Annotated in this window: 47 protein-coding genes and 2 pseudogenes (1 of these 49 cut by a window edge); 19 read left to right on the top strand and 30 right to left on the bottom strand. The window is 68.9% G+C overall.

All coding sequences use genetic code 11. The features are described from left to right. Positions 1-209: pseudogene (locus ABD255_RS22260) on the top strand (serine/threonine protein kinase); the annotation flags it as partial. On the opposite strand, the gene ABD255_RS22255 reads toward ABD255_RS22260, so the two are convergent. From ABD255_RS22255 to ABD255_RS22235, 5 genes and pseudogenes are all read right to left on the bottom strand, one after another. Continuing rightward, complete coding sequence (locus ABD255_RS22255) at positions 198-1,646, bottom strand: MFS transporter (RefSeq protein ID WP_344216938.1); 1,449 nt, start codon at positions 1,644-1,646, stop codon at positions 198-200. The pseudogene ABD255_RS22260 and the gene ABD255_RS22255 sit on opposite strands and share 12 nt — an antisense overlap. 30 nt (positions 1,647-1,676) lie before the next feature. Beyond that, entirely contained in the window at positions 1,677-2,276 is a 600-nt protein-coding gene (locus ABD255_RS22250) for a maleylpyruvate isomerase family mycothiol-dependent enzyme (protein ID WP_344216935.1), read from the bottom strand. Positions 2,277-2,280: 4 nt separating this feature from the next. Beyond that, positions 2,281-2,706, bottom strand: a complete 426-nt coding sequence (locus ABD255_RS22245; RefSeq protein WP_344217059.1) for a sigma-70 family RNA polymerase sigma factor family protein — start codon at positions 2,704-2,706, stop codon at positions 2,281-2,283. An 82-nt stretch (positions 2,707-2,788) separates the two neighbouring features. Then, positions 2,789-2,980: pseudogene (locus ABD255_RS22240) on the bottom strand (sigma factor); the annotation flags it as partial. A 91-nt stretch (positions 2,981-3,071) separates the two neighbouring features. After that, on the bottom strand, positions 3,072-5,144 hold the full coding sequence (locus tag ABD255_RS22235) for a vWA domain-containing protein (RefSeq protein ID WP_344216933.1): 2,073 nt from the start codon (positions 5,142-5,144) through the stop codon (positions 3,072-3,074). 106 nt (positions 5,145-5,250) lie between these two features. On the opposite strand from ABD255_RS22235, the gene ABD255_RS22230 reads away from it, so the two are divergent. The 6 genes from ABD255_RS22230 to ABD255_RS22205 all read left to right on the top strand — a co-directional run bounded on the left by ABD255_RS22230 (position 5,251) and on the right by ABD255_RS22205 (position 9,840). Further along, positions 5,251-5,772, top strand: coding sequence for a helix-turn-helix transcriptional regulator (locus tag ABD255_RS22230; RefSeq protein WP_344216931.1), 522 nt, complete (start codon positions 5,251-5,253; stop codon positions 5,770-5,772). Positions 5,773-5,913: 141 nt separating this feature from the next. Next, positions 5,914-6,780, top strand: coding sequence for a substrate-binding periplasmic protein (locus ABD255_RS22225; RefSeq protein ID WP_344216929.1), 867 nt, complete (start codon positions 5,914-5,916; stop codon positions 6,778-6,780). Between the two features lies 1 nt (position 6,781). Continuing rightward, a complete protein-coding gene (locus ABD255_RS22220; RefSeq protein ID WP_344216927.1) occupies positions 6,782-7,531 on the top strand; it encodes an amino acid ABC transporter permease in 750 nt (249 codons plus the stop codon). Beyond that, entirely contained in the window at positions 7,515-8,258 is a 744-nt protein-coding gene (locus ABD255_RS22215; protein WP_344216924.1) for an amino acid ABC transporter ATP-binding protein, read from the top strand. Before ABD255_RS22220 ends, ABD255_RS22215 begins: the two co-directional genes overlap by 17 nt. Positions 8,259-8,415: 157 nt before the next feature. Continuing rightward, positions 8,416-9,039 carry a polysaccharide deacetylase family protein gene (locus ABD255_RS22210; protein ID WP_344216922.1) on the top strand — a complete coding sequence of 208 codons (624 nt, stop codon included), beginning with the start codon at positions 8,416-8,418 and terminating at the stop codon, positions 9,037-9,039. Between the two features lie 120 nt (positions 9,040-9,159). After that, a complete protein-coding gene (locus tag ABD255_RS22205) occupies positions 9,160-9,840 on the top strand; it encodes a polysaccharide deacetylase family protein (RefSeq protein ID WP_344216920.1) in 681 nt (226 codons plus the stop codon). Positions 9,841-9,856: 16 nt separating this feature from the next. Here ABD255_RS22205 and ABD255_RS22200 read toward each other — a convergent pair whose 3' ends face one another. The 8 genes from ABD255_RS22200 to ABD255_RS22165 are packed head-to-tail and all read right to left on the bottom strand — an operon-like array spanning position 9,857 to position 17,008. Then, on the bottom strand, positions 9,857-10,648 hold the full coding sequence (locus ABD255_RS22200; RefSeq protein WP_344216917.1) for an HAD-IIA family hydrolase: 792 nt from the start codon (positions 10,646-10,648) through the stop codon (positions 9,857-9,859). 55 nt (positions 10,649-10,703) lie between these two features. After that, the gene (gene rpe / locus ABD255_RS22195) at positions 10,704-11,372 is read right to left on the bottom strand and encodes a ribulose-phosphate 3-epimerase (RefSeq protein WP_344216915.1); all 669 of its coding nucleotides are present in this window, start codon (positions 11,370-11,372) and stop codon (positions 10,704-10,706) included. A gap of 13 nt (positions 11,373-11,385) precedes the next feature. Then, positions 11,386-12,111 (bottom strand): cobalt-precorrin-6A reductase, encoded by a 726-nt coding sequence (locus tag ABD255_RS22190; protein WP_344216913.1) that lies wholly within the window; start codon positions 12,109-12,111, stop codon positions 11,386-11,388. Beyond that, positions 12,108-12,848, bottom strand: coding sequence for a precorrin-4 C(11)-methyltransferase (cobM, locus tag ABD255_RS22185; RefSeq protein WP_344216911.1), 741 nt, complete (start codon positions 12,846-12,848; stop codon positions 12,108-12,110). The genes ABD255_RS22190 and cobM overlap by 4 nt, the downstream gene beginning before the upstream one ends. Beyond that, entirely contained in the window at positions 12,845-14,041 is a 1,197-nt protein-coding gene (cbiE, locus tag ABD255_RS22180; protein WP_344216908.1) for a precorrin-6y C5,15-methyltransferase (decarboxylating) subunit CbiE, read from the bottom strand. Before cbiE ends, cobM begins: the two co-directional genes overlap by 4 nt. Beyond that, positions 14,034-14,435, bottom strand: a complete 402-nt coding sequence (locus ABD255_RS22175; protein ID WP_344216906.1) for a TIGR03618 family F420-dependent PPOX class oxidoreductase — start codon at positions 14,433-14,435, stop codon at positions 14,034-14,036. The genes cbiE and ABD255_RS22175 overlap by 8 nt, the downstream gene beginning before the upstream one ends. A gap of 60 nt (positions 14,436-14,495) precedes the next feature. Further along, positions 14,496-16,094: an ABC transporter permease gene (locus ABD255_RS22170; protein ID WP_344216904.1), complete on the bottom strand. Its 1,599-nt coding sequence runs from the start codon at positions 16,092-16,094 to the stop codon at positions 14,496-14,498. Continuing rightward, positions 16,091-17,008: an ABC transporter ATP-binding protein gene (locus ABD255_RS22165; protein WP_344216902.1), complete on the bottom strand. Its 918-nt coding sequence runs from the start codon at positions 17,006-17,008 to the stop codon at positions 16,091-16,093. Before ABD255_RS22165 ends, ABD255_RS22170 begins: the two co-directional genes overlap by 4 nt. A 65-nt stretch (positions 17,009-17,073) precedes the next feature. On the opposite strand from ABD255_RS22165, the gene ABD255_RS22160 reads away from it, so the two are divergent. Next, positions 17,074-17,580, top strand: coding sequence for a GbsR/MarR family transcriptional regulator (locus ABD255_RS22160; RefSeq protein ID WP_344216901.1), 507 nt, complete (start codon positions 17,074-17,076; stop codon positions 17,578-17,580). Between the two features lie 34 nt (positions 17,581-17,614). Here the strand turns inward: ABD255_RS22160 and ABD255_RS22155 are convergent, their stop codons facing one another. Together ABD255_RS22155 and ABD255_RS22150 are read right to left on the bottom strand one after the other, a co-directional pair. Further along, positions 17,615-19,468 carry an alpha/beta fold hydrolase gene (locus ABD255_RS22155; protein ID WP_344216900.1) on the bottom strand — a complete coding sequence of 618 codons (1,854 nt, stop codon included), beginning with the start codon at positions 19,466-19,468 and terminating at the stop codon, positions 17,615-17,617. A gap of 264 nt (positions 19,469-19,732) precedes the next feature. Next, entirely contained in the window at positions 19,733-20,425 is a 693-nt protein-coding gene (locus ABD255_RS22150) for an NBR1-Ig-like domain-containing protein (protein WP_344216898.1), read from the bottom strand. Positions 20,426-20,593: 168 nt separating this feature from the next. Here ABD255_RS22150 and ABD255_RS22145 point away from each other — a divergent pair, with 168 nt between their 5' ends. Together ABD255_RS22145 and ABD255_RS22140 are read left to right on the top strand one after the other, a co-directional pair. Then, positions 20,594-21,070 (top strand): CHAP domain-containing protein, encoded by a 477-nt coding sequence (locus ABD255_RS22145; RefSeq protein WP_344216896.1) that lies wholly within the window; start codon positions 20,594-20,596, stop codon positions 21,068-21,070. A gap of 126 nt (positions 21,071-21,196) precedes the next feature. Next, positions 21,197-21,892 carry an SH3 domain-containing protein gene (locus tag ABD255_RS22140; protein ID WP_344216894.1) on the top strand — a complete coding sequence of 232 codons (696 nt, stop codon included), beginning with the start codon at positions 21,197-21,199 and terminating at the stop codon, positions 21,890-21,892. A gap of 123 nt (positions 21,893-22,015) precedes the next feature. On the opposite strand, the gene ABD255_RS22135 is transcribed toward ABD255_RS22140, so the two are convergent. Then, positions 22,016-22,987 carry a LacI family DNA-binding transcriptional regulator gene (locus ABD255_RS22135; RefSeq protein WP_344216892.1) on the bottom strand — a complete coding sequence of 324 codons (972 nt, stop codon included), beginning with the start codon at positions 22,985-22,987 and terminating at the stop codon, positions 22,016-22,018. 123 nt (positions 22,988-23,110) lie between these two features. Between ABD255_RS22135 and ABD255_RS22130 the strand changes: the two genes are divergently transcribed. From ABD255_RS22130 to ABD255_RS22120, 3 genes are read left to right on the top strand one after another with little or no spacing between them, the layout of a single operon-like run. Beyond that, positions 23,111-24,052, top strand: coding sequence for a carbohydrate ABC transporter permease (locus ABD255_RS22130; RefSeq protein WP_344216890.1), 942 nt, complete (start codon positions 23,111-23,113; stop codon positions 24,050-24,052). Next, the gene (locus ABD255_RS22125; RefSeq protein WP_344216888.1) at positions 24,033-24,962 is read left to right on the top strand and encodes a carbohydrate ABC transporter permease; all 930 of its coding nucleotides are present in this window, start codon (positions 24,033-24,035) and stop codon (positions 24,960-24,962) included. Before ABD255_RS22130 ends, ABD255_RS22125 begins: the two co-directional genes overlap by 20 nt. A 25-nt stretch (positions 24,963-24,987) precedes the next feature. After that, positions 24,988-26,283, top strand: a complete 1,296-nt coding sequence (locus ABD255_RS22120) for an ABC transporter substrate-binding protein (protein WP_344216886.1) — start codon at positions 24,988-24,990, stop codon at positions 26,281-26,283. Positions 26,284-26,287: 4 nt separating this feature from the next. On the opposite strand, the gene egtD is transcribed toward ABD255_RS22120, so the two are convergent. The 4 genes from egtD to ABD255_RS22100 are packed head-to-tail and all read right to left on the bottom strand — an operon-like array spanning position 26,288 to position 30,619. Next, the gene (egtD, locus tag ABD255_RS22115) at positions 26,288-27,289 is read right to left on the bottom strand and encodes an L-histidine N(alpha)-methyltransferase (RefSeq protein WP_425554500.1); all 1,002 of its coding nucleotides are present in this window, start codon (positions 27,287-27,289) and stop codon (positions 26,288-26,290) included. Continuing rightward, positions 27,277-28,032: an ergothioneine biosynthesis protein EgtC gene (egtC, locus tag ABD255_RS22110; protein WP_344216884.1), complete on the bottom strand. Its 756-nt coding sequence runs from the start codon at positions 28,030-28,032 to the stop codon at positions 27,277-27,279. Before egtC ends, egtD begins: the two co-directional genes overlap by 13 nt. Beyond that, on the bottom strand, positions 28,032-29,366 hold the full coding sequence (gene egtB / locus ABD255_RS22105; protein WP_344216882.1) for an ergothioneine biosynthesis protein EgtB: 1,335 nt from the start codon (positions 29,364-29,366) through the stop codon (positions 28,032-28,034). The genes egtC and egtB overlap by 1 nt, the downstream gene beginning before the upstream one ends. Continuing rightward, the gene (locus ABD255_RS22100) at positions 29,363-30,619 is read right to left on the bottom strand and encodes a glutamate-cysteine ligase family protein (RefSeq protein WP_344216880.1); all 1,257 of its coding nucleotides are present in this window, start codon (positions 30,617-30,619) and stop codon (positions 29,363-29,365) included. The genes egtB and ABD255_RS22100 overlap by 4 nt, the downstream gene beginning before the upstream one ends. A 175-nt stretch (positions 30,620-30,794) precedes the next feature. Between ABD255_RS22100 and ABD255_RS22095 the strand changes: the two genes are divergently transcribed. Further along, positions 30,795-31,877 carry an FAD-dependent oxidoreductase gene (locus tag ABD255_RS22095; protein WP_344216878.1) on the top strand — a complete coding sequence of 361 codons (1,083 nt, stop codon included), beginning with the start codon at positions 30,795-30,797 and terminating at the stop codon, positions 31,875-31,877. Here the strand turns inward: ABD255_RS22095 and ABD255_RS22090 are convergent. The 4 genes from ABD255_RS22090 to ABD255_RS22075 are packed head-to-tail and all read right to left on the bottom strand — an operon-like array spanning position 31,874 to position 35,364. Next, entirely contained in the window at positions 31,874-32,533 is a 660-nt protein-coding gene (locus tag ABD255_RS22090) for a (2Fe-2S)-binding protein (protein WP_344216876.1), read from the bottom strand. The two genes, ABD255_RS22095 and ABD255_RS22090, sit on opposite strands and share 4 nt — an antisense overlap. After that, positions 32,530-33,306: an ABC transporter ATP-binding protein gene (locus ABD255_RS22085; protein WP_344216874.1), complete on the bottom strand. Its 777-nt coding sequence runs from the start codon at positions 33,304-33,306 to the stop codon at positions 32,530-32,532. Before ABD255_RS22085 ends, ABD255_RS22090 begins: the two co-directional genes overlap by 4 nt. Positions 33,307-33,310: 4 nt before the next feature. Next, positions 33,311-34,375, bottom strand: a complete 1,065-nt coding sequence (locus ABD255_RS22080; protein ID WP_344216872.1) for a FecCD family ABC transporter permease — start codon at positions 34,373-34,375, stop codon at positions 33,311-33,313. Continuing rightward, positions 34,372-35,364 carry a FecCD family ABC transporter permease gene (locus ABD255_RS22075; protein ID WP_344216870.1) on the bottom strand — a complete coding sequence of 331 codons (993 nt, stop codon included), beginning with the start codon at positions 35,362-35,364 and terminating at the stop codon, positions 34,372-34,374. The genes ABD255_RS22080 and ABD255_RS22075 overlap by 4 nt, the downstream gene beginning before the upstream one ends. A 150-nt stretch (positions 35,365-35,514) precedes the next feature. Between ABD255_RS22075 and ABD255_RS22070 the strand changes: the two genes are divergently transcribed. Further along, the gene (locus ABD255_RS22070) at positions 35,515-36,489 is read left to right on the top strand and encodes an ABC transporter substrate-binding protein (RefSeq protein ID WP_344216868.1); all 975 of its coding nucleotides are present in this window, start codon (positions 35,515-35,517) and stop codon (positions 36,487-36,489) included. Positions 36,490-36,513: 24 nt separating this feature from the next. After that, positions 36,514-37,158 (top strand): hypothetical protein, encoded by a 645-nt coding sequence (locus ABD255_RS22065; RefSeq protein WP_344216866.1) that lies wholly within the window; start codon positions 36,514-36,516, stop codon positions 37,156-37,158. Here ABD255_RS22065 and ABD255_RS22060 read toward each other — a convergent pair. The 5 genes from ABD255_RS22060 to folP all read right to left on the bottom strand — a co-directional run bounded on the left by ABD255_RS22060 (position 37,142) and on the right by folP (position 40,588). Continuing rightward, the gene (locus ABD255_RS22060; RefSeq protein WP_344216864.1) at positions 37,142-37,936 is read right to left on the bottom strand and encodes a hypothetical protein; all 795 of its coding nucleotides are present in this window, start codon (positions 37,934-37,936) and stop codon (positions 37,142-37,144) included. The genes ABD255_RS22065 and ABD255_RS22060 overlap by 17 nt on opposite strands. Then, the gene (locus ABD255_RS22055; RefSeq protein ID WP_344216862.1) at positions 37,933-38,085 is read right to left on the bottom strand and encodes a hypothetical protein; all 153 of its coding nucleotides are present in this window, start codon (positions 38,083-38,085) and stop codon (positions 37,933-37,935) included. The genes ABD255_RS22060 and ABD255_RS22055 overlap by 4 nt, the downstream gene beginning before the upstream one ends. A gap of 105 nt (positions 38,086-38,190) precedes the next feature. Further along, a complete protein-coding gene (locus ABD255_RS22050) occupies positions 38,191-38,883 on the bottom strand; it encodes a class III extradiol dioxygenase subunit B-like domain-containing protein (protein WP_344216861.1) in 693 nt (230 codons plus the stop codon). Further along, entirely contained in the window at positions 38,883-39,614 is a 732-nt protein-coding gene (locus ABD255_RS22045) for a pyrimidine reductase family protein (protein WP_344216859.1), read from the bottom strand. Before ABD255_RS22045 ends, ABD255_RS22050 begins: the two co-directional genes overlap by 1 nt. Next, positions 39,611-40,588: a dihydropteroate synthase gene (folP, locus tag ABD255_RS22040; RefSeq protein ID WP_425554497.1), complete on the bottom strand. Its 978-nt coding sequence runs from the start codon at positions 40,586-40,588 to the stop codon at positions 39,611-39,613. The genes ABD255_RS22045 and folP overlap by 4 nt, the downstream gene beginning before the upstream one ends. A 138-nt stretch (positions 40,589-40,726) precedes the next feature. Between folP and ABD255_RS22035 the strand changes: the two genes are divergently transcribed. From ABD255_RS22035 to ABD255_RS22025, 3 genes are read left to right on the top strand one after another with little or no spacing between them, the layout of a single operon-like run. Further along, complete coding sequence (locus ABD255_RS22035) at positions 40,727-42,040, top strand: L-fuconate dehydratase (RefSeq protein WP_344216857.1); 1,314 nt, start codon at positions 40,727-40,729, stop codon at positions 42,038-42,040. Then, positions 42,037-42,789: an SDR family NAD(P)-dependent oxidoreductase gene (locus ABD255_RS22030; protein ID WP_344216855.1), complete on the top strand. Its 753-nt coding sequence runs from the start codon at positions 42,037-42,039 to the stop codon at positions 42,787-42,789. Before ABD255_RS22035 ends, ABD255_RS22030 begins: the two co-directional genes overlap by 4 nt. Beyond that, positions 42,786-43,748, top strand: coding sequence for an aldo/keto reductase (locus ABD255_RS22025; RefSeq protein WP_344216853.1), 963 nt, complete (start codon positions 42,786-42,788; stop codon positions 43,746-43,748). The genes ABD255_RS22030 and ABD255_RS22025 overlap by 4 nt, the downstream gene beginning before the upstream one ends. Positions 43,749-43,751: 3 nt before the next feature. Here ABD255_RS22025 and ABD255_RS22020 read toward each other — a convergent pair whose 3' ends face one another. Then, positions 43,752-43,776 carry the 3' portion of an ABC-F family ATP-binding cassette domain-containing protein gene (locus ABD255_RS22020; RefSeq protein ID WP_344216851.1) on the bottom strand. The gene runs 1,556 nt beyond the window's last position, so 25 of the gene's 1,581 nt are visible here — the last part of the coding sequence; its start codon lies beyond the right edge, outside the window — the gene reads right to left on this strand; its stop codon occupies positions 43,752-43,754.

Genomic DNA, 43,776 nt, shown 5'->3' with positions numbered 1-43,776 from the left:
CCTCCAGTGCTCCCGCGCCGGCGCCCGCCCCCGTGGCACCAGCCGGCGTCCCGGCGCCCACAGCGCCTGCTGCCCTCGCCGGTACCGCGACCGCGACCGCGCCGCCGCTCGTGCGACGGCGCCCGCGTGCGCTCACCTGGCTGGCGGCGGCGAGCTTTGCCGGGGCGGCCGGGCTTCTCGGGACCGCCGCCTGGCTACTACTGCGTTGACAGCAGCCGGCTTTGCTTTTCCTGGGCGTGCGACGGCGCCATCAGCGCGAAGACCGCGCCGAGCAGCGGCACCCCGGCTGCTACCCAGATCGCCGGCTTGAAGCCGTCGATGAACTCCGTCGGTGAGCCGTAGCCACCATGGGCCGCGAAGACCGCGGCCAGGATCGCGATCCCGAAGACTCCTCCCAACTCACGCAGCGCGCTGTTCGTCCCCGCGGCAAGACCCGCGTCTGCCTCCGGCACCGAACTGACAACAGCGTTGGCGACGGTCGGGAAGCACAACGAGATCCCCACCCCAGACATGATCAGCGGTCCGATCAGCGACCCGTACCCGACCGCGGGTTCGACCACCAGAGCCAGCCACCCCGCCCCCGCACCCTGCAGCAACAAGCCGGCGAGCATGAAGGGCCGGTTACCGAACCTGTCCGCAAGCCCACCAGCGATCGGCGCCACCAGCATTGGCATCGCCATCCAGACCAGGATCCGCAGCCCCGCCTCCAGCGGCGAGAACCCCAGCCCGATCTGGAACAACTGCGTCATCATGAACAACGACCCGAGCAGCGAGATCGTCTGGAAGAACGACACCCCGTTGGCAGTGGTGAAGCCGCGCCGCCGGAAGTAGCTCAGCGGCAGCATCGGATTCGGCGTGCGCGCCTCCCAGCCAAGAAAGGCCGCCAGCAGGACAGCCCCCGCCAACAGCGCGCCGATCACCTCGGCACTACCCCACCCGACGACCGGCGCGCGAACAGGCGCCCACGTCAGCCCGAGCATCGCAGTACCGACCAAAACCAGGCCGGGAAGGTCGAGTTGTGGCCTCGGGCCATAGCTTTCCCGCAGCAGCCGAGCGGAGAGCAGCGCCACGATGAGGCCGACCGGGACATTGATCCAGAAGATCCACTGCCAGGAGATCCCGTCCACGATCAGCCCGCCCAGGACCGGACCGCCGGCCACGCCGAGGCCGGATACGCCGCCCCAGACCCCGATCGCCATCCCCCGCTTCTCGGCCGGGAAGGCGTTGCTGATCAGCGTCAACGTGAGCGGCATCAGTACTGCGGCGCCCACGCCCTGCAGCGCCCGCGCGGCGATCAACTCGTCGGCCGTGGACGACAACGCCGCCGCGGCCGACCCGGCGGTGAACACCAGCACCCCGAGCACGTACAGCCGGCGGCGGCCGAAGCGGTCGCCGAGTGACGCACCGGTCAGCATCAGGCAGGCGAAGACGAGGTTGTAGGCGTTGATGGTCCATTCCAGGTCGGCCAGGCTCGCGTTCAGCTCCGACCGCAGGGTCGGCAGCGCGGTGGCGACGATCACCACGTCCAGCGAGGTCAGGAAGACGCCGAGCGCCGCCAGTACGAGGGTCCAGCCGGGTCTCGCGGCGGGAATGTCGGCCGGCTCACCGGGTAACCGAGGGTTCGTGTCGATCCGAGTAGTAGTCACACTGATGTAGACCCCTCGGCAGCGCAGAAGTCATCGCGGCGAACTAGTTGCCGAGGGCACTGGATGACGGCCGAGGAAGGCGACCAGCTGGTCACTCGGGCCGGCCAGCGGCGAGACCGCGACCGGCGGACCGAACAGCGACGCGCGCATGCCGTCGTCGACCATCAACTGGGACAGGGTCAGCATCCCCAGCGCGAGCGGGTCCGGAATCGGACGGTGATTGCCGCAGGCCACAGAGATGTCCCACCCGTGCACCGCGACCTCCACCGCGCCGGTGACCACCACCTTGCCGGTGGGCAGCGAAACGCCATCGACGGTGACCAGGCGACCGGCCGGCGCACCGGTCCTGCAGGAGCTCAGCAACCGTTGCACCCGGCTCCGAAAGCTTGTGACCAGAACGCAGGTCGGATCCTGTGGGCCTCGGCTCTCGTCCACCGCGACATGGCCGAATTCAACTCCCTGCTGGAGAGCCGCGATCGAATCGTTCAGGTGCAGCAGCAGGGCATGCAGGTCCCATTCGACACAGGGTGTCGGCAGCGAACCGAAGCCGTCGACCACCGAGTCCACGCTCCCCGTGGCGTAGCGGATCGCCTGCTCCAGCAGGCGAACCGGACCACTCAGCCCTGCCACGACGTCATCCCGCCGCCTCCCGCGCCAGGATCGGAGGAAGCCCGAAGGACGGGAGCAGAGAAGATTCGTTGAAGGAGATGATCCGCGAGATCCCGGTCGGCGTCAGGGTGAGCACCTGTACTGCGTGCGCCCAGAGTTGGCCGTCTGCCTTCCGGAAGTACGCGGCGACGGCTGGTTGCCCGTTCGCTGTCGTCGGGATCATCCGGATCGCCCCCGGCCCGCCGAACACCCGGGTGCTGAGGAAGCGGGCGACCGCAGTACGGCCGAAGAACCAGGTCCGGTGGGGTGGCATCTCCAGCGCGATGTCCTCGCGGAGTACGCCCACCAGAGCGCTCACGTCGCTCTCCTCGAAGGCCGAGATGTACTGGTTGAGCAACGCGCGCATCGCGGGTTCGGTGAGGTCGGGCTGGTCGTTCTCCGTCGGCGCCACGCGGTTCAGTTGGGCGCGAGCGCGCTGCAGCAGGCTGTTGACGGCGGCGGCTGTGGTGTTCGAGCGCGGTCAGACAGGCGTTGGTCGCGATCCGGTAGAGCCAGACGCGGAGCGAGGAGCGGCCCTCGAACCGGTGGTAGGACCGCCAGGCCCGGACATAGGTCTCCTGCACCAGATCCTCGGCGTCATGGAGTGAGCCGAGGATCCGGTAGCAGTGAGTCAGCAGTTCCCGCCGGTACGGGTCGGTCAGGCGGCCGAACTCGTCGATCTCCATCGCCACCCACCACTTTCTCGATCCCACTGGGAGTGCCTACTGAGATATAGACCAGGCCGCTCGCCGAAAGTCATCGCTCGTCTTGACGGTCCTACTGGTTGGGCGGCTGCTGCCAGCCGGGCTGCTGCGGGTTGTTCCCCTGCGGCGGGTGGTTCCCCTGCGGCGGGTGGTTGCCCTGCGGCGGGTAGTTGCCCGGCGGCGGGTAGTTGCCCTGGGGCGGGTAGTTGCCCGGCTGCGGAAGAGCGGGCTTGGCGCGGAGGCGGAGTACGGCCCAGGCTCCGAGCAGGATCAGGAGGAGCGCTCCCCCGCCCAGCCCGGCGATCAGGCCGACCGGCGCTCCGTCGTCGGAGGTGGTGCCGCCGTTGTCCTGGACCGGTCCGCCCGCCTCGGTCTTCTCACCGGAGGGCTGGGAGGGCTCGTCGGTCGGGGTCGAGGTCGGGCTCGGGGTGACCGAGGTGCCTGCCACCGGCGTCGCGCCGTCGGTGTACTCCGGCTTGCCGGTGCCCGCGGTTCCCTGGAGGCCGATGGTCAGGGTCAGCGGGATCGTGAAGGCCTTGTCGTCCTTGTTCCGCGACACGGAGACCGCCACGTAGTACTCGCCCGGCGTCGAGGTGCCCTTGTCCTGATTGTTGGCACCGTCACGGTTCTGGTAGCGGATCTCCTTGGTGGTGATCCCGTGGACCGTCCCCTGCTTCGACACCGCGGCTCGCTTGCCCGTGCCCGGGGTTCCCTTGGCGAAGACCGCGTACACCTCCTCACCTACCGGCGAGATCAGGTTGAGGTCCAGGTACCGGTACAGCCCCCAGGCCTTCGCGGTCGCGCCGCCCACCTGCGGCACCGTGACCTGTGTCTGGATCCGCTGACCCCAGTCCGCCTTCACCCGGTACAACTGCAGCTCGCCCGGCATCAGGGTGGTCTTGTAGCTGCCGGCCTCGAGCAGCGGGGCGTCGGCGAAACTCGAGCCGGGGACGATGTCGCGCGGCGTCGAACCGGGCATCGAGACCCAGGTCGGATCGCCGGCCCCGTCCGGAAGGTTCGCGGTCGAGTCGACCGGGGGCTCCTCGTCGATCCTCAGCTCATACGGGACGTTCTTGAGCTGGTCGTTGTCCTTGCCCGGGAACACCGTGAGGATTATCAGGTCACCTGTGGCGCACTCCTTCTGCCAGTCCGACCAGCTCGACGCGGTACCGGTCGCCAGACCCTCGTCGCTCCCGAAGGCGCGCGGGTAGCTCCAGCCGCAGTTCTTCCCCTCGATGGTGTTGAGCTTGGCCTCGCTCTGGATCACCAGGCTTCCGCCGGCCGGCCGGCGGAAGCTGACCCCCGCCCGCAGGGTCGACCCGGCGATGGTCCGCTTGATCAGGTAGTACTTCGCGGTCGGCGAGCCGGTGAACTTGTCCGAGTAGTGGCCCGGGGCAAGGACCGGGGCGCCTTCCTGCTGCGGCCCGCCGACGACCGGGGTACCGGAGATGCGGAAGGGGCGGAAGGCGCGGGTGGACAGCCGGTCGAGGCCGGCCTCGAGGTCGATGGTGGAGTCGGCGTCGTAGTAGTCACCGCGGCCCTCGCGAGCCACGCACTGCAACTGGCTGCGCGCCTTGCCCCCGACCCGGAATCCGACCACGTCGATCTTCAGGTCGATCCCCTGCTTGGCGATCGACTGGGCGACCACGCACGGATCCGGCTGGCAGGTCGCCTCGCCGTCGGAGACGAGCACGATCGTGCGCTGCCCGCTGGGGCCGAGGTCCTTCGCCGCCTGCTGGAGCGCGTAGCCGATCGGGGTCTCGCCGTACGGCTTGTACTTCGTGATCGCCGACAGCAGTTGCGGGCGGTTGCCGGTGGCGATCGGGACGGTCAACTGGGTGTCGGTGCAGGCGCCCGGCTGGCCCTGCTTGAACACGGTCGCGCCGTAGACCCGCAGGCCGACCTGCGCGTTCTCCGGCAGTTTGGCCACCACCTTGGTGAGCGCCGTCCGGGCCGCGGTGATCTTGGTCTGGCCGTCCCCGGCGGGTTCCTTCATCGAGCCGGACGAGTCGAGCACCAGCACCAGCTTGCCGGTGTCGCCCGGCTCGGGGTCTGCCTGTGCGGTACCGATCGACAGGGTCGCCAAGACCACGGCGGCGATCAGCGCGAGGGCCGCGGGGCGGCGGTATCCCTGCGTTCGGGTCATCATTCCTCCAGGTGGATTCGCTACTGCAACCTTTGCAGTTTGCAATCGCGAATGTCAAGCCGCCTCAATACTGGTTTCTCGTGTTCGCAGGTGCGAAGATTGGCCCGTGGACCAGACCGAGAGCAACTTACGGCAGCAGACCGAGCTGTACGGCGAGCCGCTCGGCGTGCTGATGCGGCGGATCGGCGGCACCCTGGGCCTGACCCAGGCCCGGCTGGCGGAGGCGATCGGACTGTCCGCGCCGATGCTGTCACAACTGATGAGCGGCCAGCGGGTGAAGATCGGCAACCCCGCGGTCGTGTCGCGGCTGCACTCGCTCGACGAACTGGCCGGGCGGGTCGCCGAGGGAGCGCTCGACGAGACCGAGATCACGGCGGCGCTGGACCAGATCCGCGGCAGCACCGGTGCTTTCACGAAATCGGTGCCGACGGCAAGCGTCGCGCGGCCGGCCGCGCGGACCGTGGTACGGGAGATCCAGGATCTGTTCCGGGCGGTCGCGTCGGCCGACGAGGTGCAGCGGGCCGCCGGGCTCATCGGTGCCGAGTCCCCCGGGCTCGCCGAGTTGCTGCTCGCCTACGGCGCGGGACGGACCGATGACGCGGTGGCACATTACGAGCGTCACCACTGACCTGAATATCACGGAGTCAGTAGGCGTTCCGGCGCCGTCTCAGCCGGTGTCACGACGGAATTCGCCGCCTCCGCGCGGCGTTAGCGTCGTTCGGTGGGCAAACCCCACCGATCCCGGACCACTTGTTCTAAGGAGACACCCGTGCGCGCCATCAGCGCCTTCCGCCGTCTTGCCGCCCTGGGTACGGCCGTCACCCTGGCCGTCGCGCTCGCGGCCTGCGGCAGCGACGACACCTCCACTGCCTCCGGCCCCGACCTGGGCCTGCTGCAGCCGGGCACGCTGCGGATCGGCACGCTCACCGACGCGCCGCCGAACGTGTACGTCAAGGACGGCAAGTTCACCGGTTTCGACAACGACCTGATCACCGCGGTCGCGGCCAAGCTGAACCTGAAGCCGGAGTTCGTCGGCACCGACTTCTCCGCCCTGCTCTCGCAGGTCAACGGCGGCCAGTACGACCTGGGCAGCTCGTCCATCACGATCACCGAGGCCCGCAAGAAGACAGTTGCCTTCAGCAATGGCTACGACTTCGGCTACCTCGGCCTGAACACCACCAAGACGTCGGGGATCACCAGCTTCGACCAGCTCACCGGCAAGCGCGTGGTCGTCGTCCAGGGCACCGTCCAGGACGACTACGCCACGGGCAAGGACCTCGACCCGGTCCGGGTGCCGAACTACAACACCGCGCTCGGCCAACTCAAGGCCGGTACTGCGGACGCCTGGGTCTCCCCCGCCGAGATCGGCGAGAAGATGGCCAAGGAGCAAGGCGGCGGCACCGTCGTCCTGGCGGCCAAGGAACTCAGCGACGCTCCGATGGCCTTCGCCGTGGCCAAGAGCAACGACAAGCTGCGCGACGCCGTCAACAAGGCGCTCGACGAGGTGATCGCGGACGGCACCTGGACCAAGCTGGTCGAGCAGTACTACCCGGGTCGCGCGGTGCCGCCGAACTTCAAGCCGGGCAGCGGCTCGGTGAAGTTCACGGTGCCGTCGGCCGCCCCCGCAGCCGGCTGAGATGGACATCTGGTCCACCCTGAAGGACACCTTCCTCGACTGGGAATCGATGCGGCTGGTCCTGCCCGAGATGCTGAAGGTGGGGCTGGTCAACACCCTCATCCTCGCTGCCGCCTCGGTCGTGCTGGGCACTGTGCTCGGCATGATCGTGGCGGTGATGGGGTTGTCCCGCCGGCGCTGGCTGCGCTGGCCGGCGAAGGTGTACACCGACATCTTCCGCGGCCTGCCGGCGATCCTGACGATCCTGCTGATCGGCCAGGGCCTGTCGCCGATCACCCGGCACTGGTGGGGACCCAACCCGTACCCGTTGGGCATCCTCGCCCTGTCGCTGATCGCGGCGGCGTACATCGGGGAGATCTTCCGCTCCGGCATCCAGAGCGTGGAGAAGGGCCAGTTGGAGGCCGCCCGGGCGCTTGGCTTCACCTACACGTCGGGCATGCGGCTGGTCGTCATCCCGCAGGGCGTACGCCGGGTGCTGCCGGCGCTGGTGAACCAGTTCATCGCGCTGGTCAAGGAGTCGAGCCTGGTCTACTTCCTCGGGTTGCTCGCCAGCCAGCGGGAGTTGTTCCGGATCGGTCAGGACGCCGCGGCGACCAACGGCAACCTCTCGCCGTTGCTGCTCGCGGGCATCTTCTACCTGATCATCACCGTGCCGTTGACCCACCTGGTCAACTACTTCGACAAGCGGCTCCGTGAAGGCCGTCCCGCCGATCTCGAGGTCGAGGAGCTGACTCATGCCGACCATCGTTGAATCCGCAGCCAGCCTCGAGCTCACCGGCATCGAGCTTGCCTTCGGCCACAACAAGGTACTGCGCGGTGTGGACCTGGCCGTCCCGGCCGGACAGACCGCGTGCGTGATCGGCCCGTCGGGCTCCGGCAAGTCGACGTTGCTACGGGCCACCAACCGGCTGCTCGAACCGGACGCCGGCGACATCCGGCTCGGCGGCGAGTCCGTGCTGAAAAGCAATCCGGACGAGCTGCGGCGCCGGATCGGCATGGTGTTCCAGCACTTCAACCTGTTCCCGCACAAGACCGTGCTGGAGAACATCACCCTGCCGCTGCGCAAGATCAAGAAGCTGACCGCGGAGGGCGCCGTCGAGGCGGCCCGCGAGCAACTGGAGCTTGTCGGGCTGCGGGAGAAGGAGTCGGCGCGTCCCGGCAACCTCTCCGGTGGCCAGCAGCAACGAGTGGCGATCGCCCGGGCGCTGGCGATGAAGCCAGAGGTGATGCTCTTCGACGAGGCCACCTCGGCGCTGGACCCGGAACTGGTCAAGGGCGTCCTCGCCCTGATGGCGGACCTGGCCTCGGCCGGCATGACGATGATCGTCGTCACCCACGAGATGGGCTTCGCCCGCCAGGTCGCGGACCAGGTCGCCTTCATGGACCACGGCGTGGTCGTCGAGGCCGGCGCCCCCGAGAGGGTGTTCACCGCGGCCGAGTCGCCCCGCCTGCAGCAGTTCCTCTCGCAGGTCCTCTGATCCGGGCACGCTGGCTTTTTCTGCTCCGGACGCCGATGGTGGAGAGATGACCCCGCTCGGGGTCACCTCGTCATCGGCGTCTGGGGTGCCCATGATTGTTCGACTGTCAGTCAGACCCCACCTCCTCACGGTGGCGGCACTGAGCATCTGCTTGATCATGGCAACCGGGCACACCTCGGCAGCCCCTGCCCCGAAGGCGCCTCAGGCCACCACCGCGACGAAGTACGTGTATCTGACCTTCGACGACGGCCCGCATCCGAAGTACACGGCGCAGGTGCTCGCCATCCTCCGGAGGTACGGAGTCAGGGCAACCTTCTTCGAGATCGGCCGGAACGTGGCGCGCTACCCGTACCTGACCCGGCGGGCCGACCTGTATGGGCACAGCGTGCAGAACCACACCTGGTCGCACCCGGACCTGCGCAAGGTGTCGTGGGCGACCTTCAAGTCGCAGGTGCGGACGACGGACCGGGCCCTCCGCGCGCAGACCGGCTACACCCCGCGCTGCCTCCGGCCGCCGTACGGCGCGACGAACAGCGTGGTCGCCAAGCGCGCGGCGGCCCTGGGCAAGAAGGTCAAGCTGTGGTCCCTCGACACTCGCGACTGGTCACGGCCCGGTACCGCGGTGATCGTGCGCCGGGTGCTCAACAACGTGCGCAGTGGCTCGGTGGTCCTGCTGCACGACGGTGGGGGTAATCGGAGTCAGACGGTCGCCGCGCTCCCGACGATCCTGAAGGCGCTCAAGGCCAGGGGCTACGTCTTCTATCCGCTGTGGTGCCTCTAGCTGCGGTGTCCGGTATGCGTGGTAGTTGACGCGGCAGCGGCGTGGGCTGTGACATTCCCGGGATTTGCGCCGATGGTGGACGGGTGAGGTAGTGAGGTCACCGACGTCTGTGGGGGACGTATGGATCGCCGTTTGCCGCTCGTGCTGCTCGTGCTGAGTCTGCTTGCCCTGCTCGTGTCCTGCGGGGCACCGGCAACGGAGAGCCCGGCCGCGGCGGCTCCACCACCGCCGCCGGTTCCGTCGAAGTACGTCGTGCTGACCTTCGACGACGGGCCGGATCCGAAGTACACCCCGCAGATCCTCGACATCCTCGAGACCTACGACGCCAAGGCAACCTTCTTCGCGCTCGGCCGGGAGGTGGCGGCGAATCCGGAGTTGACGCTGGACGCGCACGAGCGCGGTCACAGCGTGCAGAACCACACCTGGTCGCACCCCGACCTCCGGAAACTGTCCGCGGCGAGCTTCAAGAGTCAGGTGGAGAAGACCGACCGGTCCATCCGCGAGCAAACGGATTCCACCCCGAACTGCCTCAGACCGCCGTACGGCGCGGTGAACAGCCTGGTCACCCAGCGGGCCGCCGCGCTCGGCAAGAAACTGATGACGTGGACGGTCGACTCGCGCGACTGGACGCGGCCCGGCCAGGCGGCGATCGTGCGGCGCGTGCTCGCGGAGGTGCGCAGTGGCTCGGTCATCCTGTTCCACGACGGCGGCGGTGACCGCCGTCAGACCCTCGCCGCCCTCCCGACGATCCTGAAGACGCTCAAGGACAGGGGGTACGGCTTCCGGCCGGCCTGCGGCTAGTGTCGCTGACGGGACACTAGGACAGCGCGTCGATCAGCGGGACGACGTCGGCGATGGACTCGACGATGCGGGTCGGGCGGTAGGGGAAGCGCTCGACCTCGTGCTCGCCGGTGGAACCGGACAGGACCAGGATGCTGCGGAGGCCGGCTTCCAGGCCGCTGATGATGTCGGTGTCCATCCGGTCGCCGATCATCACCGACGTCTCGGAGTGCGCCTCGATCCGGTTCAGCGCGCTGCGCATCATCAGCGGGTTCGGCTTGCCGACGAAGTACGGCGCGACGCCGGTGGCGCGGGTGATCAGCGCGGCGACGGACCCGGTGGCGGGCAGCGGTCCCTCCGTGGACGGGCCGGTGGGATCGGGATTGGTGGCCAGGAACCGCGCGCCGTCGGCGATCAGCCGGATCGCCCGGGTGATCGCCTCGAACGAGTAGGTCCGGGTCTCCCCCAGTACGACGTAGTCCGGCGCGCGCTCGGTGAGCACGTAGCCGACCTCGTGCAGCGCGGTGGTCAGCCCCGCCTCACCGATCACGTACGCCGTACCGCCGGGCCGCTGGTCGTCGAGGAACTGTGCGGTGGCCAGCGCGGACGTCCAGATCGCCTGCTCCGGTACGTCGATGCCGCCGGCAAGCAACCGGGCGCGTAGATCCCGCGGTGTGAAGATCGAGTTGTTCGTCAGCACCAGGAACTTCTTGCCCGACCGCTGCAACGACCCGATGAAGTCACTGGCCCCTGGAATCGCGCGCTCCTCGTGCACCAGCACGCCGTCCATGTCGGTCAGCCAACTCTCCACCGGCTTGTGCTCACTCATCCCCGTGCTCCTCGTCGGTAGCCGTTGGCTTCGATGGTGCCAGGTCAGTGCCCGGTCAGTGCGCAGTACTGGCGTTGGTGGCGAGGGTGCGGAGTTTTTCGACCATGGCGTTCGGGTCGTCGGCGGCGTAGACGGCGGAGCCGGCGACGAAGACGTTGGCGCCGGCTTCGGCGCACTGCTCGATGGTGTCGGCGGAGATGCCGCCGTCGATCTCGATCCAGATGTCGAGGCCGTGCTTGGCGACCAGGTCGCGGGTGCGGCGGATCTTGGGGACGCAGACGTCGAGGAACTTCTGGCCGCCGAAGCCGGGCTCCACCGTCATGATCAGGATCATGTCGAGCTCGGGGAGAAGGTCCTCGTACGGCTCGATCGGGGTGGCCGGCTTGAGCGCCATCGAGGCGCGGGCGCCCTTGGCACGGATCTCCCGGGCGGTGCGGATCGGCGCCCGGCAGGCCTCCGCGTGGAAGGTGACGCTGGAGGCACCCGCCTCGACGTACCCGGGAGCCCAGCGGTCGGGGTCCTCGATCATCAGGTGGCAGTCGAGCGGCTGGGCCGCGGCCTTGGCGAGCGACTCGACGACCGGCAGCCCGAGGGTCAGGTTGGGGACGAAGTGGTTGTCCATCACATCCACGTGCAGCCAGTCGGCGCCGGCCACCGCCGCGGCCTCGTCGGCCAGCTTGGCGAAGTCCGCGGACAGGATGCTCGGTGCGATCTGGATTCCCATAAGGACTGGGATTCTACCGATGCTCCCGCAGCCACTGAGCCACCTGGTCCACCCCGTCGACCACGTCGACCCCGGCCGGAAGCGGCGGCCGATCGATGACAACGACCGGCAGCCCGAGCTCCCGGGCGGCGGTCAGCTTGGCCGAAGTCATGTCACCGCCGCTGTTCTTGGTCACCAGTACGTCGATCTGCCACTTCCGCAGCAGCTCCACCTCCCCGGCGAGCTCGTACGGCCCCCGGTCCAGCAACAGCTCGCACCACGACGGCACAGGCGACGGCGGATCCACACAGCGTGCCAACATCCACACACCGGCCGCGGCAAACGCGTCCAGTCCCTGCCGCCCGATCGTGAGGAACGCACGCGAGCCGAGCGACGGCAAGGCTCCAGCGGCCTCTTCGGCCGAGCCCACCCGGACCCAGCGGTCTCCTGGCTGCTCATGCCACCCCGGACGACGTACGACGAGGAGCGGCATCCCGAGCGCGCTGGTAGCGGCTGCAGCGTGGGCAGTCATCGTCGCGGCGAAGGGGTGGGTCGCATCGACCACAGCGTCCACCGCGTTGGCCGTGAGCCAGTCGGTCAAGCCCTCGACGCCGCCGAAGCCACCCTGCCGCACAGCACCTGCCGGGAGCTGGGCGTCGACAGTCCGTCCGGCCAGCGACGACACCACCTCGAAGTCGTCCGCCAGCAGCTCGGCGAGCCGCCGCGCCTCCCCGGTCCCGCCCAGGAGGAGGACCTTCACCGGGCCCGGACAGTCGAGTAGAGATGACTGTCGCGGAAGTTGTCGGCGGCAAGAACCTTGCCGACGATGACGACCGCGGTCCGCAGGATGCCCGCGGCGCGGACCTGGCCGGCGATGTCGGCGAGCGTGCCGCGCAGGATCACCTCGTCGGCGCGGGAGGCGCGGGCGACGACCGCGACCGGGCAGTCCGCGCCGTAGTTCGGCGTCAGCTCGTCGACCAGGCGCTCGATGTGCTGGACCGCGAGGTGCAGCACGATCGTGCCGCGGCTCAAGCCGAGCGTGGCCAGGTCCTCACCGTCGGGCATCGCGGTGGCGCGGGCGGCGATCCGGGTCAGGATCACCGTCTGCCCGACCTCCGGCACCGTCAGTTCGCGGCCGAGCGACGCCGCCGCAGCGGCGAAAGCCGGTACTCCGGGCGTCACGTCGTACGGGATTCCCTCGGCGTCGAGGCGGCGCATCTGCTCGGCCATCGCGCTGAACACCGCCGGATCACCCGAGTGCAACCGGGCCACATCCAGACCGGCTTCGTGCGCGGCAACCAGTTCGGCCAGGATCTCGTCGAGGTTCAGCGACGCCGTGTCCACCTTGCGAGCACCCGGCGGGCAGTAGTCGAGGAGCTCCACCGGCACCAGCGCACCGGCGTACAGGCAGACGGGCGAAGCGGCGATCAGGTCACGGCCGCGGACGGTGATCAGGTCCGCCGCGCCCGGTCCCGCGCCGATGAAGTGGACGGTCACTTGGTCACGCTCCAGATCGTCACGGGCATCGCAGGACGCCACCCGGTCATGCCGCCGACGGGCGACGCGCGCTGCACCGACAGCCTGACCAGGTCGCCACCAAGCTTCGCGTACCACTGGGCGATCAGTGCTTCCGTCTCCAGCGTGACGCCGTTGACCACAAGCCGGCCGCCGGGGCGCAGCAGCTCCCAGCAAGTCTCGATCACACCGGGGACGGTCGCTCCACCTCCGACGAAGACGGCGTCGGGCGACTCCAGCCCCTCGAGTGCGGAGGGCGCTGCGCCAACGACCGTACGGATGGCGACGCCGAGCGTCGCGGCGTTCCGGTCGAGCCGCTTGGCGCGATCCGGATCACGCTCGATCGCGACCGCCCGGCAGCTCGGGTGGTGCCGCGACCACTCGATCGCGATGCTGCCCGCTCCCCCGCCGACGTCCCACAGCAACTGCCCGGGCACCGGGGCCAGTCGGGACACCGTCACCGCCCGGACCTCGCGCTTGGTCAGCTGGCCGTCGCTCTCGTACGCCGTATCGGGCAGGCCTGGTGAGGTTGGGAGCAGGTCTGCGCCGCGTTCGGCTTCGCACTGCACGCCGATCACGTTCAACGCGTCGACCTCGTGGTTCCACTCGTCGGCCCGGGTGGTCCGCACCCGCTCGTTCGCGGAACCCAACTGCTCCAGCACGGTGAACGCACTACCGCCGTATCCCCGCGCCACCAGCGCGGCAGCCACCTCGGCCGGCGTATTCGCACCCCAACTCAGTACTACGAGCCGCCGCCCCGGCTGGATATGCGGCTGCACGAGTTCGAGCGGATGCCCGACCAGGCTGATCACCTCCACCTGGTCCTGCGGCCACCCCAGCCTGGCGCAGGCGAGGGACACGCTCGACGGATGCGGAATCACGCGCACCGCCTCCGGGCCGAGCAGCCTGGTCAGAGTGGTCCCGATACCGTGAAAGGTCGGATCCCCACTGGCCAGCACACAGATCCGCCGGCCGCGATAAGTAGCCAGCAACCCCGGCAACGACTCAGAAAGCGGCGAGGGCCAACTCACCCGCTCCGCAGCGCTGGGCACCAGCGCCAATTGTCGAGTGCTTCCCATCAGCACCTCGGCGGAGGCGATCACCTCGCGGGCTCGTGGTGACAGTCCGGCCCAGCCGTCGGCGCCGACTCCGACGACCGTGAGCACCTCAGGCATTGCCGAGCACCTTGCTCACGGTGATCTCGATGACCACGCGCTCCGGGTTCTCCCGCGGCTGGCGGTAGCGCTCGGCATACCGGCGTACTGCGTCGGCCACGCGCTCCGGGTCGTCGCTCACCACGGCCCGCCCCTCGAGCGTCGACCAGCGCGGCCCGACCATCTGACTCACCGCGACCGCGGCACCCGCCGCCCCGGCGGCCCGGACCTGCCGGGCCTTGTGCGACCCGCCCGAGCAGATCACCCGCGCGATCCCCGTCTTCAGATCCACCGTGGCGCCGACCATCACGACGTGAACGGACCCGTCCGGCCGGACCGTGCTGAGCATGCACAGATGCCGCTCGGTCCAGAAGTCCACGAAGTCCCCGGACCGTTCACTCAAAGGCTGCTGCACCCGTCGATCGTAGACAGGCCGGCCCGCCCGAGAGGACCTCGGGCGGGCCGGACGACGGGGTCAGCCGATGTCGCGGCGGCGGAAGGCGGTGAATCCGGTGATGACCAGGACCGCGGCGATCGCCGACAGGGCGACCACCGGTGTCGCGGAGAAATCCCCGCCGGGGAGCCTTGGCGTGTGGGCGTACGGCGAGACATCCATCAGCCGTTGGGGGAGGTCGAAGACCGGGCCGAACTGGCCGAGCAGGAGGAAGGCGCCGAACAAGACCCAGCCGGTTGTCACCAGCTTCGGGGCGAGGCCGAAGAGGATCACCACGAGAGCCGTGACCAGCCAGATCGCGGGCAGGTGAACCGCGGCGGCGGCCACCATCCGCGGTACCTGCTCGCTCATGTTGCCCAGGGATGCCCCGCTCGAGATGCCCGAGCCGATGCCACCGACGAGCATCAGTACCGCGGTGCCGAGCAGTGCCATGAGCACGTGACTCGCCAGCCACCGGGCTCGCGTGACACCGGTCGCCAGCAGGGGTTCGGCTCGGAGCGCGGTCTCCTCGGACCGCAGCCGCAACGCGGCCTGGATCCCGAAAGCGGACGCCAGCAAGCCGAGGACGCCCATCTCGCTGGACAGGAACGCGTCGGTGATGCCCTCCACTCCACCGAGCTTCTGCACCATCTCCTTCGCGCTCTCGCTGCTCACGAAGCCGTCCACGTTGCTCGCGATGTTGCCGACCAGCAGGCCGAGCAGCAGGAACGCGAAGGTCCACGCGTACAGGGATCCTCGGTGCAATCGCCAGGCAAGAGCCAGCGGCGAGCGCAGCGAAGGGGCACCGGTGGCAGGGCCCGGGCGAGGCCGGACCAGACCGGCTCCGACATCTCGCCGGCGGATCAGCGCGAACGCGGCCGCGACCAAGATCACCAGCAGCGCCAGCGGCGCGAGGGCGACCACCCAGCGATCCCCGGCGAACGGACGGATCTGCTGAGCCCACCCGATCGGCGAGAACCAGGAAATCCACCGCGGACCGTCAGCCGCCGCAGAATCCCCAAGAGCCCGTACCACATAACTAAAACCGAGCGCGATCGCCGTGAACCCGTTCGCAGTCCGGGCGTTCTCGGTGAGCTGTGCGGTGATCGCACCGATCCCGGCGAAGGCCAGGCCGGCCGTGATCCAGACCAGCCCGAACGCGAACGACCCCGACGCCGGCAACCCGACGCCGATCAGGCTCAGAGCGGTCAGCAAACCGAGCACGATCACCGTCCCGGCCGACACGATCAGGGCCGCGGTCAACGCCGCGAACCGGCCGAGCACGCCGGCGCTGAGCAACTCCAGCCGACCGGTCTCCTCCTCGGTCCGGGTGTGCCGGACCACGATCATCGCGGCCAGCAACGCGACCAGCAGCGCACCGAAGGCGGTCAGCTTGAACAAAGACAGCTCGCCGAGCGAGGTGGGGTCCCAGATCCGGCCGTACAGGGAGACCAGCGCCGGTGACGAGTTCGACGTCTCGGCGGCCGACACCCGCGACGCCACATCGGGGTACAGCTCGATCGACGCCTGGGCCGAACCCGCCGCCATCGCGACGAACACGACGATCCACACCGGCAGGAGCACCCGGTCCCGCCGGAGCGCGAGCCGCACCAGGGTCGCAGTACCAGCGAAGTCGGTCATCGTGCGGCCGCCACGGGTTCGGGTGCCGCCGAGTCGTCCTCGTAGTGCCGCAGGAACAGCTCCTCCAGGGTCGGGGGCTGCGCGACCAGGCTCTTGATGCCGCTCGCGGCCAACTGCTTCATCAGGCCGTCCAGCTGTGCGGTGTCCACCTCGCACCGCACCCGGTTGCCCTCGACATCGAGACTGTGTACGCCGGGGAGCTTGGCCAGGCCATTGGGCGAGACGGCCAGCTCGGCCTGGATCGAGGTCCGGGTCAGGTGCCGCAGATCCGCGAGCGTGCCCGTCTCGACCACCTTGCCGCGCCGGATGATGCTGATCCGGTCGCACAACGCCTCGACCTCGGACAGGATGTGGCTCGACAGCAGCACGGTACGGTCGCGCTGCCGCTCCTCTTCGATGCACTGCCGGAACACCTCCTCCATCAGCGGGTCCAGGCCGGAGGTGGGCTCGTCCAGGATCAGCAACTCCACGTCGGCGGCGAGCGCCGCGACCAGGGCGACCTTCTGCCGGTTGCCCTTGGAGTAGGTCCGGCCCTTCTTGGTCGGGTCGAGGTCGAACCGGCGCAGCAGGTCGTCCCGCTTCTTCGGGTCCAGACCGCCGCGGAGCCGGCCGAGCAGGTCGATCACCTCGCCGCCGGTGAGATTCGGCCACAGGTTGACGTCGCCCGGGACGTACGCGAGCCGACGGTGCAGCTTGGCCGCGTCGTGCCACGGATCGCCGCCGAGCAGCGACGCGTCACCCTCGTCGCCTTTCAGCAGGCCGAGGAGGACCCTGATGGTGGTGGACTTCCCGGCGCCGTTCGGGCCGAGGAATCCGTGCACCTCACCGGTGGCGACCTCCAGGTCGAGACCGTCGAGCGCGTGCGTACTTCCGTACGACTTGTGCAGTCCGGAGACCACGATGGCTGATGTCATGATTCATAACGTACGCTTCATTCAGAAGATTGTGAATCTTGGGAAGACAAGGAGATGATGGGGCGGTGAGCGCAGCCAGGCAACGAGATGACGAAGCGGTCCGGCGGTCCGCGGAGCAGTTCGCGAACGTGCTGACCGACTCCGGCTGGGCGCGGATGCCGGCCCGGGCCTTCGCCGCCATCCTGAGCAGCGAGAGCGGCAGACTGACGGCCGCTGAGCTGTCCGACCAGTTGCAGGCCAGCCCCGCCGCGGTCTCGGGCGCGGTGCGATACCTGCTGCAGTTGCGGCTGGCCAGCCGGGAGCGGGAGCCCGGCAGTCGCCGCGACGTCTACGTCGTCCAGGACGACTTCTGGTACGAGAGCATGATGCGGCGCGACCACCAACTGGTCCGCTGGGAGGAGATCATCCAGCAGATGCTGGAGAACGCCGGTGACGGCACGGACTCACAGCGCCGGCTGCAGGCCACACTCGGGTTCCTCGACTTCATCCAGGAGGAGGTCGTCGGCCTGAGTGAGCGCTGGGTCAAGCGCAAGGCCGAGATCGACGCGAGGCTCGACGCGGAGTACAGCTGAGGGTCCGAGTGGACCCCCAGCTGTAGACCGGCAACTACCGCAGCGCGCTGGCTGCGACCGTGTCCAGTGCCTGCTGGAGCAGCGGGTTCACCTTGCTGCTGCCCGCCTTGGACTTCGGCAGCGGTACGGCCTTGCCGTCGACCGGGCCCTTGACCGGGTAGACCGACAGCTCCTCCGGCAGCGGGGTGGTCCCGCACACCTGGTTCTTGCCCGGCAGCTCGCCGGTGAAGACGAACTTGTCACCGATCGCCTCGGCGCACGACGACGCCGAACCGACGTACTGACCGTGCTGGCCCTCGTCGTCGATCGCGACGAACCGCGTCGCCGCCGAGGTGTCCTTGTGCGTACGCAACGCGCCCTCGTACGCCGTCGCCGGGTCGAGCTCACCCTGCACCATCAGCATCCGCGGTGCTCCCGGCAGGTCCAGATCGCGGTCCTGCGGGGCGTACTTCCAGAACGCGCACATCGGGACGCCGTTCATGTAGCCGAAGAAGTCGTACTTCCTGGCCATCTTGTCGGCTTCCTTCAAGTAGAAGTTCGGGTCCTTGTTCCACGCGGTGTCGTTGCACCGCACGGTGGTCCCGATCGGGCCGAGGTTGACCGGCTGGTCGCCCGAGGTCGCCGTCGCCGCTTCGGTCCGGGCGTCGGCCATCACGTCCTTGAGCGAATCCACCTGGGCCGCCGCCACCACGGCAGGCGCCGCGGCCGAGACGCCGTACCGGGTGCGGAGCGCGGCGAGCGTGTCGTAGGCCTGCAGGTTCGGCGCGAGCCGGGCCCAGGCCTTGTCGACGTGGGTCAGTTCGACCTTGCCGGACTCCGACGGCGCCTTGGTGAACTCGTCGTGCACGAGGACATCGAGGGTGGCCCGGATGAACCGGGTGTTGCCGTAGATCGCGCTGTAGATCAGGCCGTCCAGGTTGTCACCGCGGACTTCGCTCTCGCCGGCCTTGACCAGAGTGGTCAGTGACGCGCGGATGCCGTTGTAGCGCGCCTTGACCTGCGCGGGCGTCGAGCCCAGGCCGGTGATCTGGTCGGCGTGCCGGGCGATCCACGGGAACAACTGGGTGTCGCGGCGACGCTGGCCCGAGAACGGGTCGAAGTTCACGTTCTGCCACTGGGTGTGGGTCCAGTCCATGTTCGAGTCGAGCACGAACCGGCCGACCTTGGACGGGTACGTGTCGGCGTACCAGCCGCCGAGCCAGGTGCCGTAGCTGTAGCCGATGAAGTTCAGCTGGCGGGCGTCGAACAGGGCCCGGATGAACTCCATGTCGAACACGGTCTGCCGGCTGCTGACGAACTGGCCGAACTCGGTCGCGGCGCAGGCGTCGGCCAGCAGCTTGGCCTCGGCCACCTCGACCCTGTGGGTGAGCCGGGTCCGCTCCTTGTAGTCCGGCGTCACCGGCAGGGCGTTCAGCGCCTCCGCGGTGGTGATGCACTGCAGCGGGGTGCTCTGGCCGAACCCGCGCGGGTCGAAGCCGACCAGGTCGAAGTCGCTGAACAACTGCGGCTTCTCGGCGGCCAGCGCGGCCGACAACGTCAGGCCGGCGCCACCAGGACCGCCGGGGTTGGTCGTCATCAGCCCCTTGGACGTGCCGGTCGCCTCGCTCCGCGAGATCGCGACCTGGATGTCGGGGTGCGCGTCCGGGTTCGCCCAGTCCATCGGGACGTTGACCTTGGCGCAGTTCGTGGTCGGCGCCTGCGGGTAGAGGCGCTTGACCGCGGCGTCGAACGAGCAGACCGACCACTGGATCGGCTGGTCGAGGTACCGCTGCGGAATGGACGGGGTCGGCGGGTCCTGCGGACCGGCTGCCGAAGCCGTGGTGGTCCCCAGCAGCGGGAGCACCACAGCGACGGCCAGCGCCATCGCGATCTTGCGGGTCTTGATCACGCTGATACTCCTGTTTTCAGGCGGGACAGGAAAGCAGCAACGTATTTCGGACACAGCCGGGATGACAGACGTCGGCCTTACATCAAGGGCAAACCCGCGGCTAGTGTCCTGAGTCGGAAGTTCGTGCTTCAGCTCCGGTGTCCAGGTGCGTGCATCGCAAGGCGGAGAAGCGGCCTCGATGCTTTTCCATCGTGGCCGTTTCTCCAACGCGGCGAGGTGCGTGCCTGGGCGCCGGAGATGTGCACGAACTTCCGACTCAGGACACTAGAGGTCGTAAACGGTGAAGATCGTGCAATAGACCGGCGGTGATTCCAGGCCCGGGTAATAGAGCCGGCCGGCCTCGTCGGTGACCTTGAAGTATGCCGTTGACGCCCCCACCTGCGATGGCGCCCGCAGGGTCATCCGAACCGTCACCACCTCACCCGGTACTGCGTCTGGCAGCCTCGCGCGGGACGGGGACCTCAACCAGCCGGGGGTCCCGGCCGCGCCCTGGCGGGTCAGCCAGCGGTCACGCCAAGGACGCTCGCCGCTGTTGCGGATCTGCCAGGTCTTCTCGAACGTCTGGTCCCGGCAGACCCGCGTCCCGTCGGGGACGGTCTCCCCCACCAACTCAGCCCGGTCTTCCGGATGGTGGTCGGCCGGGACGGATCCACCGAGAAGCACTGGACGAAGCGTGGGCTCACGCCGCCGCAGATCGCGCATCGAGGTGTCCTTGCCCGCTCGCACCGCGGCATCGAGTTCCATCAACTGGTTGACCAGGGCACTGCCCGCGCCGAAGGAGTCGTCGTACCACTCGATCAGTTCGCGGCTCGGCTTGGTGTGGCCGCGCTCGACCCGGGACAGGTGGCCCTTGTCCCAGCCGGACAGGGCCGCGGCCCGGGTCAACGGCACGCCGGCCGCCTCCCGCAGTTCGCGCATGCGGCATCCGATCACGAAGCGAGCCTGCGCTGGTCGCACGGTGCACTCCCTGCTCTCACCGTTAGTAATCTACACAATCTATCAAGTGACGGTTATTCAGTTCCTGGTTGCCCACTGCGACAATCCGATCACCCTCTGATTGTGTGCGGGAAGGAGCGAAATCTCCACTACAACAGCCCCTCCCGATCAGAGTGAAAGGCACCCACCATGAGAACTTTCCTCGCCCGCCTCACCGTTACCGCGCTGCTCGGCGGCGTGGCTTTGACCGGCGTTGGCATGCCCGCCAGCGCCACTGCACCTGCCACTCGCGAGCCGGTCACCACCGTCACCGCCGCTCCGCAGTCCAGGGCGGACAACGCGATCGCCTGGTTCGCCGCCCGCAACGGGTCCACCGCGTACCAGGGCTACTGCGAGAAGGCGGTGGAGAACGCGTACGGCAGAACCGGGATCTACGCCTCGGCCAAGGCCAACTGGAACGACGCCGTACGCCGGGGCGCCGCCCACCGGGGTGACCTGAATCCGCCGAAGGGCGCACTGGTCTTCTGGAACATCAGCGCCTACGGGCACGTCGGCCTGGCCACCGGAGACGGCAACTTCTGGGCCACCAGCGTCAACGGCCGGATCGGCAAGGCGAGGCTGCCGTACTTCGCCAACTACCTCGGCTGGGCGCACCCGAACTTCTGAGCCTCGCGGCGCCCGGTTCCGGCCGGGCGCCGTGGTGGTTCGCCGCCGGTTCGTTGCCCACTGCGACAACGCCGTCACGCTTTGGTTCCCTGCGAGGTGTAGCACTCTCCCAGAAAGGGACACATCATGCGGACCGCCCTCCTCCGTACTGTCACCCGCCTCACCGCCACCGCGATGCTCGGTGGTGTCGCCGTCATCGGCGGCACGGCCCTCCCCGCGCACGCCGCCACCGGCACCGTCGTCACCGACTCCGGCGCCGGGGTCACCATCCGCTCCGGCAACGCGACCAGCTTCGGCTCGGTCGGCACCCAGCCCGACGGAACCGTCCAGATCGACTGCCAGCTCTACGGCGAACCGGTGACCGGCAAGTTCGGCCGCAGCCTGATCTGGGACCACATTCCCGGCAAGGGCTTCATCTCCGACTCCTATGTCAACACCGGCAGCAGCGGCCTGGTCGCGCCGCTGTGCGGCACCAACCCGCGCGCCGACAAGTCGATCGCCTGGTACGCCGCCCGCAACGGCTCCACCGCCTACCAGGGCTACTGCGAGATGGCGGCCGAGAACTCCTACGGCAAGACCGGCATCTGGGCCTCCGCCAAGGCCGACTGGAACGACGCGGTCGCGCGCGGCGTAGCCCATCGCGGCGACCTCAACCCACCCAAGGGCGCCCTGGTCTTCTGGGACCTCGCCGCTCCGTACGGCCACGTCGGCGTAGCCCGAGGCGACGGCTATTTCTGGGCCACCAGCGTCGGCGGCAAGATCGGCCTCGCCAAACTCCCCTACTTCAGCAACTACCTCGGCTGGGCCTGGCCGAACTTCTGATCCCCATCACCCCTCGGCACGGAGGGGCTGATGGCCGGCACCCGGGCGCTCCCGCCCCTCAAGCGCCCGGGTGCTTTCAGGCCGCAGTGGTGAGCGCGTGGTTCTCGACGGGAAGGTCGTCGATCATCGTTCTCCTGAGCCTCGTTGGATCAGGGCGCAGGGCAGGACGATGCGTTGGGGTGGGCGGGCGTCGGTGCCGGAGGCGCGGTCCAGCAGCAGGCGGGCGGCCGTGCGGCCGAGTTCGGCGATGTCGGAGGCAACGACCGTGACCGGCGTGGGGAGCATGTCGGCCAGGCGGAAGTCGTCGAAGCCGACCACGGCAGGCTCGGCGTTCACCTCGCGCAGCGCACGGAGTACGCCCTCGGTCAGGAAGTTGGTCGAGGCAAACAAGGCGGTCGGCGGCTCGGGCAGATGCATCAGCTCGCGCGTCGCCTTCTCCGCGGCTTCGGCAGTACCTTCCGGCAGCTGAACGACGAGACTCTCGTCGACGGTCAGGCCGGCCGAGCGATAGGCCCGGCGGAACCCCCGCAACCTGCGGCCGGTCGTGTAGTACGACGGGGCGAGCAGGATCGCGATCCGCTCGTGTCCCTGCCGCAGCAGGTGATCCGCGGCCATCCGGCCGCCACCTTCGTTGTCCACCATCACGATGTCGGCCTCGATCCCGTGCGCCGGCCGGTCGACGAACACCACCGGTACTCCGGCGCCGGCCAGGAACGAGTGGTCCCCCTGGTCGGGCACGATCATCAGGCCGGCGACCTGGCGGCCGATCAACTCCTGGATCGCCCGCTTCTCGCCCTCGGGATCCTCGTCGACGCTGCCGAGCACCACCGCGAACCCGTCCTGCCCGGCCACCTCGAGCGAGGACTTCGCGATCGTCGCGTAGAACGGGTTGGTCAGGTCACCGAGCACCAGTGCCAGGCTCGACGACTTCTTGCCCGGCCGCAGCGCCCGGGCGACCTCGTTGCGCTGGAAGCCGAGCTCGTCGATCGCGGCCCGGACCCGGCTGGCGGTCTCGTCCCGGACCCCCGCGCCGCCGTTGACCACCCGCGACACCGTGCCGAGTCCCACTCCGGCCCGCTTGGCCACGTCGATCATCGTCGGGCGGCTGGGCTCCGGCTGTCTTGGAAACGTTTCGGACACAGGGTTGACTTCCCTTTCACGACACGGCATCGTCACCCAACAGTAAGCCGTTGGAAACGTTACCGTCCAGGAGGCAGGGTGAATCGTGACAAGCGAGCCGCGAAGGGCGGCCGGGGCCTGAGCCGCAATGCCGGCTCGGACGTCAAGGCCGCCTATCTCTTCATCGCGCCCGCGATCATCGGTTTCACCGTGTTCGTGGTCTATCCGCTGATCCGCTCGTTCTACCTGGCGCTGACCAAGTACAACGGGCTGACCGATCCGGTCTTCGTCGGCCTGGGCAACTTCCGCCGGCTGTTCACCGTCGACCCGGCGTTCTGGCCGTCGCTCAAGGCCACCGGATACCTGGTCCTGCTCTACGTCCCGCTCTCACTGGCGATCGGGCTGGCGCTGGCGATGTTCTGCAACCAGCGCTTCGCCGGGGTCCGCATCGTCCGCACCCTCGCGTACCTGCCGGTGGTGCTGCCCGCGGTCGCGACCATCACGCTGTGGAAGTTCATGCTCAATCCCCAGGTGGGATTGGTGAACACCATCCTGGAGAAGCTGCACCTGCCGACCAGCACCTGGCTGGCCAGCCCGACGATGTCGATGCCGTCCATCGTGATCGTGATGCTGTGGGGCGTCGGCGGGACGATGATCATCTTCCTGGCCGCGCTGCAGGCGGTGCCGAACGAGTTGTACGAGGCCGCCCGGGTCGACGGCGCCGGGCCGTCCTCGATGTTCTTCCGGATCACCCTGCCGATGATCAGCCCGATCATGTTGCTGCAGGTGATCCTGCAGACGACGGCGGCGCTGCAGACCTTCAACCAGCCGAAGATCCTGACCAACGGCGGCCCCGGCTTCAGCACCAACGTGCTGATGCTGTCGATCTACAACAACGGCTTCTCCAACCTCGGCCGCGTTCCCCAACTGGGGTACGCCTCGGCCCAGGTGTGGGTGCTGTTCATCATCATCATCGCCGTGATCGCCCTGACCGCGAAGTTCTCCTCGCTTTGGACCTACAGTGACAACACTCCCGACTGAAGCGCCCCGCGCGGCCGAGACCGCCGCCCTGACCGCACCGCCCACCGGTACGCCGCGGCCCCGCCGCCGGCGCCGCCCGCTGCGGACCACCTCGTGGTACGTGACCGCGTTGTTCATCAGTTCGGTGATGGTCGTCCCGCTGCTGTGGATGATCACCATCGGCCTGAAGAGCGGGTCCGCGGTGTTCGAGATCCCGCCGCGGCTGCTGCCGCGCGAGTTCACCTGGAGCAACTTCGTCAAGGGGCCGGAGGCGATCCAGTTCCCGCGGCTGCTGCTGAACTCGACCATCATCACCGTGCTCAGCGTGCTCGGCGGGGTGATGACCGCGATGATGGCCGGCTACGCGCTGGCCCGGTTGCGGTTCCCCGGCCGGAAGGTGTGGTTCTACCTGTTCGTCGGCAGCATGCTGCTGCCCGGCGTGGTCGGGCTGATCCCGTTGTTCCAGTTGTACAAGAGCATCGGCTGGTACGACACCTGGCTGCCGCTGATCGTGCCGGCCTTCTTCGGCGGCAACCCACTGTTCATCTTCCTGGCCAGGCAGTACTTCCTGGCCATCCCGTACTCGATCGACGAGGCGGCCAAGATCGACGGCGCCGGGCACTTCCGGATCTTCACCCAGGTGATGCTGCCGCTGACCCGGCCGGCCTGGATCACGATGTCGATCCTGGCCTTCCAGGCGTCCTGGAACGACTTCCTCAACCCGCTGGTCTACCTGTACTCCGCCGACAAGTGGCCGCTGTCGGTCGGAATGGCCCAGTTCGTCTCGCCGTTCGCCGGCCAGACGCCGAACTGGAGCTACTACATGGCCACCAACCTGCTCTACATGCTGCCGCCGCTGATCATCTTCTTCGCCGCGCAGCGCTACTTCATCCAGGGCCTCGGCTCACTGGGCAGCACGACGCAGAAGTAACCCAAACCCCCTGAGGAGCACAGCTGTGAAGAGGATCATCGGCACCACCCTGGCCTGCGCCGGGTTGCTGACGGCATCGGCCTGCGGCGGGTCGGACAGCGGCGGCGACGCCGACGGACCGGTCACCGTGACGGTGATGACATGGGAGTCGCCCGAGACCAACGCCGCCATCAAGAAGGCGCTGGAAGGGTTCAAGGACGACCAGATCACCGTCCAGCTGGTCGACACCCCGAGCGGCGGGTACGGCGACAAGCTCGCGTCGCTGACCCAGGCCAAAAAGCTGCCGGACCTGTTCTGGTGCGGCAACGACACCGAGCAGCAGTACACCTCGCAGGGCCTGCTGGTGGACTGGTCGAAGCGGATCAACGACGGCGACGGTGAGTTCAAGGCGGACAAGTTCGTCGGTACGGCGATGGAGAACTGGAAGACGGCCGACGGCCAGATGGGCGGCCTGCCGTCGCTGATGAACGCCTACGGCGTCTGGTACAACGCCGACGCCTTCAAGGCCGCCGGGATCCCCGAGCCGAAGGCCGGCTGGAGCTGGGACGACATGTACTCCGCCGCCGGCAAGCTCGCCAACAAGAACGGCGCGAAGTACGGGCTGGTCGCGGACCAGCTCACCGCCGCCGACGGGCCGTTCACGATGAGCATGTACTCCGTGTCGGCCGGCGGCGCGCCGTTCACCGACAACGTGAATCACCCGACCAAGGCCGAGGCGGACGACAAGTTCACCGAGGGCGTCAGCAAGCTCGCCGCGGCGATCAAGTCCGGCGCCGTCGCCCCGCCCGGGTACGACGCGTCGAACCTGCCGGCCCTGTTCTCCGGCGGCAAGGTGCCGATGATGTTCGGCGGCCAGTGGCTCGCGGCCGGCTTCCAGACGGACAAGCCGAAGGTCAAGTACGGCTTCGCGCCGTTCCCGCAGGTGGACACCCCGACCACCCTGTACGACTCGGTCGGCATCTGCACGCCGCAGTACACGAAGAGCGAGGACTCGACGTACAAGGTGCTCGAGTACCTCAACACCAAGGTGTGGGACGCCGTACTGCCGGCCTCGCCGGTCGCGCCGCCGGCCTACACCCCGGCGCAGGAGAGCTACTTCGCCGCACTGACCAAGGCCAACCAGACCACGGTGGTCGACACGGTCAAGGCTGACCTGGCCGCCGAGAAGACGGTCGGCGTCCGGTTCACCACCCAGTGGGCCTCGCAGGTCATCGACCTGACCACCGCCTACTGGCAGCCGATCCTGAACGGCAAGAAGCCGACCTCGGAACTGCAGACCTACGTCGGCAAGGTCAACGACCTGATCAAGTCCCAGGGCTGAGAGGTCAGACAGCCTGCCAGAGGGAGAGGGCGAAGCGGTCCTCGGAGTCGGTCCACCAGGCACCGGCGGTGAAGCCGGCCTTGTCGAGCTCGGCCTCGACGCCGTGCCGGTGGAACTTCGCCGACACCTCCGTGCTCAGTTCCTCTCCCTCGGCGAACTCCACCTCGAGCCCGATCTCCGGGATCAGCACCCGCATCGCCCGGTCGGCCCGCAGGTGCATCTCGATCCACTCGTTCTCCGGATCCCAGATCGCGACGTGGCTGAACGCGTCCACGTCGAAGTCCGCGCCGAGCTGGCGGTTCAGGACGCGCAGTACGTTGCGGTTGAACTCGGCGGTCACCCCCGCGCTGTCGTCGTACGCCGCGACGAGGGTGGCCGGGTCCTTCACCAGATCCGTGCCGAGCAGGAGCCATTCCCCTGGCTCGAGCACCTCGCGGACGGACTGGTAGAAGTCGGCGCGCTCGGCGGGGAGCAGGTTGCCGATCGTCCCCCCGAGGAACGCGACGATGCGGGGCGCTTCACCGGGAAGCTTGTCGAGGTGCTCGGTGAAGTCGCCCACCACGCCGTGCACGGCGAGTCCCGGGTAGTCGCCGGTGATCGCTTCCGCCGCTTCCCGCAGGGCTGACTCGGACACGTCGAGCGGCACGAAGGTGGTCAGGGTGCCGTGGTCGCGCAGCCCGTCGAGGAGCAGGCGGGTCTTCTCCGAGGATCCGGAGCCAAGCTCGACCAGGGTGTGAGCCTTGGTGATCGCGGCGATGTCCGCGGACCTGGCGTGCAGGATCTCCCGCTCGGCGCGGGTCGGGTAGTACTCCGGAAGCCGGGTGATCTCCTCGAACAACTCGCTGCCCCGCGCGTCGTAGAACCACTTCGGAGCGAGCCACTTCGGCTGGGCCGTCAGACCTGCCCTCGCGTCTTCGCGCAGTGCGCGGGAGGCATAGTCGGGAGTGAGGTGGATGTCGATCAGGGTCCCCTGACCGGGGCGGTGGGGTGGGGTCAGTGACTGCACTGTCGTCCTTCCATCAAGGGGGTGACGGCTAGCGTGGATTTGGTTGCTACTAGCAATGAGTGGTCAGGGAGTTCTTCCCAGCCCTCGGTGGTCCAAGGTTCTGAACTGACTGCTACCGAATCTGCTGTCTGACGGACCCACAGCGAATGGGTCCAGGTCGTGGCGACGATCTGCTCGCCATCGGTCAGGAGGACGTTCAGGCGGGAGTCGGGTGCGGCGGCTGCCACCTCACGCACGACCGACGCGACTGCGTCGGCGGTCGGCGCACCGGTCGACAGGCGGTTCCGGATGAGCGCCCACAGCAACGCCGAGTCCATCGGCGCATCGAGAGTCAGCAGTTCGTTCACAGGCAAGGCTTCGGCCAGCTTGGAAACCGAGCCCGGCCAGCCCGCGATCAACCCGTTGTGGCTGAACAACCACTGGCCTTTCACGAACGGCCCCACCGCCGACTCGTTGAGCGGCGACCCCACCGTCCCGTTCCGTACCGCGGCCAGCACCGCGCTCGCTCGGATCGACGCTGCCAGCCCCGGCAACGACTCATCCGCCCAGATCGGCACACTCCGCCGATACCGAACAGGTTCGTCGTTCACGTACCAGCCGATGCCGAAGCCGTCGGCGTTGACGGAGCCGCCACCGCGCATGTCGGACGGCGCCCAGCTCTGGCGGTAGAGGGAGTGGGGTGGGTCGAGCACCAACGACGCCAGCGACACCGGCGGGCCGAGGTAGGCCAGATGCCGGCACATCAGGCGAGTTCCTCCGGGCGGGGATCTCGGGCACATCGGAACCCGGCGAAGATCTGGCGGCGAATCGGGTAGTCCCAGTTCCGGAACGTACTGCGGCCGACCACCTCGTCGGTGCCGAACGAACCACCGCGCAGCATCTTGTAGTCGCTGCCGAAGAACACCAGCGAGTACTCGTCGTACGGGAACGCGCGGAACCCGGGGTACGGCGTGAAGTCGCTGCTGGTCCACTCCCAGATGTCGCCGATCAACTGCTCGACGCCGAGCGGTGAGGCGCCGGCCGGGTACGCCCCGATCGGGGCCGGCTGGAGATGCCGCTGGCCGAGGTTGGCGTGCTGCGGACCGGGGCTCTCGTCACCCCACGGGAAGCGCCTGGTGCGGCCCGTCGCCGGGTCGAACCGCGCGGCGAACTCCCACTCCTCCTCGGTCGGCAGCCGCTTGCCCGCCCAGGCCGCATACGCCTCCGCCTCGTAGAAGCAGACATGCATGACCGGCTCGTCGAGCGGCAGCAACTCGTGGTGCCCGAACCGCGTGCGCATCCAGTTGCCGTCAACAACCTCCCAGAACCGCGGCCCGACCAGCGAAGCCTTCTGGACGTGCGCCCAGCCGGCCTCGGACCACCACCGCGGATCCTGGTAGCCACCACTCGTGACGAACTGCAGGTAGTCGCCGTTGCTGACCGGCGCGGTGTCGATCACGTACGGCGCGACGTGCACCGGGTGCGCGGGGCGTTCGTTGTCCAGCGCCCAGGGCTCGATCGACGTGCCCATCTCGAACACACCGCCGGGGACCAGCACCTCCGCGCGGGCCAGCTTGCGCCCGGGCGGTGGGGCGGGCGCGTCGATGACCGGGGCGCCGGTGCGGAGTTGGTGGGTGGCGAGCATGGTTTCGTCGTGCTGCTGCTCGTGCTGAACGATCATCCCGAACGCGAAGGCGTTGTCGGTCAGCTCGCGGCCGCCGCCGAACTTGACGTGGTCGAGCACGTCGAGCACCTTGTCGCGGACCTCCACGACGTACTGCCGGGTCTCGGTCGGGCTGAGCAGCGGCAGCGACGGGCGATCGGCGCGCGCGTGCATGAACGCGTCGTACAGTTCGTCGATGTCCTGGCGGACCGGGTCGCGACCACCGACGTCGCGGACCAGCCAGAGCTCTTCCTGGTTGCCGATGTGCGCGTAGTCCCAGACCAGCGGCGACATCAGCCTGGAGTGCTGCCGGACCAGGTCGTCGGTGTCGACCGCGTCGGTCAGCCGGACGGTCCGGTCGCGCGAGCGCTCCAGCTGCTCGGCGACGAACGAGCGCAGCTCCTCGGCGGTCAGATCGGACAACTGGTGGTTCATGATGCTCGCCTTCTGTGGGTGTCGTCGACGATGCAGTGCAGTTGGTCGCCGATGGCGGTGATCAGGTCCTGATCCACGCCGGTCCGGCTCAGGTTCGTGGTGCCCAGCTCGACCAGCTCGCGGGCGGCCTGCAGGACGGGTTTGTCGTCCAGCCCTTCGCGGGCCGCCGGAAACCAGCGACCGGCGGCGGGCTGGGCGGCCGCCAGCGCCTGGTCGGTCACGGCCGGGTCGGACATCAGCGCGATGAGCAGCAACGTCGGCGCGATCCAGCCATCGCCGGACTGGGCGTCGAGGTAGCGCACCTCCAGATATCCGCGAGGCCGCACCGGTGGGAACAGGGTCGACAGGTGATAGTCCAGATCCTCGTACGTCGGCCTGCCGCCGGCCGGATCTCCGGCAGCCAGGTCCGTGCCGACCAGGGCACCGTCGGCCCAAGCGCCGAAGGTGAGACCGGCGGGAGCGTCCCAGTTGTCTCCCCTGCGCAGGCAGAGCACGGGTGCCTCCATCGCGGTACGCGCCCAGGCCTCGGCCGGATCACCGTCCAGCGGTGGCGGTTCGGTGAAGGGTGCGCAGGTGCCGAAGGTGGCTTCGGTGCGGGCGGAGGCCCAGCCGGTGTCGGAGCCGGCGCGTCTTCGGGAGTTGGCGAAGAGGGCGACCAGTGCCGGGCCGAAATCGTGCAGGGCCCGCCAGCGCAGCGCGGTCTGATCGGTTTCGCCGGCGTCGAGGCAGACCTGCAGGCCTGCCGTGCTGGACATCATCCGGGGTCCGTGCGGTCCGAGCTGCGCGAAGGCGCGCTCCATCGCGGCGTACCTGGGGACGGTGAGGATGCGGCGGGGTGGTCGATGGGCGTCCAGACCGTGAGGTCCGGGCTCGAGACCGTGTGTTGCGAGAAGTGAGGTGAGCTCCGCGGCGTCTGCGGCGGTGTCCTCGATCAGCCTGGGCACCGAGGCCGAGGCGGGGCCTGAGATCTCCACCTGGCCACCGGGCTCCACAGTGACCAGAGAACCCCGGCCCAGCGGCAGCTGCGGGCTGCCCCGAACCAGGGTGGTGGGCGCGTGCACGCCCAGGGCCTTGCTCAGTTGTGCGGCATCGAGAGGTCGGTGCGGATCGTCCGCATGATGCACCGTCCACTCCAGCTCGACGCCGTGCAGCCGAGGAGGACCGTGCTTGAAACACACCATCGCGACGTAACCCTCCGCATCGACGCGGGAGCCGATCGGGGTCGTCGCCGGGAAATCGCGGGACGCGGTCACGTCAGCGAACCTAACCGCGGCCCGGGCTACGGACAACTGACTGTGGGTTACCCCTCGATGACGTGACGGCCGCGTCCAGCGCCGTCCAGCACTGTGTCGAAATCATGCTCGACATGCTGCCGGGCGGCACCGACAGTTTCCGCGCGTGCTCGCTCCGAGGGGGTAGGAAGGGGGAATGCAGACCTATGACGTGGCCGTGATCGGGGCGGGAGCGATGGGGTCGGCCGCCGCCCGTGCCCTGGCGATGGCGGGGCGCGAGGTGCTCGTACTGGAGCAGTACGACCTCGGGCATCACCGCGGTGGCTCACATGGTGGGACGAGGCTGTTCCGGCTGGCGATCGACGACGAGGCCGAGGCCCGGCGGGCGCGGGAGTCGCGGGAGTTGTGGGAGGAATTGGAGAGCGACACCGGGGTGCGGATGCTCGATCTCGTCGGCGGGGTCGACCACGGCGTCGACGATCGCGCGGTGCGGGAGTTCCGGGAGACGTTCAAGCGGCTCGGAATCGAGCACGAGGTGCTGGAGCCGGAGGAGGCAGCCGAGCGGTGGCCTGGGCTGCGGTTCGAGACGAAGGTGCTGTACCAGCCGGGGTCCGGACGGGCTCTCGCCGAGCAGGCGTTGAGGGCGATCCGCGAGTCCGCCCGAGAGCTCGGTGTGGAGGTCCGGCCGAGCTGTCCGGTCACCGGGCTCCGGGTGGTCGGGGAAGGCGTCGAGCTGGAGACCCCTGCGGGCGTAATACGGGCTGGGCAGGTGGTGGTGACGGCTGGGCCGTGGACGACCCGGATCCTGGCTGGGCAGCTGGAACTGCCGGCTATCACGGTGACGCAGGAGCAGCCGCGATTCTTCGCACCTGTGGATGACGGAGCGTCGTGGCCGGTCTTCGTTCACCATCGCGGTGGCGGCCGGGCGGCGGCGTACGGGGTGTTCGAGCAGGGGCATGGAGTGAAGGTCGGGCTGCACGCGACCGGGCCGGAGATCTCGCTGGATCAGCGGGACTTCCTGGTCGAGCCCCGCCGGGACGCGGAACTCGTCGCCTACGTCCGGGACTGGTATCCGGGGCTGGACACCACCCGCTCGGAGCCGATCAGCTGTCTGTACGACAACACCGAGCGCGGCGACTTCATGATCGACCGGCGCGGGCCGATCAGCGTCGCGGCCGGATTCCATGGCGAGGGGTTCAAGTTCGTGCCGCTCGTCGCCCGGTATCTGACGGATCTCGTCACCGGTCGCGGCTCTGTGCCGAAGACCTTCGCGCTCTAGCGAAGGCGCGGGCAGCCGGCGCACGCCTTGACGTTGGGTAGCGCGTAGAAGAAACAGCAGGAGGTACGCATGGCCTGGTCGAGGTCGATGTGGAACTCCTCAGCCGCTGCCGCCGCGTGCAGAGCCTCCTCTGGGAGCCGCATGGCTGCACGGAGCTCGTCGTCCACTGCACCTAGCCGCTGGAGTGAACTGAGCTTCACCCCTGGCCGGTAGCTGTCTGTGAAGGCCCGGGTGTGCGACTGCACCTGCTGCGCGGCCTCACGCATCGGTGCTACGCGATCCGACAGCAATGCGACTTCCATCGGGTAGTGCGCGGTCGGGTGCCGTCGGAAGGCCAGGGACTCGGGTGAGACGTCCGGCGACATCCCCGTCACCGCGGTGGACAGACCGGCGACTACAGACGGCACGGAGACGTACCACATCAGCACGAACATCGCGGCCACCTGCACCGGCGGCTCAATGGCGTAATCGCGCCCGTAGTCGTCCTGCAACGCCTTGCGCCACTCGTATGTCGGGTCGCCGCCCGCTTGCTGGTCTCGGAGCAAGTCGGCGCAGGAGATCCACTCCGGCCCGGGCACAGCGGACGCAGTACGGACGGACAGCCAGGACACCTCGCCGTCCAGGATGTCCGCGAGGCGTCTCGCGGAGTACGTCATACGGTCAGCGTACGGTCCGGCACGACTACAGGAGCTCCTCCTACCTCGACCACGGTGGCGCGCAGTCCGAACACTTGCTGAAGGAGCTGCTCGCTCAAAATGTCCGCGGGCCGGCCCTGCGCAGCGATCTTTCCCTCGCCCATCACTACCAGGTTGTCGGCGTACTGCGCTGCCAACGTCAGGTCGTGCAGTACTGCGACCACTGTCCGGCCGGTGGTGTGCGCTGCCGCGTGGACCACGTTCATCACGTCTACCGCATGGGCCAGGTCCAGGTACGTCGTCGGCTCGTCCAGCAGCAGGTGCTGTGTGCCCTGGGCGAGCACCATCGCGATCCAGACTCGTTGCCGCTGGCCACCTGACAACTGGTCGACCGGGCGGTCCTTCAGCTCCTCCAACTCGACCGCGGCGAGTGCCTGAGCTATCGCCTGCTCGTCATTCGCAGTAAGCCGCGCGAACAGGCCGCGGTGCGGGTGGCGGCCGCGGGAGACCAACTCCGCGGCAGTGATGCCTTCCGGAGTCACGGGACCTTGCGGGAGTACGCCCAACTGCCTGGCGAGCTCGCGGGCCGGCAGCTTGTGGATGTCCTGGCCGTCGAGCACCACCCGGCCGCTCTGCGGGGTGAGCAGTCTGCTCATGCCGCGGAGCAGAGTGGACTTGCCGGAGCCGTTCGGGCCGACCACTACGGTCAGCCGGCCGGTCGGCACCTCCAGGGTGAGGTCGGACACGACAGGAGCGTCACTGCCGTACGCGAGGGTGACCTTCTCGACGTGCACCGGTTCACCGTCCCTTCTGCTGACGACCGATGAGATGAAGCAGGTACGGCGCTCCGGCGGCTGCTGTGACTACACCGACCGGCAGCTCGTACGGGCCTACTTGGAGGACCTCCAGGCCGTTCCGAGCAATCAGGTCGGCCGTGGTGACGAAAAGCGCGCCGAGCATCGCAGTGGTGAGTAGTGGCGGCCGATCCGTCTTCGCCAGTCGTTGCGCGATCTGTGGCGCGACCAGCGCGACGAAGGCGATCGGTCCTGCCCCGGCGGTTGCCATCGCGGCCAGCACGGTCGCGGTGATCAGCAGAAGCAGCCTCGTCCGGGAGACCCGCACTCCCAGCGACGACGCCACGTCGTCCCCGAGGACCAGTGCGTCGAGATCCCTGGTGAAGGTGAAAGCCACGGGCAACAGCACGAGCACGGCGACGCCGACCGGTGTCGCGTCCGACCAGGTCCGGGCGTTGAGCGATCCCGCCAGCCAGGCCGCGGCCCGGCCTGCGTCCGTCACGTCGCCGATGACCAGCAGCCACGCAACCAGCGAGTTGGCGGCCGCAGCCACGCCGACGCCGATCAGGACGATCCGGCCCGCGTCGATGACGCCTCGCTGGATCGAGAGAAGTCCGACGACGAGGGTGGCGAGGAGTCCGCCGATCACCGCCGCCGCGGGGATGCCGACCTTGGCAGCCGCGCCGGAGATGTTGCCGCCGCCCGTGCCCGCCAGGACGATCACCGCGACCGCCGCGGCCGAAGCGCCAGAGTTCACCCCGATGATGTCCGGGCTGGCGAGCGGATTGCGCGACAGGGTCTGCAGGAGTGCGCCGGACACGGCGAAGGCGATCCCTACGAGCAGACCCGTCGCTACTCGCGGCAGCCGGAGCTCGAGCACGATCAACCGGGTGCCGCTGTCGCCACGGCCGACGAGTGTCTGAAGCACGTCACCGACGGGGAGCTTCGTCGTACCGAGGCTCAACGAGAACAGGGCAACCACCACGGCAGCCACCGCGAAGCCGAGCGCCAGCAGCACCGTGCGTGGCTTGGTGATCGGCTTGGTCACCGCCTCCACCACTGTCGTCACAGCGCCACCGCCCGACGGCGTACGACGATCACGAACAGCGGCGCCCCGACGATCCCCAGTACTACGCCCGCCTGGACCTCGCCTGCTCCACCGACGAGCCGGCCGACCAGGTCCGCCAGGATGAGCGCGGCCGCTCCGGTCAATCCGGCGGCGGGAATCAGCCAGCCGTTGCGAGCTCCGAAGATCCTGCGGGCGACGTGCCCGGCGAGCAGGCCGAGGAATCCGATCGGCCCACACGCGGCGACCCCCGCGGCTGTCAGCAGCCCGATCGCGAGCAGCCCGACCAGCCTGGCCCTGGTGACGGACAGGCCGAGACTGGCCGCGACATCGTCGCCGAGGGCCAGCAGGTCCAGGTCGCGCGCGTTGATCGCCGCCAGGATGAGGCCCAGCACCGCGAACGGCAGTACCTGTCCCGCGACATCGAACCCGCGCCCCGCGACCGACCCCACGGCCCAGAACCGATACCCGTCGAGCGTGTTCGCGTCGAGCAAGACGATCGCCGAGGTCAGCGCGCCCAACATCGCCGCCACCGCGGCCCCCGTCAGCGCGAGCCCCACCGGTGTCGCCCCACTCCCCCGCGACGCCAACCGCTGTACTCCGAACGTCGCCACCAACGCTCCCGCCAGCGCACACCACACCGTCGAACTCACGGACTCCACCACGCCGACCTGCAATCCCAGCACCACCGCGAGCGCCGCCCCCGAGCTCACCCCGAAGATCCCCGGTTCGGCCAGCGCGTTCCGGGTGTGACCTTGCATCAACGCCCCCGCGATCCCCAGACACACCCCGATCAACGCCGCGACCACTGTCCGCGGCAACCGCAGGTTCCGGACGATCACGTCCGCGTCCGAGCCGTTCGACGCCGTCAGCGCGTGCAGGACGGCGCCCGGTCCCAGCCATCGCGACCCGAACACCAGACTCGCGACGAACGCCAGCACCACGGTGAGGAGCAACCCACCCAACGCAACCGCCCGCCACCCAGTCCGCATGATCCCCAGATCTTAGGTGACCCTTACCGCCGGTCCACCCGCGGCTCGTCCGGTCCCCGCACAGTGCTCTCACCAGATGGCGGGGGTTAGGGAAGCCTTACCTTGTGGAGTAGGGTTCGGGGACTGATGGTGAGGGCGAAGGAGAAGCTTGTGCGGCGGTTCCGGGTTGGTGCGTTGGTGGTTGTGGCGGCGTTGGCGCTGGCCGGCTGTGGAGGTGGAGCCGAGGAAGAGGGCGCCGCCGGTGCCGGGGCGAGTGACGGGTTCCCCCGGACGGTCGAGCACGCGATGGGCACGACCGAGATCAAGACGAAGCCCAAGCGGGTGGTCGCGCTGGACACCAGCTTCGTCGACGCGACCTTGATCATGGACACGCCGGTGGTGGGCTACACGGACTACCGGACGATCAACGGCAAGCTGCCGGACTACCTCGGCGAGGACCGGACGACGTACGGGAGTGAGTCCGAGAGCGTCGGCACGCTGGCGGAGCCGAACCTGGAGAAGATCGCCGCGCTGAAGCCGGATCTGATCGTGTCGGCGAAGGTGCGGCACGAGAAGCTGTACGAGCAGCTGTCGAAGATCGCGCCGACGATCATGTCGGAGACGACCGGGCCGACCTGGAAGGACAACATCCGGCTCGAGGCGAAGGCGCTCGGGCAGGAGGAGTTGGCGGACAAGGAGCTCTCGGCGTACGAGGCGGCGGCCAAGTCCGTCGGCGCCGCGATCAACGCCAAGGCGAACAACCCGAAGATCTCCGTAGTGCGGTTCGTGGACGGGCCGACCCGGCTCTACCAGAACTCCAGCTTCTCCGGGATCGTGCTGAAGGACGCCGGCCTGGCGCGGCCGAAGCCGCAGGACGTGAACGACTTCGCGGCCGAGATCAGCGCCGAGCGGATCAAGGACGCCGACGGCGACGCGATCTTCGTGGCGACGTACAGCGACGACAAGGGCCTGAGCAAGAAGACGGCCGACCAGTTCAAGGCCAACCCGCTGTGGAAGCCGCTGGCGCCGAAGGTGCACGAGGTCCAGGACATCACCTGGATGACCGCCGTCGGCCTGCAAGGCGCCTGGGAGATCCTCACCGACCTCGCCAAGACCTTCGACGTTCCGGCTCCGAGCAAGAGCTGACACCTGCTGGGTAGGGTCGACAGCATGACGGTCTTGGAGCGCTGGCACGTCGGGCCCTGGACTACTCATGGGACCCTGCCCGGTGAGCCGTTCGAGCCCGGACGCAAGCGGACGCCGGACGAGCTGAACTTCGACGTGGTCGGGTTGGCGCGGATTCTCGGGCGGCGGCTGTCCGGGCGCGAGGAACTGCAGGTCCGGCTCTGGCAGAACGAGCTCCGGCCGACCCACACCAGGCTCTGCGGCGTTCACACGTTGAAGGATCCGGAGAACGCGCGACTGCTCGCCGATACCGCGCGCGAGGCGTTCGAGTGGTTGAAGGAGCGGGCGCCGGAGGGGTACGAGTTCGTGCTCACCGACGCGGTCTACCTCAGGCCGCGGACCGACGAGATCACCACAGTGGACGCGGTGATCCAAGTGGCGGCCGAGCGCGGGGACGCGCTGCCGGCCGATCGGTTCGCAGCGTCGTACGTCAAGAAGTCGACGACCGGCGAGTGGTTCGCGGGCGACGCGGTGTGCAACTGGTCCGGTCCCTACCCGACCGCAGAAGAAGCCGCCGACGCGATCCGGGCCGCCAGAGTCGAACTGACCCGCCAATTGAGCGCAGCGGGCCACGACGACCTAGCGGCCACCGCGACCCGCTGGCCCGAAGTGCTTACCCGACTACCTTGAACCCGTGCCGCAACCCGAGCTTGGTGAGCGACTCCTTGCCCGGGATACCGTCCGCGTCAGCGCCGGTGAAGCCGAGCTTGCGCTGCCACTGCGCATAGGCCTTGATCGTCACGGTGCCGAACGAACCGTCCTTGGCGAACGCCGGAGACAGCAGGCCTTCGGCCACCAACGCCGCCTCGACGATGCGCACCGCGGCCGGATGCGAGGTCGCGCCGTCCGGGCCTGGCGCGTCCTTGCGGGCAGCGGCCACGACCGCGGCAGTTGACACCGTCGGCAGCGCCGGACGGCCGGCGCCGCCACCTCCCCCGACGGCCTTGTAGTTCGGGCGGCCGAAGCCGCGGATCATCGTGGTGCCGCCGGTCCAGCGGCGGGAGTGCCGGAACACCCCGATGCCGGTCCTGCTGCCGTCCAGATTCGTATTGCCCTCGATCGTCTTGACGAAGTCGCCCTCGACCCGCTCGACGAAGAAGACGTGCGCGATCCGGCCCAGCTTCCGGTCGAACAGGAAGCCGACATCGCCCGCCCGCGGGCTGTTGAACAACCTGCCCGCGTTCTTGAAGCCGTTCTGCATGCTCGGCGTGAACGCGCTGTTCGTCCCCGGCACCAGCGGCACCTTGTTGACCTTCCAGCCGGCCACCAGGAACGTCGCGCACCAGGCCTGCCCGTTCGCGTGTCCTGCCTTGGCGGCATAGATGTTCTTGTTCGACCCGAGCGGCTTCTCCATCGTTCGCACCTGCGCCGCTGCCCAGGTGAGCAGATCCCGCACCGTGCCGCTCATGAGTCGGACTCCAGCGTCGCGCCGTCCACCAGGTCCTCGTCGTACTGCGGGAGCCGGGTCTGCTCGACCTGGTCCTGCGCCCCGTCCTCCGGCAGCGGGTAGTTCCCTGTCTCGACCGGGGATTCGTCCCGGGTCTCGTTCTCGGCCATCCTGCTCTCCCCCTTGGTTCCACAGGCAGGTCCGGTTGGACCGGCCCTCATCCAGGAGGATCCGCAGGAGTCTTCAGACAGACGTGAACCAGGCTTCAGACAGTCTTAAAGCGTCCAGGTCGCCACAAAATAGCCGACCCCGTACGGCGCTGCGTGGTAGTCGAGGTGGCCTCGGAGGCCGGCCGTGGTGGTTGCGCCCGCGAGGACTTGCCAGGGGGCGCGGCCGGCGGCGTGGAGTTCCTCCGCCAGGTCTGGGTCGAGGGCGGCGAGCGTTTCCGTGTCGGCGAGGGCTAGCGCGGCTGCGACTGTGCTGTCGAAGAGTTCCGCCCGCGGGTGGAGGTGGACCGGCGAGTGTTCGCTGCGCCGGGGGGATCCATCGCCCATCACCAGCAGCGCCACCCGATCCGTGCCGTGGGCGATTTCCTGGCCGAGCTCGAGGCAGGCGGCGGGGGTTTCGTCGGCGGCTACGGTGAGCGAGGTCCGGGGAAGCCCGGCCGCCTTGCTCTGGTCGACGAGCCAGGCTCCGACGGTGAGGGACAAGGGCAGCACGTCCGGACCGGAGCCCACTCGCACGCCGGGAGCGCCGTACGGGCCGAAGCTGCCGCCGGCCGAGGCGTCGTACCGGGTGGCGGTGGCGGGTCCGGAGCCGACGATGACCAGCGAGTCGGCGTCGGCCAACTGGTTGATCGCGGCCAGGCACGCGGCGCGAAGGTCCTCGAGTTCAGCAGCGGCACCGCCTGCCAACTCGGGGACCAGGAGCGGCGGGTGCGGGCAGACCGCGGCGCTGACGACAGGCATCAGGTGGTCCGCAGGTAACGCAGGAAGACGTACCCGTCGTCGGCGGCGAGGGCCGAGGTCAGGGTCAGCCGCCGGGCGATGGTGGACTCGGGTCCGGCAGTGATCCTCCCCGAGCCGGGACCAGCCAGCAGTGGAGCCAGCGACAAGCACATCTCGTCGACCAGATCGGCGGCGGTCAGAGCCCCGAGCAACAACGGGCCGCCTTCCGACAGGATCTGGGGCAATCCGCGCTTGGCCAACTCGGCGATTGCCGTCGGTAGATCGACCTCGACCGCACCGCAGACCAGTACGTCGGCGACCTGGGCCAGCGCCTTCTGCCGGTCGGGCGGCGCGGCGCCGTGGGTGATGACCAGTGGCCGGACCGGCGCCTGGGTGAACACCGGGTTGGACGGATCCAGGGTGAGGCTGGCTGACACGATCGCCAGCGTGGGGTTCTCCGGCAGACCGTTGGCCTGGCGCCACTCGCGCCGCCCGGCTCCGAGTTTGAGCGGGTTGTAGCCCTCGGCGCGCACGGTGCCGGCACCCACCAGCACCACGTCGCTGAGCATCCGCAGCTTGCCGAACAACTCTTGGTCCGCGGGGCTCGACAGCGCCTTCGACTGGCCGCCGATCTCGACGGCGCCGTCGATGCTGGCCACGAAATTGCTCCGCAGGTGCGGCTTCGACCGATCCTCGACCTGGTACGCCTCGATCACCTCGGCGTCGGTGAGATCGGACAACTGACGGATCACGCCAGGCTCCTCCGGGTTCCAGCGGGCAGGGCGGCGCCCCGCAGTACGGCGATCAGGTCGAGCGCCTGCCGGGCGGCCGGCACGTCGTGCACCCGGAAGACTCGCGCGCCCAGCCAGGCGGACACGCTGAGCGCGGCGAGGGTGCCCGCGCCGCGGTGGCCGGGCGGCAGGTCGAGCGTCTCCCCGATGAAGTCCTTGTTGGAGACCGCGACGAGGACGGGCCAGCCGGTCGCGGTCAACTCGTCCAGCCGCCGGGTCAGTTCGAGCGACTGCAAGGTGTTCTTGCCGAAGTCGTGGGTCGGGTCGATGACGATCGCGTCCCGGCTGACCCCCTCGGCGACCGCCCGCTCGGCCAGGCCGGTCGTCGTCCGGATCACGTCCGCTACGACGTCGGCGTACGCCATCCGGTGCGGGTCGGTTCGTGGAGTGAGGCCGCCGACGTGGCTGCAGACCAGCCCGGCTCCGGCCTCGGCCGCCGCGGCCGGCATCTCCGGATCGGAGCCGGCCCAGGTGTCGTTGATGAGGTTGGCACCTGCCGCGCCGACGCGTCGCGCCACCGCGCTGCGGTAGGTGTCGACGCTGATCACGAGGTCCGGGTGCCGCTCACGGATGCCGGCCACGAAGTCGACCGTGCGGCGGAGTTCCTCCTCCTCGCTGACGGGCTCGCCGTAGCCGGCCTTCACCCCGCCGATGTCGACCAGGTCCGCACCGTCGGCCACCGCCCGATCGATCGCGTCGTACGCCGCCTCGGTGGCGAAGGTCGCGCCCCGGTCGAAGAACGAGTCCGGCGTCCGGTTCACGATCGCCATCACCGCGAACTCCCCCGGCCCGAACGAGCGGCGCCCCAGGCGCAGTACGCCGGGCTCATCCCGGCGGCGCACGCCGGGCTCGGCTGAACGTTGCACTCCCGCCACCAAGCCGCGCCCGTCGGGGCGCGGTGCTTGCGGCCCTGTTGCCTGCTCCTGGTCGGGCACGGTTCGACCCTATCCGGCCGTCTGGCAGCGGCTCCTGGTGGTTTCTTTCCGCCGGACAGGAATCCCATGGCTGATGACCCACATATCCTATAGGATCTGCTCGACAGATCGGATCACTGCCAGGAAACGGGTCGCCCTATGCCGCGCTTCACCAAGGTCGAGACGTACGACGTCCGCTTCCCCACGTCGCTGGACCTGGACGGCTCCGACGCGATGAACGCCGACCCGGACTACTCCGCGGCGTACCTGATCCTGCGCACCGACGCCGGCGACGGACTCGAGGGGCACGGCTTCGCGTTCACCATCGGCCGCGGCAACGACGTGCAGACGGCGGCGATCGAGGCGCTGCGCGAGCACGTGATCGGGCTCGACGTCGACGCGACGCTGGCCGATCTCGGCGGCTTCTGGAAGTCGCTCGTGCACGACTCGCAACTGCGCTGGCTCGGCCCCGAGAAGGGCGTCATGCACATGGCGATCGGCGCGGTCGTGAACGCCGTCTGGGACCTGGCCGCCAAGCGCGCCGGAGTACCGCTGTGGAAGCTGTTGTCCGATCTCTCCCCCGAGCAGATCGTCGACCTGGTCGACTTCCGCTACCTCACCGACGCGCTCACCCGTGACGAGGCGCTCGAGATCCTGTACGCCGCCCAGCCGGGCCGCGCCGAGCGCGAGAAGGTACTGCGCGAGCAGGGCTACCCCGCGTACACCACGACCCCCGGCTGGCTCGGGTACGACGACGCCAAACTGGTCCGGCTCTGCCACGAGGCGGTGGCCGAGGGGTTCACCCAGATCAAGCTCAAGGTCGGCGCCAACCTCGACGACGACATCCGCCGGATGCGGCTGGCCCGCGAGGCGGTCGGCCCGGACATCCGGATCGCGATCGACGCGAACCAGCGCTGGGACGTCGCCGACGCGATCGCCTGGATCGAGGCGCTGAAGCCGTACGACGTGTGGTGGGTCGAGGAGCCGACCAGTCCGGACGACATCCTCGGGCACGCCGCCATCGCCCGGGCCATCGCGCCGGTGCGGGTGGCGACCGGCGAGCACGTGCAGAACCGGGTGGTGTTCAAGCAGATGCTGCAGGCGGAGTCGCTGGCGTTCCTGCAGATCGACTCGGCCCGGGTGGCCGGGGTGAACGAGAACATCGCGATCCTGCTGCTGGCGGCGAAGTTCGGCGTACCGGTGTGCCCGCACGCCGGCGGGGTCGGGCTGTGCGAACTGGTGCAGCACCTGTCGATGTTCGACCTGGTCGCGGTCAGCGGGTCGACCGAGAACCGGGTGATCGAGTTCGTCGACCACCTGCACGAGCACTTCCTGGATCCGGTGGAGATCGAGGACGGGCACTACGTGGCGCCGACGCGGCCCGGGTTCAGTGCTGAGATGGATGCCGAGACGCTGACCGACTTCCGCTTCCCCAGTGGCAAGATCTGGACTGACTTGAAGGAGACGACGTGACGGATTTCGCCGGCCTGCGGGCCGTGGTGACCGGAGGAGCCTCGGGGATCGGCCTGGCCGCGGCCTCGTTGCTGGCCGCGCGCGGTGCCGAGGTGGTCGTCTTCGACCTGAAGCCGGAGGTGCCCGCGCCGCTGACCGGGATCGCCGCCGACGTGAGCGACGACAGTTCCGTCCGCGACGCCGTCTCCGCCGCCGCGCTGCAACTCGGCGGGATCGACATCCTGGTGAACAACGCCGGCATCGGCGCGCAGGGCACGGTCGCCGGGAACGACGACGACGAGTGGCATCGCGTTCTCGACGTGAACGTCGTCGGGATCGCGCGGGTCACCCGGGCGACTTTGCCGTACCTGCGTCGCTCGTCGGCCGCCGCGATCGTCAACACCTGCTCGATCGCCGCCGTCGCGGGACTCCCGAATCGTGCGCTCTACAGCGCGAGCAAGGGCGCGGTACTGGCTTTGACCATGGCGATGGCCGCGGATCACGTGCGCGAGGGGATCCGGGTCAACTGCGTGAATCCCGGGACTGCTGACACTCCTTGGGTCGGCCGGTTGCTCGACGTGGCTTCGGACCCCGCGGCTGAGCGCGCTGCGCTGGAAGCCCGGCAGCCGATGGGTCGCCTGGTCTCGGCCGACGAGGTCGCTTCGGCGATCGTCTACCTGGCCAGCCCGCTGTCCGGATCAACCACCGGTACTGCGCTCGCTGTCGACGGGGGCATGCAGAACCTGCGGCTGCCGGCGGTTCGTTCATGAAACTCTTCGGCTCCTCCAGAATCGGCCTCGGTGGAGCACCACTCGCCGGGTTGTTCACACCAGTTGCCGACGCCGAAGCTGTCGCGACAGTCCAGGCCGCCTGGGACGAGGGCTGGCGGTACTTCGACACGGCGCCGCACTACGGACTCGGTCTCGCCGAGGAACGGCTGGGCGCGGGGCTCGCGGGAAAGCCGCGGCCGGAGTACGTGCTGTCGTCGAAGGTCGGGCGGATCATCTACGAAGCCGACACCCCTGAACCCGACGCCGAGGGCTTCGCGGTCGTCTCGAACCGGCGACGGCGCTGGGACTTCAGCCGCGACGGTGTCCTGCAGAGCATCGAGGACTCCCTGCGCCGCCTCGGCACCGACCGCCTCGACGTCGTCTTCGTGCACGACCCGGACGACCACTTCGACGAGGCCGTCGCGACCGCCTTCCCCACTCTCGTCGAACTCCGCGACCAGGGCGTCATCGGCGCGATCGGCTCCGGCATGAACCAGACCGCGATGCTCACCCGCTTCGTCCGCGAGGTCGACATCGACGTCATCATGCTGGCCGGCCGCTACACCCTCCTCGACCCCGACGGCCTCGACGACGTCCTCCCCGCCTGCGTCGACAACGACGTCCAGGTAGTTGCCGTAGGCATCTTCAACTCCGGCCTCCTCTCCCAGCCCCGCCCACCCGCCGACGCCACCTTCAACTACGCGCCGGCTCCCCCAGCGCTGATCGACAAGGCCAACAGCCTCGCCGACGTCTGCGAATCCCACGGCGTAACCCTCCCCGCCGTAGCCCTCAGCTTCCCCCTTCACCACCCTGCGGTAGCCGGCATCGCAGTCGGCTGCCGCACCGCAGACGAAGTCCACACGAACGCCGCTCTCTCCCGCGTGGAGATCCCCACCGCCCTCTGGTCCGACCTCAAATCCACCGGCCTTCTGCGAGAAGACGCCCCAACACCTGCCTGACCGCTACAGCGGGTCGATCTCGTGGAGG

Source organism: Kribbella sancticallisti (assembly GCF_039530625.1).
Lineage (GTDB): Bacteria > Actinomycetota > Actinomycetes > Propionibacteriales > Kribbellaceae > Kribbella > Kribbella sancticallisti.
This window is presented reverse-complemented; position numbering and strand designations above follow the sequence as displayed.

What these genes read in the sequence shown, in the direction of transcription:
- ABD255_RS22025 (WP_344216853.1), top strand. Translation starts at nt 42,786, where the DNA reads ATGAAACTCTTCGGCTCCTCCAGAATCGGCCTCGGTGGAGCACCACTC.
- ABD255_RS22235 (WP_344216933.1), bottom strand. Translation starts at nt 5,144, where the DNA reads ATGACCCGAACGCAGGGATACCGCCGCCCCGCGGCCCTCGCGCTGATC.
- ABD255_RS22140 (WP_344216894.1), top strand. Translation starts at nt 21,197, where the DNA reads ATGCGGACCGCCCTCCTCCGTACTGTCACCCGCCTCACCGCCACCGCG.
- ABD255_RS22215 (WP_344216924.1), top strand. Translation starts at nt 7,515, where the DNA reads ATGCCGACCATCGTTGAATCCGCAGCCAGCCTCGAGCTCACCGGCATC.
- ABD255_RS22135 (WP_344216892.1), bottom strand. Translation starts at nt 22,987, where the DNA reads ATGATCGACGTGGCCAAGCGGGCCGGAGTGGGACTCGGCACGGTGTCG.
- ABD255_RS22165 (WP_344216902.1), bottom strand. Translation starts at nt 17,008, where the DNA reads ATGACATCAGCCATCGTGGTCTCCGGACTGCACAAGTCGTACGGAAGT.
- ABD255_RS22210 (WP_344216922.1), top strand. Translation starts at nt 8,416, where the DNA reads ATGGCAACCGGGCACACCTCGGCAGCCCCTGCCCCGAAGGCGCCTCAG.
- ABD255_RS22065 (WP_344216866.1), top strand. Translation starts at nt 36,514, where the DNA reads ATGACGGTCTTGGAGCGCTGGCACGTCGGGCCCTGGACTACTCATGGG.
- ABD255_RS22060 (WP_344216864.1), bottom strand. Translation starts at nt 37,936, where the DNA reads ATGAGCGGCACGGTGCGGGATCTGCTCACCTGGGCAGCGGCGCAGGTG.
- ABD255_RS22095 (WP_344216878.1), top strand. Translation starts at nt 30,795, where the DNA reads ATGCAGACCTATGACGTGGCCGTGATCGGGGCGGGAGCGATGGGGTCG.
- ABD255_RS22145 (WP_344216896.1), top strand. Translation starts at nt 20,594, where the DNA reads ATGAGAACTTTCCTCGCCCGCCTCACCGTTACCGCGCTGCTCGGCGGC.
- ABD255_RS22220 (WP_344216927.1), top strand. Translation starts at nt 6,782, where the DNA reads ATGGACATCTGGTCCACCCTGAAGGACACCTTCCTCGACTGGGAATCG.
- cbiE (WP_344216908.1), bottom strand. Translation starts at nt 14,041, where the DNA reads ATGCCTGAGGTGCTCACGGTCGTCGGAGTCGGCGCCGACGGCTGGGCC.
- ABD255_RS22035 (WP_344216857.1), top strand. Translation starts at nt 40,727, where the DNA reads ATGCCGCGCTTCACCAAGGTCGAGACGTACGACGTCCGCTTCCCCACG.
- ABD255_RS22050 (WP_344216861.1), bottom strand. Translation starts at nt 38,883, where the DNA reads ATGCCTGTCGTCAGCGCCGCGGTCTGCCCGCACCCGCCGCTCCTGGTC.
- ABD255_RS22075 (WP_344216870.1), bottom strand. Translation starts at nt 35,364, where the DNA reads ATGCGGACTGGGTGGCGGGCGGTTGCGTTGGGTGGGTTGCTCCTCACC.
- ABD255_RS22055 (WP_344216862.1), bottom strand. Translation starts at nt 38,085, where the DNA reads ATGGCCGAGAACGAGACCCGGGACGAATCCCCGGTCGAGACAGGGAAC.
- rpe (WP_344216915.1), bottom strand. Translation starts at nt 11,372, where the DNA reads ATGGGAATCCAGATCGCACCGAGCATCCTGTCCGCGGACTTCGCCAAG.
- ABD255_RS22170 (WP_344216904.1), bottom strand. Translation starts at nt 16,094, where the DNA reads ATGACCGACTTCGCTGGTACTGCGACCCTGGTGCGGCTCGCGCTCCGG.
- ABD255_RS22205 (WP_344216920.1), top strand. Translation starts at nt 9,160, where the DNA reads ATGGATCGCCGTTTGCCGCTCGTGCTGCTCGTGCTGAGTCTGCTTGCC.
- egtB (WP_344216882.1), bottom strand. Translation starts at nt 29,366, where the DNA reads ATGAACCACCAGTTGTCCGATCTGACCGCCGAGGAGCTGCGCTCGTTC.
- ABD255_RS22090 (WP_344216876.1), bottom strand. Translation starts at nt 32,533, where the DNA reads ATGACGTACTCCGCGAGACGCCTCGCGGACATCCTGGACGGCGAGGTG.
- egtC (WP_344216884.1), bottom strand. Translation starts at nt 28,032, where the DNA reads ATGTGCCGGCATCTGGCCTACCTCGGCCCGCCGGTGTCGCTGGCGTCG.
- ABD255_RS22200 (WP_344216917.1), bottom strand. Translation starts at nt 10,648, where the DNA reads ATGAGTGAGCACAAGCCGGTGGAGAGTTGGCTGACCGACATGGACGGC.